Origin of the sequence: Pseudonocardia kujensis, from assembly GCF_021283305.1 — a bacterium.
Taxonomy (GTDB): Bacteria; Actinomycetota; Actinomycetes; order Mycobacteriales; family Pseudonocardiaceae; genus Pseudonocardia; species Pseudonocardia kujensis.
In genome coordinates this window covers 1-55,493 of sequence record NZ_JAJSOK010000020.1, presented here as the reverse complement: position 1 = coordinate 55,493, position 55,493 = coordinate 1, and the positions used below count along the sequence as shown (strand labels likewise).

60 protein-coding genes, 1 tRNA gene, 1 pseudogene and 1 riboswitch are annotated in these 55,493 nt (G+C 73.5%); of the genes and pseudogenes, 25 read left to right on the top strand and 37 right to left on the bottom strand.

What is annotated here, in order from left to right; genetic code table 11:
• Positions 1–31: 31 nt before the first annotated feature.
• The gene (locus LWC35_RS16240) at positions 32–1,831 is read right to left on the bottom strand and encodes a sensor histidine kinase (RefSeq protein WP_232870966.1); all 1,800 of its coding nucleotides are present in this window, start codon (positions 1,829–1,831) and stop codon (positions 32–34) included.
• Between the two features lie 243 nt (positions 1,832–2,074).
• On the opposite strand from LWC35_RS16240, the gene LWC35_RS16235 reads away from it, so the two are divergent.
• Positions 2,075–2,218, top strand: coding sequence for a hypothetical protein (locus tag LWC35_RS16235; protein WP_232870965.1), 144 nt, complete (start codon positions 2,075–2,077; stop codon positions 2,216–2,218).
• Positions 2,215–3,060, top strand: a complete 846-nt coding sequence (locus tag LWC35_RS16230) for a universal stress protein (protein WP_232870964.1) — start codon at positions 2,215–2,217, stop codon at positions 3,058–3,060. The genes LWC35_RS16235 and LWC35_RS16230 overlap by 4 nt, the downstream gene beginning before the upstream one ends.
• A gap of 48 nt (positions 3,061–3,108) precedes the next feature.
• Here LWC35_RS16230 and LWC35_RS16225 read toward each other — a convergent pair whose 3' ends face one another.
• A complete protein-coding gene (locus tag LWC35_RS16225; protein ID WP_232870963.1) occupies positions 3,109–3,411 on the bottom strand; it encodes a hypothetical protein in 303 nt (100 codons plus the stop codon).
• 286 nt (positions 3,412–3,697) lie between these two features.
• Between LWC35_RS16225 and LWC35_RS16220 the strand changes: the two genes are divergently transcribed.
• The 6 genes from LWC35_RS16220 to LWC35_RS16195 all read left to right on the top strand — a co-directional run bounded on the left by LWC35_RS16220 (position 3,698) and on the right by LWC35_RS16195 (position 8,059).
• Entirely contained in the window at positions 3,698–3,886 is a 189-nt protein-coding gene (locus tag LWC35_RS16220) for a DUF1918 domain-containing protein (RefSeq protein WP_232870962.1), read from the top strand.
• 128 nt (positions 3,887–4,014) lie between these two features.
• Positions 4,015–4,389, top strand: coding sequence for a CBS domain-containing protein (locus tag LWC35_RS16215; protein ID WP_232870961.1), 375 nt, complete (start codon positions 4,015–4,017; stop codon positions 4,387–4,389).
• Positions 4,386–5,132 carry a GAF and ANTAR domain-containing protein gene (locus LWC35_RS16210; RefSeq protein ID WP_232870960.1) on the top strand — a complete coding sequence of 249 codons (747 nt, stop codon included), beginning with the start codon at positions 4,386–4,388 and terminating at the stop codon, positions 5,130–5,132. Before LWC35_RS16215 ends, LWC35_RS16210 begins: the two co-directional genes overlap by 4 nt.
• A gap of 459 nt (positions 5,133–5,591) precedes the next feature.
• On the top strand, positions 5,592–5,936 hold the full coding sequence (locus LWC35_RS16205) for a dsRBD fold-containing protein (protein ID WP_232870959.1): 345 nt from the start codon (positions 5,592–5,594) through the stop codon (positions 5,934–5,936).
• 213 nt (positions 5,937–6,149) lie between these two features.
• Positions 6,150–6,947 carry a universal stress protein gene (locus LWC35_RS16200; RefSeq protein WP_232870958.1) on the top strand — a complete coding sequence of 266 codons (798 nt, stop codon included), beginning with the start codon at positions 6,150–6,152 and terminating at the stop codon, positions 6,945–6,947.
• A 125-nt stretch (positions 6,948–7,072) separates the two neighbouring features.
• Positions 7,073–8,059 (top strand): rod shape-determining protein, encoded by a 987-nt coding sequence (locus tag LWC35_RS16195; protein ID WP_232870957.1) that lies wholly within the window; start codon positions 7,073–7,075, stop codon positions 8,057–8,059.
• Positions 8,060–8,132: 73 nt separating this feature from the next.
• Here the strand turns inward: LWC35_RS16195 and LWC35_RS16190 are convergent, their stop codons facing one another.
• From LWC35_RS16190 to LWC35_RS16170, 5 genes are all read right to left on the bottom strand, one after another.
• Entirely contained in the window at positions 8,133–11,060 is a 2,928-nt protein-coding gene (locus LWC35_RS16190) for an FtsW/RodA/SpoVE family cell cycle protein (protein ID WP_232870956.1), read from the bottom strand.
• 34 nt (positions 11,061–11,094) lie between these two features.
• Complete coding sequence (locus LWC35_RS16185) at positions 11,095–12,177, bottom strand: LLM class oxidoreductase (RefSeq protein WP_232870955.1); 1,083 nt, start codon at positions 12,175–12,177, stop codon at positions 11,095–11,097.
• Between the two features lie 53 nt (positions 12,178–12,230).
• Positions 12,231–12,455 (bottom strand): hypothetical protein, encoded by a 225-nt coding sequence (locus LWC35_RS16180; RefSeq protein WP_232870954.1) that lies wholly within the window; start codon positions 12,453–12,455, stop codon positions 12,231–12,233.
• Positions 12,452–12,646: a hypothetical protein gene (locus LWC35_RS16175; RefSeq protein WP_232870953.1), complete on the bottom strand. Its 195-nt coding sequence runs from the start codon at positions 12,644–12,646 to the stop codon at positions 12,452–12,454. The genes LWC35_RS16180 and LWC35_RS16175 overlap by 4 nt, the downstream gene beginning before the upstream one ends.
• Before the next feature lie 271 nt (positions 12,647–12,917).
• Positions 12,918–13,394, bottom strand: a complete 477-nt coding sequence (locus LWC35_RS16170; RefSeq protein WP_232871027.1) for an RrF2 family transcriptional regulator — start codon at positions 13,392–13,394, stop codon at positions 12,918–12,920.
• Between the two features lie 94 nt (positions 13,395–13,488).
• Here LWC35_RS16170 and LWC35_RS16165 point away from each other — a divergent pair, with 94 nt between their 5' ends.
• Together LWC35_RS16165 and LWC35_RS16160 are read left to right on the top strand one after the other, a co-directional pair.
• Entirely contained in the window at positions 13,489–14,226 is a 738-nt protein-coding gene (locus LWC35_RS16165) for an SDR family oxidoreductase (protein ID WP_232870952.1), read from the top strand.
• A gap of 18 nt (positions 14,227–14,244) precedes the next feature.
• Complete coding sequence (locus LWC35_RS16160) at positions 14,245–14,661, top strand: ATP-binding protein (protein WP_232870951.1); 417 nt, start codon at positions 14,245–14,247, stop codon at positions 14,659–14,661.
• Between the two features lie 350 nt (positions 14,662–15,011).
• On the opposite strand, the gene LWC35_RS16155 is transcribed toward LWC35_RS16160, so the two are convergent.
• The 3 genes from LWC35_RS16155 to LWC35_RS16145 form a co-directional block, all read right to left on the bottom strand.
• Entirely contained in the window at positions 15,012–16,745 is a 1,734-nt protein-coding gene (locus LWC35_RS16155; protein ID WP_372463058.1) for a 13E12 repeat family protein, read from the bottom strand.
• A gap of 329 nt (positions 16,746–17,074) precedes the next feature.
• Positions 17,075–17,701 (bottom strand): FMN reductase, encoded by a 627-nt coding sequence (locus LWC35_RS16150; RefSeq protein ID WP_232870950.1) that lies wholly within the window; start codon positions 17,699–17,701, stop codon positions 17,075–17,077.
• Positions 17,702–17,703: 2 nt separating this feature from the next.
• The gene (locus tag LWC35_RS16145; protein ID WP_232870949.1) at positions 17,704–18,843 is read right to left on the bottom strand and encodes an LLM class flavin-dependent oxidoreductase; all 1,140 of its coding nucleotides are present in this window, start codon (positions 18,841–18,843) and stop codon (positions 17,704–17,706) included.
• 82 nt (positions 18,844–18,925) lie between these two features.
• Between LWC35_RS16145 and LWC35_RS16140 the strand changes: the two genes are divergently transcribed.
• Positions 18,926–19,381: a MarR family winged helix-turn-helix transcriptional regulator gene (locus LWC35_RS16140; protein ID WP_232870948.1), complete on the top strand. Its 456-nt coding sequence runs from the start codon at positions 18,926–18,928 to the stop codon at positions 19,379–19,381.
• Positions 19,382–19,384: 3 nt separating this feature from the next.
• On the opposite strand, the gene LWC35_RS16135 is transcribed toward LWC35_RS16140, so the two are convergent.
• Positions 19,385–21,295 carry a maleylacetate reductase and hydroxyquinol 1,2-dioxygenase domain-containing protein gene (locus LWC35_RS16135; protein ID WP_232870947.1) on the bottom strand — a complete coding sequence of 637 codons (1,911 nt, stop codon included), beginning with the start codon at positions 21,293–21,295 and terminating at the stop codon, positions 19,385–19,387.
• Between the two features lie 11 nt (positions 21,296–21,306).
• Positions 21,307–23,064 carry an FAD-dependent oxidoreductase gene (locus tag LWC35_RS16130; RefSeq protein ID WP_232870946.1) on the bottom strand — a complete coding sequence of 586 codons (1,758 nt, stop codon included), beginning with the start codon at positions 23,062–23,064 and terminating at the stop codon, positions 21,307–21,309.
• A 118-nt stretch (positions 23,065–23,182) separates the two neighbouring features.
• Between LWC35_RS16130 and LWC35_RS16125 the strand changes: the two genes are divergently transcribed.
• A complete protein-coding gene (locus LWC35_RS16125) occupies positions 23,183–24,202 on the top strand; it encodes a LysR family transcriptional regulator (RefSeq protein ID WP_232870945.1) in 1,020 nt (339 codons plus the stop codon).
• A gap of 22 nt (positions 24,203–24,224) precedes the next feature.
• Positions 24,225–24,791 carry a TetR/AcrR family transcriptional regulator gene (locus LWC35_RS16120; RefSeq protein WP_232870944.1) on the top strand — a complete coding sequence of 189 codons (567 nt, stop codon included), beginning with the start codon at positions 24,225–24,227 and terminating at the stop codon, positions 24,789–24,791.
• Here LWC35_RS16120 and LWC35_RS16115 read toward each other — a convergent pair.
• Positions 24,784–25,785, bottom strand: coding sequence for a hypothetical protein (locus tag LWC35_RS16115; protein ID WP_232870943.1), 1,002 nt, complete (start codon positions 25,783–25,785; stop codon positions 24,784–24,786). The two genes, LWC35_RS16120 and LWC35_RS16115, sit on opposite strands and share 8 nt — an antisense overlap.
• 184 nt (positions 25,786–25,969) lie before the next feature.
• Here LWC35_RS16115 and LWC35_RS16110 point away from each other — a divergent pair.
• A pseudogene (locus LWC35_RS16110) lies at positions 25,970–26,155 on the top strand (VOC family protein); the annotation flags it as partial.
• 132 nt (positions 26,156–26,287) lie between these two features.
• Entirely contained in the window at positions 26,288–27,358 is a 1,071-nt protein-coding gene (locus LWC35_RS16105) for a DUF2332 domain-containing protein (protein WP_232870942.1), read from the top strand.
• A 39-nt stretch (positions 27,359–27,397) separates the two neighbouring features.
• Here LWC35_RS16105 and LWC35_RS16100 read toward each other — a convergent pair whose 3' ends face one another.
• From LWC35_RS16100 to LWC35_RS40290, 11 genes are all read right to left on the bottom strand, one after another.
• Positions 27,398–28,003 (bottom strand): nitrile hydratase subunit alpha, encoded by a 606-nt coding sequence (locus tag LWC35_RS16100; protein WP_232870941.1) that lies wholly within the window; start codon positions 28,001–28,003, stop codon positions 27,398–27,400.
• Complete coding sequence (locus LWC35_RS40960; RefSeq protein WP_372463057.1) at positions 28,000–28,275, bottom strand: SH3-like domain-containing protein; 276 nt, start codon at positions 28,273–28,275, stop codon at positions 28,000–28,002. The genes LWC35_RS16100 and LWC35_RS40960 overlap by 4 nt, the downstream gene beginning before the upstream one ends.
• Positions 28,268–28,552, bottom strand: a complete 285-nt coding sequence (locus tag LWC35_RS40955; RefSeq protein ID WP_372463056.1) for a hypothetical protein — start codon at positions 28,550–28,552, stop codon at positions 28,268–28,270. Before LWC35_RS40955 ends, LWC35_RS40960 begins: the two co-directional genes overlap by 8 nt.
• A gap of 61 nt (positions 28,553–28,613) precedes the next feature.
• Complete coding sequence (locus tag LWC35_RS16090; RefSeq protein ID WP_232870940.1) at positions 28,614–29,537, bottom strand: bile acid:sodium symporter family protein; 924 nt, start codon at positions 29,535–29,537, stop codon at positions 28,614–28,616.
• 89 nt (positions 29,538–29,626) lie between these two features.
• The gene (locus LWC35_RS16085; RefSeq protein WP_232870939.1) at positions 29,627–30,952 is read right to left on the bottom strand and encodes a chloride channel protein; all 1,326 of its coding nucleotides are present in this window, start codon (positions 30,950–30,952) and stop codon (positions 29,627–29,629) included.
• Positions 30,953–31,210: 258 nt separating this feature from the next.
• The gene (locus LWC35_RS16080; RefSeq protein WP_232870938.1) at positions 31,211–32,713 is read right to left on the bottom strand and encodes a DUF2252 domain-containing protein; all 1,503 of its coding nucleotides are present in this window, start codon (positions 32,711–32,713) and stop codon (positions 31,211–31,213) included.
• Between the two features lie 339 nt (positions 32,714–33,052).
• On the bottom strand, positions 33,053–34,771 hold the full coding sequence (locus tag LWC35_RS16075) for a cation:proton antiporter (RefSeq protein WP_232870937.1): 1,719 nt from the start codon (positions 34,769–34,771) through the stop codon (positions 33,053–33,055).
• Positions 34,772–34,836: 65 nt separating this feature from the next.
• A complete protein-coding gene (locus LWC35_RS16070; RefSeq protein WP_232870936.1) occupies positions 34,837–35,802 on the bottom strand; it encodes a cyclase family protein in 966 nt (321 codons plus the stop codon).
• 143 nt (positions 35,803–35,945) lie between these two features.
• Positions 35,946–36,125: a hypothetical protein gene (locus tag LWC35_RS16065; RefSeq protein ID WP_232870935.1), complete on the bottom strand. Its 180-nt coding sequence runs from the start codon at positions 36,123–36,125 to the stop codon at positions 35,946–35,948.
• A gap of 608 nt (positions 36,126–36,733) precedes the next feature.
• On the bottom strand, positions 36,734–37,273 hold the full coding sequence (locus LWC35_RS16060; protein WP_232870934.1) for a potassium channel family protein: 540 nt from the start codon (positions 37,271–37,273) through the stop codon (positions 36,734–36,736).
• Positions 37,274–37,665: 392 nt separating this feature from the next.
• A complete protein-coding gene (locus LWC35_RS40290) occupies positions 37,666–38,586 on the bottom strand; it encodes a DUF389 domain-containing protein (RefSeq protein ID WP_232870933.1) in 921 nt (306 codons plus the stop codon).
• A 401-nt stretch (positions 38,587–38,987) separates the two neighbouring features.
• On the opposite strand from LWC35_RS40290, the gene LWC35_RS16050 reads away from it, so the two are divergent.
• A complete protein-coding gene (locus LWC35_RS16050) occupies positions 38,988–39,611 on the top strand; it encodes an ATP-binding protein (protein ID WP_232870932.1) in 624 nt (207 codons plus the stop codon).
• A gap of 198 nt (positions 39,612–39,809) precedes the next feature.
• Positions 39,810–40,358 carry a potassium channel family protein gene (locus tag LWC35_RS40285; RefSeq protein ID WP_232870931.1) on the top strand — a complete coding sequence of 183 codons (549 nt, stop codon included), beginning with the start codon at positions 39,810–39,812 and terminating at the stop codon, positions 40,356–40,358.
• A gap of 238 nt (positions 40,359–40,596) precedes the next feature.
• On the opposite strand, the gene LWC35_RS16040 is transcribed toward LWC35_RS40285, so the two are convergent.
• Positions 40,597–40,998 carry a DUF5997 family protein gene (locus LWC35_RS16040; RefSeq protein ID WP_232870930.1) on the bottom strand — a complete coding sequence of 134 codons (402 nt, stop codon included), beginning with the start codon at positions 40,996–40,998 and terminating at the stop codon, positions 40,597–40,599.
• A gap of 43 nt (positions 40,999–41,041) precedes the next feature.
• On the opposite strand from LWC35_RS16040, the gene LWC35_RS16035 reads away from it, so the two are divergent.
• Positions 41,042–41,743 carry a LysR family substrate-binding domain-containing protein gene (locus LWC35_RS16035; RefSeq protein ID WP_232870929.1) on the top strand — a complete coding sequence of 234 codons (702 nt, stop codon included), beginning with the start codon at positions 41,042–41,044 and terminating at the stop codon, positions 41,741–41,743.
• A gap of 236 nt (positions 41,744–41,979) precedes the next feature.
• Here the strand turns inward: LWC35_RS16035 and LWC35_RS16030 are convergent, their stop codons facing one another.
• From LWC35_RS16030 to LWC35_RS15995, 8 genes are all read right to left on the bottom strand, one after another.
• A complete protein-coding gene (locus LWC35_RS16030) occupies positions 41,980–42,465 on the bottom strand; it encodes a DUF6194 family protein (RefSeq protein ID WP_232870928.1) in 486 nt (161 codons plus the stop codon).
• 75 nt (positions 42,466–42,540) lie between these two features.
• Positions 42,541–42,954: an arsenate reductase ArsC gene (locus LWC35_RS16025; RefSeq protein WP_232870927.1), complete on the bottom strand. Its 414-nt coding sequence runs from the start codon at positions 42,952–42,954 to the stop codon at positions 42,541–42,543.
• Positions 42,951–44,066, bottom strand: coding sequence for an ACR3 family arsenite efflux transporter (gene arsB / locus LWC35_RS16020; protein WP_269804240.1), 1,116 nt, complete (start codon positions 44,064–44,066; stop codon positions 42,951–42,953). The genes LWC35_RS16025 and arsB overlap by 4 nt, the downstream gene beginning before the upstream one ends.
• Positions 44,063–44,446, bottom strand: coding sequence for an ArsR/SmtB family transcription factor (locus tag LWC35_RS16015; RefSeq protein ID WP_232870926.1), 384 nt, complete (start codon positions 44,444–44,446; stop codon positions 44,063–44,065). Before LWC35_RS16015 ends, arsB begins: the two co-directional genes overlap by 4 nt.
• 103 nt (positions 44,447–44,549) lie before the next feature.
• Positions 44,550–44,768, bottom strand: coding sequence for a hypothetical protein (locus LWC35_RS16010; protein WP_232870925.1), 219 nt, complete (start codon positions 44,766–44,768; stop codon positions 44,550–44,552).
• A gap of 68 nt (positions 44,769–44,836) precedes the next feature.
• Complete coding sequence (gene arsM / locus LWC35_RS16005; RefSeq protein ID WP_232870924.1) at positions 44,837–45,664, bottom strand: arsenite methyltransferase; 828 nt, start codon at positions 45,662–45,664, stop codon at positions 44,837–44,839.
• 21 nt (positions 45,665–45,685) lie between these two features.
• The gene (locus LWC35_RS16000) at positions 45,686–46,993 is read right to left on the bottom strand and encodes an MFS transporter (protein ID WP_232870923.1); all 1,308 of its coding nucleotides are present in this window, start codon (positions 46,991–46,993) and stop codon (positions 45,686–45,688) included.
• A gap of 87 nt (positions 46,994–47,080) precedes the next feature.
• Entirely contained in the window at positions 47,081–48,403 is a 1,323-nt protein-coding gene (locus tag LWC35_RS15995; protein ID WP_232871024.1) for an FAD-dependent oxidoreductase, read from the bottom strand.
• Between the two features lie 157 nt (positions 48,404–48,560).
• Here LWC35_RS15995 and LWC35_RS15990 point away from each other — a divergent pair, with 157 nt between their 5' ends.
• On the top strand, positions 48,561–49,484 hold the full coding sequence (locus LWC35_RS15990) for a helix-turn-helix domain-containing GNAT family N-acetyltransferase (protein WP_232870922.1): 924 nt from the start codon (positions 48,561–48,563) through the stop codon (positions 49,482–49,484).
• Between the two features lie 82 nt (positions 49,485–49,566).
• Positions 49,567–50,295 (top strand): sulfite exporter TauE/SafE family protein, encoded by a 729-nt coding sequence (locus LWC35_RS15985; protein ID WP_232870921.1) that lies wholly within the window; start codon positions 49,567–49,569, stop codon positions 50,293–50,295.
• A 63-nt stretch (positions 50,296–50,358) separates the two neighbouring features.
• Here LWC35_RS15985 and LWC35_RS15980 read toward each other — a convergent pair whose 3' ends face one another.
• Positions 50,359–50,670, bottom strand: coding sequence for a Na+/H+ antiporter NhaA (locus LWC35_RS15980; protein WP_232870920.1), 312 nt, complete (start codon positions 50,668–50,670; stop codon positions 50,359–50,361).
• A gap of 294 nt (positions 50,671–50,964) precedes the next feature.
• Positions 50,965–51,029, top strand: a riboswitch (Fluoride riboswitch).
• A 266-nt stretch (positions 51,030–51,295) separates the two neighbouring features.
• Here LWC35_RS15980 and LWC35_RS15975 point away from each other — a divergent pair.
• The 5 genes from LWC35_RS15975 (at position 51,296) to LWC35_RS40950 (ending at position 54,533) form a co-directional block, all read left to right on the top strand.
• Positions 51,296–51,589, top strand: coding sequence for a DUF3040 domain-containing protein (locus tag LWC35_RS15975; RefSeq protein ID WP_232870919.1), 294 nt, complete (start codon positions 51,296–51,298; stop codon positions 51,587–51,589).
• A gap of 54 nt (positions 51,590–51,643) precedes the next feature.
• Entirely contained in the window at positions 51,644–52,207 is a 564-nt protein-coding gene (gene crcB / locus LWC35_RS15970; RefSeq protein WP_232870918.1) for a fluoride efflux transporter CrcB, read from the top strand.
• Entirely contained in the window at positions 52,204–52,557 is a 354-nt protein-coding gene (locus tag LWC35_RS15965) for a fluoride efflux transporter FluC (RefSeq protein WP_232870917.1), read from the top strand. Before crcB ends, LWC35_RS15965 begins: the two co-directional genes overlap by 4 nt.
• Positions 52,558–52,579: 22 nt before the next feature.
• On the top strand, positions 52,580–53,080 hold the full coding sequence (locus LWC35_RS15960) for a universal stress protein (RefSeq protein WP_232870916.1): 501 nt from the start codon (positions 52,580–52,582) through the stop codon (positions 53,078–53,080).
• A gap of 142 nt (positions 53,081–53,222) precedes the next feature.
• Complete coding sequence (locus tag LWC35_RS40950) at positions 53,223–54,533, top strand: replication initiator (protein WP_372463059.1); 1,311 nt, start codon at positions 53,223–53,225, stop codon at positions 54,531–54,533.
• On the opposite strand, the gene LWC35_RS15950 is transcribed toward LWC35_RS40950, so the two are convergent.
• The 3 genes from LWC35_RS15950 to LWC35_RS15940 all read right to left on the bottom strand — a co-directional run.
• A tRNA-Val gene (locus LWC35_RS15950) sits at positions 54,493–54,564 on the bottom strand. The two genes, LWC35_RS40950 and LWC35_RS15950, sit on opposite strands and share 41 nt — an antisense overlap.
• A gap of 23 nt (positions 54,565–54,587) precedes the next feature.
• Positions 54,588–54,956 carry a TIGR02611 family protein gene (locus LWC35_RS15945; protein ID WP_308194564.1) on the bottom strand — a complete coding sequence of 123 codons (369 nt, stop codon included), beginning with the start codon at positions 54,954–54,956 and terminating at the stop codon, positions 54,588–54,590.
• 92 nt (positions 54,957–55,048) lie between these two features.
• The coding region (locus tag LWC35_RS15940) for an anti-sigma factor (protein ID WP_232870913.1) at positions 55,049–55,493 on the bottom strand (445 nt) is incomplete at its 5' end.

Sequence of the window (55,493 nt, the reverse complement as noted above, 5' to 3'; positions counted from 1 at the left end):
GTCGCGTGGGGACGTCGGCTGGCGTTGCTGCTCAGCCCAGCGGGACCGTCCAGCGCAGCCGGGAGCCGCGTGGGATGTGCGGGTTCAGCTCGAACGTGCCGCCCCGGCGCCCCGCCCGCCGCTCGAGGTTCGCCAGACCACTGCGCCGGGGGCCCTTCACGGGCCCCTTCCCGTCGTCGGTCACCACGAGCGAGAGCCGGTCCTCGCCGCCGGAGGTGTCCGCCACGACGTCGACCTCCACCCGCGACGCCCCGGCGTGCTTCGCCACGTTGACCAACGCCTCCCGCAGGACCGCGGTGACGTCCTCGGCGAGCGAGGCGTCGTGCGCGGCGGCGACCAGGGTCTCGGCCGGACCGCTGAAGCGCAACAGTGGCGTGAAGCCGAGCAGCCGGGCCGACTCGGTGACGACGACGAGGATCCGGCTGCGGACGCTCTCGTCGTCGCCGGTGTGCTGCAGCGAGAAGATGCTGGTGCGGATCTGCGCGATGGTGTCGTCGAGGTCGCCGATGACGCGGGTCAGCCGCTCGGCCTCGGGCGCGGGCAGCCGGGCGGCCACGCCCTGCAGTGAGAGCCCGGCCGCGAAGAGCCGCTGGATCACGTGGTCGTGCAGGTCGGCCGCGATCCGCTCGCGTTCGTCGAGCACGTGCAGCCGCTCCCGCTCGACGCGGGCCTCCGCGAGCTCCAGCGCGACGGCCGCCTGGTTGGCGAAGCCGGCGGTCGTCCGCTCGTCCTCCTCGGTGAAGGCCTGCCTGTCGGCCCGGCGGGCCAGCAGCAGCACGCCCTCCGGCTGCTCGGCCCCGAGCAGCGGGACGACGAGGACCGGACCGATCCGCAGCTCGGCGACCGCGACCGCGGGCTCGAGGTCGGGCAGCTCCCGCGGGTCCGACAACCGCAGCGGCCGGCGCGTGTCGAAGACGTGCCCGGACAGCGAGTTCGACCGCGGGAGCACCGCGCCGCGCAGGTGATCCGCGACGGCCTCCTGGCCCGGGGCGCTCTCCGCGATCACGATCCGCAGCGACGCCTCGTCCTCGGGCAGCAGCACGACGGCGAGGTCCGCGCCGGTGAGCTCGCGGCTGCGCTCGGCGATGGTGCCCAGCGGCCGCCCTCCGGAGGGGTCCAGCGTCTCGCGGGTCACGGCGGCGGTCGCGGCGAGCCACTCGCCGCGGCGCCGGGTCGACTCGTAGAGCCGGGCGTTGTCGATCGCCACCCCGGCGGTGACGGCCAGCGCGCGGGTGAGCTCCTCGTCCTCCGGACTGAACTCGCCGCGTCCGCACTCGGCGAGGTAGAGGCCGCCGAACTTCTCGTCCCGGATCCGGATCGGCACGCCCAGGAAGCTCCGCACGGGCGGATGTCCCGACGGCAGGCCCGACGAGCGGGGGTCCTCGGCGGCGGCGCGCAACCGGATCGGCCGCCCCTCGTCGAGCACCGCGCTCAGCAGCCCCTTGCCCTCGGGAAGGGTCCCGATGGCGCGCACCGTCTCCTCGTCCATGCCGACCTGGACGAGCTCGGCGATGTGCCCGTCCGGGCCGAGCACCCCGAGGGCGGCGTAGCGGGCGTCGACCAGCTCGCGCGCGGCCCCGCAGACCCGCCGCAGGACCTCGGGCAGGGTGAGGTCGGTGATGACGGCCTGGTTGGCGCGCAACAACCCGCGCAGCCGGCCCTGGGTCGCCATGACCTCGCCGGCGCGCTCGACGAGCTGGCGCATCAGCTGCTCGAACTCCAGTCGCGGCAGATCGGGGGAGGTCAGGGCCGGGTCGGCGGGACCGGCCCGGCCACGCCCGGGTGCCCGCGCGCCGGCGTACCCCTCCGCGGACGGCTCGTCGACGGACATCGTTCCCCCTCCGCGGTCCCCGTCCGGCCCGCGTGGCGCGTCGACGTCCCCGGCCGCGCCACGGACCTGCACGCTACGCAGGGCAGGACCTGCGCGCCAGGGGGAGCGGCAGGGCCGACGGGCGCACCGCCACCCGGGCCAGGCGTCGGCTCCGTGCGCCCGTCACCGGATGGCGGGGCGGGTCCGGCGACGCGGGACTTCCGGCCCTGCCGGGGCGGGGTCGCCGGCACGGAGGCTGGGCCGGTGATCGTGCACTCCCCCGCGCCCCACCGTCCCGCACCGCTCCGCCCGGCGGCCGGCGCCGCCGTCGTGGTCCCCGTCGTGGTCCCCGCCGCCGTCGTCGTCCCCGGGGCCGCCGTGGCCGCCGTGGCGACGGTCCGCTCGTGACGCTCACCGCCCCGGTGCGGCCCGTTCTCGTCCTCGACGACGGCGGGACCGTCGCCGGGATCGCCGCGCAGCGCTGGGCCGCGGCCGAGGCGAGCCGCCGGGAGCTGCCGCTGCAGCTCGTGGGCACGCAGGCGGACGGCGTGCGGGCCGTGCACCGGCTGCGCGGCGAGTACCCGCGGCTCCCGGTGGAGCTGTACCGGCTGCCCGGTCCGGTGGGGCGGGCGCTGCGCCCGCTGACCGCCGACGCGGCGCTGCTCGCGCTGCCGGCGCCGGCGGCCGAGCCGGTCCTGTCGAGCTCCTTCTGCCCGACGGCCGTGGTGCCGGCGGACGACACGGCCCGCGGGCGGGTCGTGGTCGGGGTCGCGCCGTGGACCCCGGAGGAGGTGCTGCGCACCGCCGTCGACGAGGCCCTCGAGCGCGACGCCGAGCTGGTCGCCGTGCGCGCGTGGCGGGCCGGCGGGCAGGGGCTGCGCGATCTCGCCCGGCTGCTGCCGAACCCGTTCGGGGCGGAGCGGATCGGGGGCGTGGGCGACACGGCCGAGGAGGCGCAGCGCGAGCTCGACCAGCTGCTCTCGCCCTGGCGGATCGGCTACCCGGACCTGCGGCTGCACCCGCTCGTGGTGCACGGCGACGCGGCCGCGGTCCTCACGATGCTCTCCGTCGACGCCGAGCTGCTCGTGGTGGGCCGTTCCGGCCGCGGTGCCCTGCTGCGGGCCGTCGCCGGCGCACCGGGCGACGACGCCGTGGCCGCCGCGCGCTGCCCGGTGCTCGTCGTGCCCGAGCCCGCGCCGCCGCGACGCGAGATGCTCGCCCTGCCCGGCTCGCGCGGTCCGACCGGCTGACCGCGGGCGACCCGAGACGATCCGGTGCCCCCCGGAACCGGTTACCGGTCAGGACCCGTTGGGCGGCAACGACTTCGCGGCCACCCGGCGGTCGGCACGGTCGAGCAGGCGCTGGCGCGCCAACCGCTCCAGCAGCTCCGGCACGGCACCCGCGGGCACCCCGGACAGGTCGGCGCGGCACTCCCGAACGACGCGGGCCACCACCCGGTGCGGCACCCGACCGGCGAACTCGCGCGCGAGCCGCGCGACGGCGGGCGACACGTCGTCGGCCCGGGCGGGGGCGGACGGTGCGGAGGCGTACCCCACGGCCGGGAGGGGGCCGGTGGTGAGGGGCAGCGCGGTGAGGGTCATCGGGCTCCTCGTGCGGCGCCGCGCGGACGCGGCGGGCGGGGTCATGGCGGACCGAACGGACCGGTGGGCCGGTCGGCGAGGTTCGGGGCGGCCCGGTCGCTCCGGCGGAGCGCGGGACACGCACGCATCACCGCGATTCGCGCGGTGTCGGCCGACAGCGTGGACGACCGCGCCGGCGGCGCACCAGGGTCGGAAGTCCCTACCGCCTCCGGGACCCGCCGGACCCTGGCCTCCGCGGCGGCGACGCGCGATCCTGGGGTGACCCACCCGCGTGCAGGGAGGCATCGTGCAGGCTCACGTCGGCGATCGCATCGTCATCGAGACCAACCACCTCGACTCGGCCCGGAGGCGCGGGACGATCGTGGCCGTCCTCGGGGGCGAGGGCGACACCGAGCACTACCAGGTGCGCTGGCAGGACGGCCACGAGTCGGTCTTCTTCCCCGGTCCGGACGCCCACGTCGACACCGCCCGCTGAGAGGGCGCCGGCCGGGGACACGAAGCGCGGGGACACGGGCCGCCGGGACACGGGCCGCCGGGCGCGGGAGGTGCGGTCCGGGGCTTCGGACCCTGGCCGGAGCCCCCTCCGGGCGGGACGCTCCGCGGATGCGCGTCCGCGAGGTCATGAGCCGCCCGGCGCTCGTCGTGGCGGTGGCCTGCACCGTCCGCGACGCCGCCGCGGCGCTCGCGGCCCACGGGCTCTCGGACGTGCCGGTGGTCGACGAGCGGGACCGCTTCGTCGGGATGCTCGCCGAGGCCGACCTGGTCACCGACCGGCTCGACGGCAGGCGCGGCGCCACGGCCGTCGGGCCGCTGGTGCGCACCGGCGTCCCGACCGCGACGCCGGACGGCGACCTGCTCGGGCTGGTGCACCGCATGCGCGAGGCCGACGTCCGGGTCGTGCCGGTCCTCGACGGGGACCGGGTCGCCGGCATCGTCACCCTGACCGACCTGCTGCGCGTGCTGGGGGAGGCACGGTGAACGGCGGGGCGGGCGGCAGGGCCGGGGACGACGTCGAGCTCGCCGGGCGCTTCGCCCGGCTCGCCCGGGCACTGCGGACCGCGCCCACCCCGGAGGACGCCCAGGAGCGCGTCACGCTCTACGCGGTGGCGACCGTGCCCGGCTGCGACCACGCGGGGATCTCCCTGGTGGACCGGCACGGCGGCGTGGTGTCGGTGGCGCCGACCGGCGGGACCGCGCGGCGGGTCGACGAGATCCAGCACGAGGTCGGCGAGGGGCCGTGCCTCGGCGTGATCCACGACCGGTTCGTCTGCGCGGTCGAGGACCTGGCGACGGACGACCGGTGGCCCGCCTTCGGGCGCCGCGCCGCCGCCGAGACGGGGATCCACGCGCTGCTGTGCTTCCGGTTGTTCGTCGAGGACGACGTCCTGGGCGCGCTGACCCTCTCCTCCGCCACCCGCGGGGCGTTCGACGACCACGCCGTCGCCGTCGGCACGGTCCTCGCCGCGCACGCCGCCCTCGCGGTCACGGACGCGCGCAACCGCCGCCGCGCCCTCGAGCTCGACGAGGCGCTGCGCTCCAGCCGCGACATCGGCACCGCCCTCGGCATCCTCATGGCGCACCGGCTGGTGACCCGGGGCCAGGCTTTCGACCTGCTGCGCACCGCGTCCCGGCGGCTGCACCGCAAGCTGCGCGAGGTGGCCCTGGAGGTCGTCGAGACGGGCACACTTCCGGTGGGTGCGCGGGCGCACCTGGAGCAGTAGTCTGCCCGCATCCGGTCCGCCTGAGCCCACAGCGCAGCCGGCTGTCCGAGCGGGTCCCATGAGCCCACCGCCGTTCCCGGCGCGCGCGACCGCGACGCGGTACGCACGGGTCCCGCTCCCCCACGGTCCTCTCCCGCCCGGTCCCGGCCCGTCCGCTGCCGAGGCGTCCGGTCCCGGTGCCTGCCGTGGTGTGCCACACCGGACCTCGCCCGTCGCCCGCGGGCCCGGGTCACCCACCCGCGCTACACCCCCCAGCCCCCGGGTGGGCGGCCCGTCCGCCGGTGCGGGCCCGACCTCGCGGCCGCCGCCGCCCGGCCGGGCCCGCACCGGTCCCCGCACGTCGCGCGCCTGACCGGCGGGCCCACCCGTTCCGGCGATTCCGGCGGCCGATGCCGTCGGGCCCTTCCGTCGCGCGACGTGCAGGGGCACGCTCGAGGCACCACGGCCGAAGGGACAGCGATGACCGAGCCGACCGGCGCCCACACCCTGTCCGACGCACTGGCCGACGCGCTGGCGGCGGCGAGCCGCGCCCGGGCCGGGTTGCCGCGGGGGAAGCGCTGGACCGTGATCGTGGACCTCGAGGCGGGGTCCGGGGTGACGCGCGCCGTCGCCCGCCTGCACGACCGGGAGTCCGACCGGCTCGTCGGCACCGGGCAGGCGCGGCTGGCCCCGCCCGACGCCGACGTCCCGGGGGTCGCCGACGAGCTCGCCGCGGCCCAGGCGCTGACCGACCTCGCCCGCCGGATGACGCAGGTCGCGCGCACCGAGGTCGCCGGCGCCGTCGAGGGCGCGGTCCCGGGCTGAGCGGCTCCCGGACCCGCCGGAAGACGGGACTTTCGACCCTGCTGACGGCGGGGTCGGCGCAGGCACCATCGACGTCGCCGGCAGCGTGAAGGCTCCGCGTCGGCCGCCACTCGTCGTTGGGGAGCGGACGGGTGGACCCGCCGGGGCGGGCGTTCACGGGGAACGCCCGCCCCGGCCCACGCTCGGCGCACGCTCGGCTGGGAGGAACGCTCGGTGACCCTGTCCGGATCGCCCGTCGCGGTCGGTGTCGACGGGAGCAACGCGTCGCTGCTCGCCGTCGCGTTCGCCGCGGGAGAGGCCCGCGCCCTGGGGGTCCCCCTCGTGCTCGTGCACGCCGTGCGGGCGGACGAGTCGGCGCACCGGTCCGAGGCGCTGCTGGAGCGGGCCACGGCCCGCGCCCTGGCCGTCGCCCCCGAGGTCGAGGTGTTGCGCCGGGTCTCGCACCGGGCGCCCGGGCCCGCGCTGCTCGAGGCGGCGCGCGCGGCGTCGTTGCTGGTCGTGGGCATGGGCGGGCGCGACGACCCGCCGGAGGCCGCCGACGACTCCGTCGCCCTCGACCTGGTCGGCCGGGCCCGCTGCCCCGTCGCGGTCGTGCGGGCGCCGCACCGCCGGCACCGGTCGGTGGTGGTCGCCGCCGTCACCGATCCCGCGCGGGACGGGCCGCTGCTCGCCGCCGCCTTCCCGCTGGCCGCGGGCCGCGGCGTCCCGCTCGTCGTCGAGGTCGCCGAGACCGGCGACGCGGACGCCGACCTCCGCGCGGCCGCGGCGCTCGACACCGCGCTCGCGCCGTGGAGCACCCGGTTCCCCGAGGTCCGGGTGGAGACGGTCGGGGTGCGGGCCCCGTTCGTCGAGCACGTGCTGGAGCGGGCGGCGGGCGCGGCGGCGCTGGTCCTGGGCAGGCCCGACGGGACCGGGCGCTGGGACGAGCCGGCCCGGCTCGCGGTGCACCGCGGGCCGTGCCCGGTGGTCGTGGTGCGGACCGCGGCGGCGGCCGAGCCCGCGGGCACCTGACGACGGGGCGAACGAGGGAGAGGCGGGCGGACTACCGTCCTTCGGCCCTGCCGGGGGCGGTGACGGAAGGCCAGGCTGACAGGGGCGGCACGGGGGGGCACCGTGCCGGGATCCGGGGGTGGAGCATGGCGCGTTTCGGCATGGACGTCGGCACCGGCACCACGGTGCTCTACGACGCCGAGGGCGGGTTCCAGTACGACGAGCCGTCGGTCATGCTCGGCAGGCCGGGCGGCCGCGGGGTGAGCGTCGGCCGCGAGGCCGCGGACCTGGTCGACCGGATCCCGTCCGGCACGCACGCCGTCCGGCCGGTGCGCGACGGCGTCATCACCGATCTCGACACCGCCCGCCGGTACCTGCGCGCCGTCGTCCGCCGGGTGCTCCCCCGACCCTGGCAGCGGACCCGGCTCGCCGCGGCCCTCACCGTGCCCGCCGGCGCCAGCCCGCTGGAACGCCGCGCCCTGGTCGAGGCGGCGGAGGAGGCCGGCATCGTCCGTGTGCTGGCCCTCGCCGGCCCGGTCGCGGGCGCGATCGGCTGCGGCGTCGACCCGCTCGACCGCCGGGTGCACATGGTCGCCGACGTGGGCGCCGGGACCGCGGAGATCGTCGCCATGTGCTTCGGGGAGGTGCTGGCCGTGCGGTCGCGGCGCATCGCCGGGGACGCGATCGCGGCCGCGGTGCGCCGCCACGTGCGCGAGCAGCACCACCTCTCGCTGAGCAGCGACTCGGCCGAAGAGCTGACGATCCGGGTCGGCGCGCTTCCGGACGGCGCCGAGGTCACGGTCGCCGGGCGCGAGGCCGACAACGGCCGGCCCCGCTCGCTGCGCCTGCCCGCGGCCGAGCTGCACGGCATCGTCGCCCCGCGGGTGGCGGAGCTCGCGACCTCGCTGATCGGCTGCCTCGACGACCTGCCCGCCCGCGCGCTCGACGACCTCGCCGCCGACGGTGTCCTGCTCGTCGGGGGCGCCTCCCCCACCCGCGGGCTGCGCGCGGCCCTCGAGGCCGGGCTCGGGCTGCCGGTCAAGCAGGCCGAGAACCCGTCGACGTGCGTGGCGGAAGGGGCCGCCCGGGCCTTCACCCTGCCCGGCGTGCTCGAGACCTACGCCCGCGGCTGAGCCGCTCCGGAGCCGATTCCGAGCCCGAGCAGGAGCACCGCCGGCGTCCCCTCGGGGCGCCGGCGGCGCCGCGTCAGGGCGCGGGTGGCGCGGCCTGGTACTGCTGCAACCCGTCGATCACGATCCGGCTCGCGCTGTTCCCGCCCAAGCCGGGGCCCTGGACCAGGCCGGTCATCACCACGGTCGGCGCGCCGAGCGGCGCGGCCGCGGAGGTCCAGTTGTCGTACTCGTCGCCCGAGAGGCTGCCGTCCTGCGCCGTGCCGGTCTTCGCGCCCGGGTCCAGCGGCACCGTGGACAGCGACGAGGCGGTGCCCCCGTGCACCGCGGCGCGCATCCCGTCCCGGATCGGCCCGAGCGAGCCGGCGAACGGCACCGGGACGGGCGGCGGCACGGGCAGCGCGGTGAATCCGCCCTCGGGGGTGCCGACGGCGAGCCCCAGCCGGGGCGTGACGAGCTGCCCGGTCGCGACCGCGGCCGTCCACCGGGCGTTCTGCAGCGGCGTGACCTGCAGCGGGCCCTGCCCGATGCCGAGGATCACCGTGGTGCCGCCGTACCAGTGCCCGCCGTCGCCGGCGATCGTCTCCGGGGTGCCGAGGTAGCCCGCGGACTCGCCCGGCAGGTCGATGCCCGTCGCGGACCCGACGCCGAGCGCGTGTGCGGCCTCGATGATCGGGTCGGGCCCCAGCAGGGCGGCCAGCCGGTAGAAGTACACGTCGTTCGACCAGGCGATGGCCTGCGGCATGTCCATGGGCCCCATGGGTTTCCAGTTGTCGAACGTGTGCCCGGCGAGGGTGAAGCTCGCACCGGTCGGGACCACCTGGTTCGGCGGGATCGCGGTGTGCACGACGTTCGCGGAGGCCACGACCAGCTTGAACGTCGAGCCGGGCGGCACGGCGACCTGGGTGGCGTGCTCCAGCGTCGGGTGACCCGGCTGCGCCTCCGCGGCCTGCAGCGCCGCCCCGTCGACCGGTGGGCCGTACAGGTTGTTGTCGTAGGAGGGCAGGCTCGCCATCGCCAGGACCTGGCCGTTGCGCGGGTCCATGGCGACCGCGGCGCCCACCGCGTTCGGGTTGTGCTGCGCGGCGAGCGAGGCGCGGACCGAGTCGGTGAGCCTGCGCTGCAACGGGAGGTCGAGCGCGGTGCGCAGGTTCGCGCCCGGCACCGGGTCGCGGTGGGTCCCGACGGCGAGCGGGACACCGGCCGGGCTCACCCAGTAGCACTGCTCGCCGTCGATGCCGCGGAGCACGGCGTCGTAGCTCGCCTCCAGCCCCGCTCGTCCGACGACCGCGCCCGGCGCGAGGGTCGGGTTCTGCTGGGTCTGCGCCTCGGTCGCGATCCCGGTGTAGCCCAGCAGCGGGCCGAGCAGGTCGCCGGTGGGGTAGCTGCGGCGCGGGTCGGCCTCGACCCGCACCCCGGCGAACCCGGTGAACGCGCGCGCCTGCGCGAGGGGCAGGTCGCCCAGCTCGAGCGAGAGCGTCGTGTCGGGGGCGGCATCGAGCGCCGCGCGCACGTCCGCGGCCGGCCTGCCGAGCAGGCCCGCGAGCCGGTCGACCTCGTTCGGCTGCACCAGGGCGGGGACCGCCTCGATCTTCGCCGTGCCCGCGTCGGTCCCGGCCGCGTCGGTCGCGAGCACGGTGCCGTTGCGGTCGGTGATCTCGCCGCGCGGTGCGGGCACCCGGACGCACCGCGTCATCTGCTCCTGCCCGGCCGCCATCAGGGCAGGTCCCTGGACGGCCTCGAGCCGCCAGCCGAAGGCGCCGAACGTGACCAGCAGCCCGGTCACGCCCAGGGCCGCCACACGCACCAGCCGCGGGCGCAGCCGCTCGGGCGCGGCCCAGAGCACCCGGCGGGCCCCGTCGCGGCGGACGCCGAGCACCACGCCGATCGCCGCGAGGTGCACCACCACGGCCGTGCCGCCGTAGCTGACCAGCGGGAACGGCACCCCGGCCAGCGGCAGCAGGCCGAGGTTGCCGCCGACCGACACCACGACCTCGGCGCCGAACAGCACGGCCAGCCCGCCCGCGAGCAGGGCCCCGTGTGCGGTGCGCGAGGTGCGCGAGGCGACCGCGAGCCGCCACACCAGGACGACGGCGGCCAGCAGCACCACGACCCCGGCGATCATGCCGAACTGCAGCACGAGGCTGGCCGGCGCCAGGTCGGTGTCCCGCTCCGGGAGGTACCGCTCCAGGATGTCCGTCAGCGGTTTCCCGGCCTGGCCGAACGGGCCACCGGAGGCCAGCGCGATCCGCGCCTGCGCGACCGCCCAGCCCGACCCGGCCGGCGACTCGGCCGACCCCGCGAGGAAGCTGCCGAGCCGCTCGACCTGGTAGGGCCGCAGGAGCCCGACGGCCAGCGGCGCCGCCACCGCCGCCCCGGCGAACACGGGCAGCACGAACCGCGCCGGCACGCGCCCGATCACCAGCAGCGCCACGGCGACGACGACCAGCAACGTCGTGGTGCTCAGGTCCGGCTGCAGCACGGTCAGGACGATGGGCACCGCGGCCAGGACGAGCGCACCCACGAACCGCTGCCAGGCCGGCCGGCCCGACCCGAGGACCCCCGCGACCACCAGGAGCATCCCCACCTTCGCCAGCTCCGAGGGTTGGAAGGTGAAGCCCCCGACGGCGATCCACCGGGTGGCGCCGTTCGCGCTGAGGCCGACCACCGGCACCGCGGCGAGCAGCACGACGGCCAGGCAGTAGGAGACGACGCCGAGCACGCCGAGCAGACCGACCCGCACCCGCCAGAACAGCGCGAGCAGCACGAGCCCGCCACCCGCGATGATCGCCTGCCGCACGGCGGTGTCCACGCCGTCGACCACGGCGAGGTTGGCCAGCCCGGCGAGGACCAGCAGGAGCGTGGCCAGCACCGCGACGACGTCGAAGGCCAGCCCGCGATTGCGGGGCGACCGGGGCGGGCGCGGCGGCCGTTCGTCACGCGCCCACTTGGAGAACCGGCGTCTGCCGGGCAGTAGCCGGCGCAGCCGCCGCGCCGGCCTCATCGGAGCCCCCGGGCCGTGGTGCCGGACGGCCCGGTCACGGCGTGCACCCGCCCGTCGGCGGGACGCGGACCGCCGGGCTGGCGGCCGTCCCGGGGCCGGCCGTGACGGCGGTCAGGGCGGTGGCGGCGGCGTCGGGCACGCGCACGGCCGCGACGACGTCGGCGCGGTCCGCGCCCGCCGGCACGTCCACAGTGCCGCTGGCGACCGTGCCGCCGGTGCCCCCGCACAGGTCGTCGAGCCGGACGGTCCAGTCCACGGTCGTCGGCCCGGAGGCGGGACGCAGTCCGACGTGGATGCGGACGAGGCAGTCCTGCCCGGTCCCGCAGGTCCGCACGGTGCGCAGGTCGACGGTCCCGACCGCGCCCGCGGTGGCGGGCGCCGGCGCGGCCGGCAACGGCGGCAGCACCGGGCCCGGCGCCGGCGCGGCCGCCGTGTCCCGCCCGCTGGAGAGCAGGAGCGCGACGTCCGCCTCGATCCGCTCGTGCAGCAGCGACCACTCGATCGCGAGCACGGCGCTCACGACCAGCGGCCACGCCACCCACAGCCACCAGCGGCGGCGCCTTCCGTACCCCGCGCGCGCGCCCGCGCGCCCCCCGGCCCGAACCACCCCGCAGCCCCCCTCGTCCCCGCCACGGTCCCGTGTTCCGTCCCCACCGGACACGGTGCCGTACGGTGGGCCGGCGCGGGCAGGGGCGGACGACCCCGCGGGGGCCGCGGGGTCCCGGGGCCGGAGGGGTCCTTCCCGGGTCGATGGACCCTGGCGGATCAGCCGGCCGCGGGCCGCGCGGGCCGGGCGACGCCGAGGTGGTCGCGCAGCGTGGTCCCGGGTGTACCCGCGGCGGAACAGCCCCCGCTCCTGGAGGACCGGCACCACCATCCGGACGAACTCCTCGAACGCACCCGGCAGGTGGGTCGCGGCGAGCACGAAGCCGTCGCAGCCGCGCGTGGTGAACCACTCCTCCATCAGGTCCGCGACGCGCTCGGGCGTGCCGACGAACCGGGGCCCCTGGAGCAGCGTCGCCCGATGCGCGGCCAGGTCCCGCACGGTGACCTCGCGCCCGAGGTGCTGGCGCACGCCGTCCGCGAGCCCGCGGATGCCGGAGCTCGTGGCCGTCATCTCCGCGGTGACACCAGCCGGATCGGGGTCGGCGCGACGTACTCCACGACGTATTAGCGGACGGCGTCGGCGACCGAGTCCCCGTAGACGCCGGGCATGGCGAGCCGGTCGTCGAAGAACACGCAGTCGAAGGCACCCTGCTCCGGGGTGCGTGCGATGTGCGTGTAGTAGTCCATGGTCAGGAACCCGAGATCGGCGCTCGGGTAGCGCCACGAGCCGGAGTAGACGGTCACGTTGCCCGCCTGCATGAAGCCGACGAGGGTCATCTGGCGTGTCACGGGGTCTCCTCGCTGTGCTCGCCGATGCCGAGCAGGTCGGCGGTGGCGGCGACGGTCGCGGCGTGGCGCAGGTGGGCGGCGTCGACGAGCATCCCGTCGAGCGCGGCGGCGCCCCGCCCGCCGGCCTCGGCCTCCCGGCCGGCGAGATCGCCCGCGCGATCTCCCCGGGCTCGGGGCGGGGACTTCTCCACCTGCGCCCTGGGACGACAGCGACCCGGCGCCGACGAGCAGCGCGGTCGCGTCGCCCCTCAGCAGGTCGGCCGCGGCGTCGCGGCCGTTCTCCCGGGTGGGCTCGACCAGCCGCATCGGCATCGCCGGGTCCAGCCCGGCCAGCTCGAGACCACGGCGCACCCCGCGCAGGCGCACCGCGCCGTCGGACAATGCCCCGGGCGTGCCGAGATAGGCAGTGGGACACACCCCGGCGCCGAAGGTCAACGGCCGTGGGGCGCGCCGGGAGCGCTCTCAGCCGGCGAGACCGTGCAGCCATGCGCGGACCCGCGGGAGCGTCTCGACGCCCGTGGTCCGGGCGACGTCGCCGGCGAGGTCCGCGATCGACACCTCGCGCAGAGCCCCTCGCCAGGCCCGGTCCGCCGCGATCATCACCCGCGCGATCGGGCACGGCGCGGTGCACGCCTCGGGCGTGGCGGCCATCGGCCCGCGCTGCCGGATCTCGGTGCAGACGAAGGCCGGTTCGGCGCCGTCGACCGCCTCGACCACGTCCAGCACCGTGATCTCCTGCGCGTCCCGGGTCAGCACGTATCCACCGGCCTGCCCCTGCACGGAGCGCACCAGTCCGGCGCGGGACAGCGCCTGCAGCTGCTTGGCCAGGTAGGTGGGCGACACGTCGTGGAACTCGGCCAGCTTCGCCGCGGGAACCGGGTCGTTCGTGCCGGTGAGCACCACGCAGCAGTGCAGCGCCCACTCCACGCCCCCGGACATCTTCACGTCCGCAGCCTACTTGACTCGGATGGAACTTGTCCGAGTAGGATCATCGCGGATAAGAAATATCCGGGTTGACGGAAGGGGAACGGCCATGCGGATCGTCGTCGTCGGGGGTACGGGCCTGATCGGGAAGGCGCTGGTCCAGGCGCTGCGCGAGCGTGGCCACGAGGCGGTGCCGGCCTCGCCGTCGACCGGGGTCGACACGCTGACCGGGGCCGGCGTGGCCGACGCCCTGGCGGGAGCGCAGGTGGTCGTCGACGTCACCAACTCGCCGTCGTTCGAGGACGGTCCGGTCCTCGACTTCTTCACCCGGTCCACCACCACGCTGCTCGGCGCCGAGCGGGAGGCGGGCGTCGGCCACCACGTCGCCCTCTCGATCGTCGGCACCGACCGGCTGCCCGAGGCCGGCTACCTGCGCGCCAAGGTCGCCCAGGAGAAGCTGATCATCGACGCGGGGATCCCGTTCACGATCCTGCGCGCCACCCAGTTCTTCGAGTTCCTGGGCGCGATCGCCGACTCGGCCACCGACGGCGGCACCGTGACCCTGCCCGAGGGGGCGTTCCAGCCCGTCGCCGCCGCCGACGTCGTCGCCACCCTCGCCGAGGTCGCCACCGGCGCCCCGCTCGGCGGCACGCTCGACCTCGCCGGACCCGACCGCCGCACCATGGAGGCGTTCGTCCGCGAGGCCCTGGCCGCCCGCGAGGACCCGCGCACGGTCACGACGGGACCCGAGGCCCGGTACTTCGGCACCGCGATCGGCGACGCCCTGGTTCCGGCCGGCGAGGCTCGGCTCGGCGAGGTCCGGTTCGAGGACTGGCTCAAGGGCTGAGCGGGGTACGCGGACGGCGTGGAACTGGTGGTGATGGTCGGCCTGCAGGGTGCGGGCAAGTCGACCTGGGTGCGTGCGCACCTCGCCGCCACCCACGCCGTGGTCAGCAAGGACCACTGGCCCAACGCGAAGCGCCGGGAGCAGCGGCAGCGCCGGGTGGTGGCGGAGTTGCTCGCCGCCGGCCGCGACGTCGTCGTCGACAACACCAACCCCACCCCCGAGGACCGGTCCGCGCTCATCGCCGCCGCCCGGGATCACGGTGCCGGCGTGCGCGCCGTCCACCTCGCCACCCCGCTCGAGCTCTGTCTGCAGCGCAACGACCGGCGGTGCGGGCGGGAGCGGGTGCCGCTGGTCGGCGTGCTGGGCACCCGCGCCCGGCTCGTCCCGCCGTCCGTCGAAGAGGGCTTCGACCGGGTCGACGTCGTGGTGGGGTGAGGCGGTCGGGCGGACCGGGTGGTCGTCTTCCCACCGCTGCGTCGCCGCAGCGGCCCGTCAGTTCGATCGAGGACCCTCACCCGCGGAGTCGGGCGGGAGGTTCCATCGCTGTAGTGCTGGTCAGGTACGTCCACGGGCAGAGAGTTCGCGAAACGGGCACGAGCCGCCGGGCGCACCCCGCCGCCTCGCCGTGCGTGCGAGGTCCCGGCCCGAGGGGCCGGGGTGTGCCACGCGCGGGGCGGCCGGGACACGCGAAGGCTGGTCGAGGCGGAGCGACGCGGGTAGCGCACCGCTCCGTCCCGACTTCGCTCAGAAAGGCGGTGGCTCAGCAAGGCGGTGGCTCATCCAGGTCAGTGGTCGGCGGGGGCGGTGGTCGGGGCTCTTCGGGTGGGGTCGGGGGTCGCCAGACGAGCAGGGGTGGGTCGGGGCGGTCCTCCGCGTTGATCGCGTCGGTCTCGTCTACGGGGTCGTCGTCGGCGCAGCACTGGTCGTCCTCGGGTGGGACGGGCAGGGGTGGGGGCGGGAGCAGCGGTTCGGCGCGGGTGCGGTAGATCCGCCCGAGGGGGCTGCGCCAGACGAACACGCCGGGCTCGGGTTGGGTGAGGGTCCAGCCGCGGTGTTTGAGCCCGTGGTCGTGGCGGCAGATCGGGCCGAGATCCTCGGCGGTGGTCGGGCCGCCGTGGGCGTGGTCGCGGGTGTGGTCCCAGATCGGCGGTGCGGGCCGGGGCGAGGCAGCCGGTGAAGGTGCAGTGCCGGTCGCGGAGCTCGACGTGGCGGCGCAGCCCGGTGTGCGGGAACCGGGCGCCGGGGTCGTCGTCGAGGGCGCGGCCGCGGGCGGCGTGGATCTCGGCCAGCACCGGGCGCCAGGAGTCGGGCAGGTCGCTGTCGGGAGCGGTGAGGCGGGTGAGCAGGGCGGCATCGACGAGCAGGTCGACCAGCCCGGGTGCGGCCGGGTCGGTGGCCGCGGTGGGCGGGCCCAGGTCGACCGGGTGCGGACGGGTGCGCAGCGCCCCGGCACGGATCAGGCGTCCGTCGGGGCCGGTGAGCGCGTAGCGCCACGGCGCCCGGTGTTGGGCGGCGACCAGGCGGCGGGCGCGGGAGGCGGGGATTGGCCCGAGTGCGGGCAGGGTGGCGGGGCGCTCGTCGAGGCCGAGCAGGGTGGACAGCGCGATCTGCACAGCCACCCCGCGCCGCGGATTCGCCGGCGTGCCGGCCGCAGCACCGCGGCCCCGCGACTCGACCGGCTCGGAGCCTCCCGAGCCGCGTTCGGCGGCAAGCTTCGTCTCGCTGTCCTTCGGCTCGGCCCTGTCCGTACCGGCCGGCTCGATCTCGGTCCGGCCTGCGAGGCAGGGGACTGCTGCGGGTCCGTCCGGCGGGGCGGAGCGGGGCCGGGGTGGCCGTGCCGGGGCCCGGCCGGTAGGTGCGTCGGGGGTGTCGGAGGCGGCGTCGTGGAGCAGCGCGGCGATGACCTCGGCGTCGGTCAGCATGTGGAGCCGGCCGTCGAGGAACCCGACGAACAGGTCCACCCGGATCTGGTCCAGCCGCCCCGGATGCCCGCCCCGGCGCACCAGGTGGGCGAGCCGGTCGATCCGGGCGACCGCGGCATCGGCGTCCTCCGGCGCCACGCCGTGCGCGCTGAGGGTGGCGGTACCGTCCTCGGTCACGCACGCCGACACGCTTCGGCGGGCGTGGGCGCGGCGGAACAACCGCTCGTCGTGCGCCGGGTCGATCTCCAGGATCAACCGGCGCAGCCGCCGGGAGATCTCGCTGGTGGTCCAGCGCCGGGCCCGGGGCAGCACCAGCGCGCGCAGGTGCCCGACCTGCCCGGCCGGCAGCCCGACCAGGTGGCGCAGGAACACCGCCGCCTTCGGCCAGTCGATGTGTCCGCACTCGAGCGCCGCCCACACCGCAGGGAGCTCGACCACCAGCGCGACCGCCTCGTCGGCACACCCGTCGGCGGCCCGGCGGGTCCAGGCCAGCGCGGCCCGGATCTCATCGGCCCAGTCCAGATGCGGATCCGGCAACTCCCCGGCTGCGAAGGGCCGGTCGGGGTTGGCGTAGCCGACCGCGACCATCGCCCGCACGAACCACGCCCGAGCATGGCTCTCCTCTCCAGGGCCGGGCGTGCCTTCTCCATGGAGGTCCGGTACCGCTCCGGCTCCCGCATCTCGACGTCGACGACGACGTCGTAGCGGCCCGAGGCCGGCTGCGCCTCGTCGTCAAGTCCCTCGTGCACGCAAGCCGACGATGCCGCCACCGCCGAACCGACCCGGCACATCCCCCGAGGACACCGAGTCCCCTCCCCGGCCAAGGCCGAGCCCGTCCCGAGAACGCCGAAGCCCACCCGAGAACGCCGGAGGCCCCGTCCGGCAAGGGACGGGGCCTCCGCGGCGGGTCGACCTCGAGGCAGGGCTCAGACGCCGCCGAGCAGCGCCTCGAACGACGGGGCGTCGGCGAACGGGTCGGCCGTCCGGGCCGCGGGACGGGCGGCGACCAGCTCGGCCAGCTCCTCGGCCGCGCGCTCGATCCGCGAGGCCAGGCCGTGGCTCGCCTCCCCCGCACCGCCCCAGTCCTCCGAGGCCGCGAACACGGCGGTCGGCGTGACGACGGTGCGCAGGTAGGCGAACAGCGGGCGCATCGCGTGCTCGAGTGCCAGCGAGTGCCGGGCCGTGCCGGCCGTCGCGCCCATCAGCACGGGCTTGCCGGTCAGCGCATCCTTGTCCACGACGTCGAAGAACGTCTTGAACAGCCCGCTGTACGACGCCGAGAAGATCGGCGTGACGGCGATGATCCCGTCCGCCCCGGTCACCGCGTCGAGCGCCGGCCGCAGCTCGGCGTTCGCGAAGCCGGTGACCAGGTTGTCGGCCAGGTCGCGGGCGTGCTCGCGCAGCTCGACGACCTCCACCGTGACGTCTCCGGCCTCGACGCCGCGGCGGCGCAGCGCCGCCACGGTCGCCGCGGTGAGCCGGTCGGCCAGCAGCCGGGTGGACGACGGGACGGACAGCCCCGCGCTCACCACGGCGATCCTGCGCTTCTCCATGATCAGGCCGCCTCCTCCGGGGCCTGCCCCGTGACGTCGTCCGCAGGGGCGTAGACCCTCGGGTCCGTGGCGCCCTTCGCGGCGACGAGGGACTCGTGGGTCGGGGCGTCGGGCACGTGCGCGGGCTTCAGCGCGGCGAACTCCTTGCGCAGCACCGGCACGACCTCCTCACCCAGGATGTCCAACTGCTCCAGCACGGTCTTCAGCGGCAGGCCCGCGTGGTCGACGAGGAACAGCTGGCGCTGGTAGTCGCCGACGTAGTCGCGGAAGCCGAGGGTCCGCTCGATCACCTGCTGCGGGCTGCCCACGGTCAGCGGGGTCTCCCGGCTGAAGTCCTCCAGCGACGGCCCGTGCCCGTAGACCGGGGCGTTGTCGAAGTACGGCCGGAACTCGTCGACCGCGTCCTGGCTGTTCTTCCGCATGAACACCTGCCCACCGAGCCCGACGATCGCCTGGTCGGCGGCGCCGTGGCCGTAGTGCTCGAAGCGACGGCGGTAGAACTCGACCATCCGCTTCGTGTGTTCGGCCGGCCAGAAGATGTGGTTGTGGAAGAAGCCGTCGCCGTAGTAGGCGGCCTGCTCCGCGATCTCCGGGCTGCGGATCGAGCCGTGCCACACGAACGGCGCGACGCCGTCGAGCGGGCGCGGGGTCGAGGTGAACCCGCGCAGCGGGGTGCGGAACCGGCCCTCCCAGTCGACCACGTCGGAGTCCCAGAGCCGGCGCAGCAGCGCGTAGTTCTCGATGGCCAGCGGGATGCCCTCCCGGATGTCCTTGCCGAACCACGGGTACACCGGGCCGGTGTTGCCGCGGCCCATCATCAGGTCGACCCGGCCGCCCGCGAGGTGCTGCAGCATCGCGAAGTCCTCGGCGATCTTCACCGGGTCGTTCGTGGTGATCAGCGTGGTGGCCGTCGACAGCTGCAGGCGCTCCGTCTGCCCCGCGATGTAGCCGAGGGTGGTGGTCGGCGACGAGGAGAAGAACGGCGGGTTGTGGTGCTCGCCCAGGGCGAACACGTCCAGGCCCACCTCCTCCGCCTTCTTCGCGATCGTCACGACGTCCTTGATCCGCTCCGCCTCGGACGGTGTGCGGCCGGTCGTCGGGTCGGTCGTGACGTCGCTGACGGAGAACACTCCGAACTGCATGACCCTCACCTCGTTGGTTGATGTGTCATCTACTGTGCCTGAACTTCGATGACGCGTCAACTATTCCGGTACGCTGGAGCCCGTGACCCGATGGCTCGACGAGCGGGAGCAGCGCGCGTGGCGCGGCTACCTGGCGATGCAGGCCCAGCTCCAGGCGCGGCTCCACCGCCGCCTGCAGGCGGACTCCGGCCTGTCCTACGCCGACTTCGACGTGCTGGTCGCGCTGACCGACCGCGCGGGCGAGCAGGTCCGGGTGCTGGAGCTCGCCGAGGCGCTGCAGTGGGAGAAGAGCAGGCTCTCCCACCATCTCTCCCGGATGCAGAAGCGCGGGCTCGTCGAGCGCGAGGAGTGCGCCGACGACGCCCGCGGCGCCTTCGTCGTGCTCACCGCCGAGGGACGCCGCGCGATCGAGGGGGCCGCGCCCGCGCACGTCGAGGCGGTGCGGGAGCTGATGTTCGACGGGCTCGACGCCGACCAGGTCGACGCGCTGGCCGGCATCGCCGAGACCGTGCTCGGCCGGATCCGTGCCGCGGGTTGACGATCAGCCCGTCGTCGCGATCCGGAACGTGTAGCGCAGCTCCCGCCACTCCCCCGCCACCGGCGCACCGTCGGGCGTCGGCCCGGTACGGGACGCGAAGTCGACGACCAGGTCCTCCTTCACGCCGAACACCGCGTCGGAGTCGAGGTAGCGCCCGCCGCGCACGAAGAGCTGGGTGATCAGCCTCCGGTGCCCGGGCGCGTCGATCATGAAGTGCAGGTGCGGCGCCCGGTAGGGATGCCGGCCGGCCGCGCGCAGCATCGCGCCGACCGGGCCGTCGTCGGGGATCGGGTACTCCGAGGGCAGGATCGACCGGAACCGCAGGCGGCCCCCGGCGTCGGTGCGCAGCCGGCCGCGCAGCACCGGCCCGTCCAGGTCCGGCAGCTGGACGTCGTAGAACCCGTCCTCGTTCGACTGCCAGACGTCGACGACGGCGTCGGCCACCGGCCGGTCCTCCGTGTCCGTGACGGTGACGTCGACGTAGAGGGGGGTGCCCGGCAGCCCGGCGGACACGTCGGCGCCCTGCGGCAGCTCGGGCGGCCCCTCCACGTAGAAGGGCCCCAGCACGGCCGACGGCGTGGTGTCCGGGGTGCGCGAGTTGTCCAGGACGTCGACGACGCTGGACAGCCCGAGCGTGTCCGAGAGCAGCACGAACTCCTGCCGGGTGTCACTGCAGGCCTGTCCGGTGCGGGTGAGGAAGTCGATGCCCTGCTGCCACTCGGCCTGGGTGAGGTCGTTGTCCACGGCGAAGGCGTGCAGCCTCGGTACGAGGTCGGTGAGCAGCCTGCGCAGCCGGGCGTCCTCGGTGCCGGCGAAGGTGGCCACGACCTGCGCGGTCAGGGCCTCGATCGGGCTCACGGCCCCGCCCGCCGGCCGCTCTCCCGCCCACGCCCGGTGCAGCAGCCCGGCGAGACCCTCCCGGGTGAGCGGTGCGGGGTTCGGATAGGGCCTCGCGACAGCGAGCCCGGCTGCACGGTCGAGGTCGGCCTCCGCGAGCCCCAGCTCGCGCAACGACGTCGGCCCGCCCGCCTCGACGACCAGGTCGAACACCGCGGTGGGCGCGTCGGCCGCCCCGAGCGCCTCGGCCACCCGCCGCATCGCCTCCGGCGCGGCGGCGGAGTTGTAGGCCATCGCGTGCGGGAGCACGACGGTGTGGGTCGGGGCGTGCGGCAGTCCGAAGCTGCCGCCGAGGGTGTGGCAGAGCTTGTGGTGCAGGCCCATCCCGACGGCGCCGAGGCAGGTGCCGGCCAGCCAGGCACCGCGCAGCAGGTCGGCGCGGGCGTCCGGATCGGCGTCGAGACCGCGCAGGCCCCGCGCCAGATGGCGGATCGCATCGAGCGCCATCCCGTCGACGACGGGGTTGGCGTCGGCCGAGTAGAGCGCCTCGACGGCGTGGGCGAGGGCGTTGACCGCGCTGGTCACGGCCAGCGCCCGGGGCAGCTCGGCCGAGAGCTCGACGTCGTAGATCACGGTCTCGGGCAGGATCGCCGGGTCCGAGCGGGTGGTCTTCACCCCGTTCCCGGTCTCCCCCAGCACCGGCGTGACCTCGGAACCGGCGTAGGTGGTGGGCAGGACGACCTGGTCCACCCCGGTCCGGAAGGCGAGCGCCTTGGCGAGCCCGGTCGTCGAGCCGCCGCCGACCGCGACCACGCAGTCCGCGCCGGTCTCGCGCAGCACGGCGAGCGCCTCGTCGGTGACCTCGACGGGGGTGTGCATGGCCGCGCCATCGAAGCGGCCCGCGGCGAGGGGGCCCAGGATCTTCTCGACCCGGTCGCCGACCGCCCGCAGGTGCTCCCCCGCCAGGACCAGGACGCGCGAGCGGCCCAGCCGGGTCACCTCGTCGGCGACGCGCTCGAGCGTGCCGGACCCGAACACGATCCGGGCCGGCTGCGCGGTGTAGGTGAACTCCTCCACGACGTCTCCCTTCAGGCCCGGGCCAGCAGCGTCGCCAGCGCCGTCGTGAGCTCCCGCTCCGGGTCGGCGGGCAGCTCGTGCGCCCGCCACCCGACGTGCGCGTCGGGCCGGACCAGCACGCAGCCGGACTCGGACACCTCGCGCAGGCGCGCCCAGTCGTCGTAGAGGTCGGTGTACTCGCGGCCGGGGCCGATCACATGGACGTCGACCTCGATGCCCGAGGACCGTGCGGCAGCCGCGGCGGCGCCCGCCCAGGCCTGCCCGGAGATGCCGGTGAGCACGGTGAAGCGCCCCTTGCCGGTCACGTCGTGCGTGCTGACCTTGTGCCCGTCGCGGCCCAGCCAGCAGTGCGGCAGCCGGGCGCCGGGCCACGTGGTCGGGTGGTAGTACAGCTCCGGGTCGCGGTCGAACTCCGGCTCCGGCGTGCCGTCGCCGACCACCGCGCCCGACCGGTAGCGCTGGCCGAGCTCCACACCGTGCGCGTTGAACTCGTAGTCCTTGAGCTCCAGCGCCTTGCGCAGCGCGATCCGCTGCTCCGCCGCCTCCGGGCCGTCCCCGGCCCGCGCCCGCATGCTCGCGATCTGCTCCGCCGGGTCGTCGGAGTCGGCGAACCCGAGCGCGTCGAAGATCGGGCCGAACTGCTCGATGGACTTGTTGGCCCGCAGCACGATCTGCTTGCCGACCGGGGCGCGCTCGGCGTCGTAGCTGTCCAGCAGCTCCTCCCCGGCCTTGCCGGAGAGCACCGCCGCCAGCTTCCACGCCAGGTTGTAGGAGTCCTGGATGGACGTGTTGGAGCCCAGACCGTTCGACGGCGGGTGCCGGTGCACCGCATCGCCCGCGCAGAACACGCGCCCGGCCCGGTACCGCGTGGCGTACATCTTGTTGTTGCCCCACAACGAGGTGGACCGGATCGTCACGGGGACGGTGTCGTCGCCGACCAGGTCGTGCACGATCCTGGTCGCCATCGTGTCGTCGACCTCGGGCGGCGGCTGCGTGATGTCGTAGCCCCACACGATCAGCCACTCGTCCCACGGACGGACCATCCGCACCAGGCCCATGCCGATCCCGCCGATGTTCGAGCCGGGCTGCAGCACCCAGTACAGGACGCTCGGCCGGTGCTCCACGTACCGCGACAGATCCGCGTGGAAGACGATGTTCATGCTGCCCGCGAGGTCCATCTGCCCCTCGAACGGCAGCCCCACGTCGCGCGCCACCTGGCTGCGCCCGCCGTCGGCGCCGATCACGTACTTCGCCCGGATCGGGTAGGTGTGACCCGAGAGCCGGTCCCGCACGGTCACGGTCACCCCGTCGTCGTCCTGCACCAGGCCGAGGTACTCGGTGTCGAAGCGGATCCGGCTGCCCCGCTCGGCCGCGTGCCCGATCAGGATCGGCTCCAGCAGCGTCTGCGGCAGGTCGCAGTTGTCCGACGGGCTGGCCAGCGTGTAGTCGCCGCGGCGCGCCGGGTGCGTGCCCCAGGTCCGCACCCGGCCGATCTCGTCGCCGGCCAGGCTGGTGCAGAACACCGTGTCGCCCATCAGCGCCGACGGAGTGCCCTGCGCCCGCACGTCCTCCTCGATCCCCATGTCGCGCAGGATCTCGACGGTCCGCTGGTTGGTGATGTGCGCCCGCGGCGTGTTCGCCGTCCACCGGTACTTCGTGATCACGATGTGGTCCACCCCGTAGGTGGCCAGGAACAGCGCGGCCGACGCCCCGGCCGGTCCGCTGCCGATGACCAGCACGTCGGTGGTCAGAACCGTCTGCTCGCTCACGCCGGCCTCGTCTCTGGGGTGCGCGGTCTCCGGGGTCCTCGGGACCTGGTCCGAGTATGGGAAGGCGGTCTGCCATTCGTCCAATACCGACCTCGGGGGGCGGCTATACGCTGCCCCTATGGATCTGCGGGCGTTGGAGTGCGTCGTGGCCGTGGCCGAGGAAGGCTCGATCAGCCGGGCCGCCGCCCGGCTGCACATGACCCAGCCGCCCCTGACCGTGCGGTTGCGATCGCTCGAGCGCGAGCTCGGCGTCGAGCTGCTGGTCCGGCACGGCCGCGGGGTGGACCTCACCGCGGCGGGCCGGGTGCTGGTGGAGCGCGCCCGCCGGGTCCTCGCCGACGTGTCCGCCGCCGCCGAGGAGGTGCGGACCGTCGGCCTCGGCACGCGTGGCCGGTTCGGCGTCGTCGTCGGGCACACGGTGTCGCCCCGGCTCCTCCCGCACCTCACCGGCGGGGCCGCCCTCGGTGCGGGCGTCGACCTGACCGTCGTCGAGGGCACGGACGCGGAGGTGGTCGAGCGGGTCCACCGCCACGACGCCCACGCCGGGCTGCTGCACCTCGCCCCCGGTGAGCCGGGCCGGACCCGGCACCCGCGCGCCCGCGCCCGCGGGCTCGAGGTGGCGGTCGTCGCCCGCGAGCCGCTGGTCGCGGTCCTGCCCGAGGCGCACCCCGAGGCGGCGGAGGACCGCGTCGACCTGGCCCGGGTGCGCGGGGCGCGGGTGGTGGTCGCCGACGCCGTGGGCGAGGGCTTCGCGGCGCACGTCCAGGCGGCGTGGGCGGTCGCCGAGCCGGACGGCGGGCACGGCGTGGTCGAGGCCGGGTCGATCGTGCAGGCGATGGCGCTGGTCGAGGCCGGCGCGGGCGTGACGCTGCTGCCGGCCCAGTACACCTCGATGGTCTGGGCCGGGCTTGTCGCGCGGCCCCCGCGGCAGCACGGCCCCGTCGTCGAGACGGCGGTGTGCTGGCGCCCCGACGAGGACTCGCCCGTCCTGCACCGCTTCCTCCGCGCCGCCCTCTCCACCCCGGAACCCGACGTGCTCGGTCCCGCCCACGCCCGCCACGGCCTCGGCGCGGCCCGCTGGGGGACGGTCCGTGACCTACCATCGTCCGAAGCGGAACAGCCTTCCGACCACGGCTGACCCCGCCAGGAGGGAGACGCCGGTGCGCGCGGACGCGCAACGCAACGTCGACGCGGTGCGCGCGGCGGCCGCGGCCGTGTTCGCGAGTGCGGGCGTGGATGCCCCGATGCGCGAGATCGCGGCGGCCGCCGGCGTCGGGGTCGGCACCGTGTACCGGCACTTCCCCAAGCGCTCCGACCTGGTCAAGGCCGTGTTCCGGCACGAGGTGGACGCCTGCGCCGACGCCGCCCCCGCCCTCGCCACGGAGCACGGGCCCGTCGAGGCGCTCAGGCGGTGGCTGCACCGCTACGCCGGCTTCATCGGGACCAATCGCGGGCTCGCCGCGGCCCTGTACTCCGGCGACCCCGCCTTCGACGCCCTCCCCGGCTACTTCGAGCAGCGGTTCCGGCCCGTGCTGACCACGCTGCTCGACGCGGCGGCGGACGCCGGCGAGATCCGGGCCGACGTCGACGCCATGGACCTCCTGTACGGGGTGGCCAACCTGTGCCTTCCCTCCGCCGTCCCCGGCCGCACCGGGCGCATGGTCGACCTGGTCGTCGACGGGCTGCGCTTCCGTGCCGGCGACACCACGCCGTCCGGCGTCAGCTGAACCCCGGCGCGGCCGACACGGTGCCGCGGGTGGCGTGGTCGACGGTCAGCCACGTCCCCTCCTCGATGCGGGCGGCGTAGTTGGTGTGGGCGGGTGAGCCGGGCGGCCAGCACCGCAGGAAGTCCGCCGACCACCGGTCGTGGTCGTAGCGGACGGGCAGGGCGTCGACCCGCAGCCCGTCGAGGGTGGTGCCGTAGAGGGCGTCGCCGGGCGGGTTCGGGTCGACCGAGAGCCGGGTGAGGACCCCGGAGCGCACGCCGGCGAAGTTCGGGAGCCCGGCGCAGCCGTTGCTCACCACCAGGTAGCGGACGCCGTCCGCGGTGTGGTCCTGGGCATACGGCAGGCCGGTGTGGGTACAGCAGAGCACGCGGAGGTCGGCGCGGCGGCACCAGTCGACGACGGTCGCCGACGTCGTGACCCGGCCGGTGAAGCCGGTCGCGGCCCGGGCCCGCTCGTCGGGCGGGTCGACGGCCTCGAGGGCGAGCCGCCAGCCGGCCAGGCTCTCGGGGTCACCGTGGACGATCCCGACACGGTGGCCGCCGACGCTCACGGTGAGCTGGTGCGGGAGCGCCGCCAGCCGGGCCCGGGCGGGTTCGTCCGGCACCGCGCGAAGCTGCGCCACCACGAGGTTCGAGCCGGTCACGACCGTGTCGGGGACGTAGTCCGGGTAGTCGCAGCCGCAGCCCACCGTCTCGTCGCCCGCGGTCAGGGCGTACTCGACGTTGCCCCGGGTCGCGCGGTGGGCGTGGACGCCGGTCTCGACGGCGGCGAAGAGACCGGGGTCGGTGTCGAGGTAGTGGAAGTCGCCGTTGAACACGATCTCCGGCGGGGACGGCTCGGCGACGGCGCGGGCGAGGACGGCCTCGAGCGCGTGCGCGTTGCCGTACAGCCCGCCCACGACGTAGAGCGTGGTGCAGGCGAAGGCCGGAGGTCCGGCCAGCTCCTCAGGCCGGTGGCGGTAGGCCACCGGGCAGCTGCGTCCCGGGCCGGGCACGGCTACACCGCCGGCTCGGACAGGAGCGGGGTTGATCTCGTCGGCAGGTGCGGAGCCGGCCGAGGTGAACGAGGGCCTTCGGTCGAGGTCACCGGCGGGTCTTGCTTCGACATCCGCCTATGTTGACGTCCTTCGAATCACGGTGCAACCTCTGTCTCGACACGTATCGAAACAAGGAGGCACCGTGTCCCGTGTCCAGCTCGCCCTGCGCGTCGCCGACCTGGAGGGCTCGATCGACTCCTACCGCTCGCTGTTCGGCGTCGAGCCGGCCAAACGCCGGCCCGGCTACGCCACCTTCGCCGTCGCCGAGCCTCCGCTGAAGCTCGTGCTCATCGAGGGTGAGCCGGGCCGGCGGACCGTCCTGGACCACCGCCCGGGCCGCCACCGCGACGACGAGCCGGCCTGGCTGCACGAGCCGTAGCCGTCGGCGCCGGTCCGGGAATCCTCGTCCCTCGTTACGATCATCGGGATGCCGGGAGCCGATCGTGGGGGGCGCCGTCCCGTGGGTAGGACCCGCACGCTCGCCGAGGTGTACCGCCGTTTCGGCGAGGTCGACGCCGCCGGGACGTCGCCGCTGTACGAGCGCGTCGCGGTCGCCATCGCCGAGTCCGACGAGGCGCTGCGCGCCGTCGAGGCTGCGCCGGCACGCAAGCGCCGGCCCGCGGTGATCCTGGCCGCGTTGCACGATCTCGCCCTGGCCGGACGCGCCCCGGCGCTCGCCGCGGCCTACTCCGCCGGGGACGGCGACGCCGCCGCCGACGCCGCGATCGCCACGCTGGTCCGCATGACCGACCCGGTCGTGGCCCTCGCGACCCGCCGGTCGCCGCGGACGGACGAGAGCGGACACTGTGCCGTGCTGTACCCGGCCGTCGCCGAGGCGGCGCGCCGGGTGGGCGCGACGGCGGTCGGGCTGGTCGACGTGGGCCGTTCGGCCGGGCTCAACCTCTCCGTCGATCGCGTCGGCATCACGTACGGCACCGGCCCCGCGCTGGGCGACCCGTCGTCTCCCGTGCAGATGTCCGCCTCGGTCGTGGGTGACCGGCCCGTCCCGACGCGGCCGATGCCCGAGGTCGTCACCCGGATCGGGGTCGACCTCGACCCCGTCGACGTGACCGACGAGGCGGAGGCCCGGTGGCTGCGCGCCTGCCTGTGGCCCGACCATCGGGAGCGGATCGCGCGGCTCGAGGCCGAGATCGCGTTGGCCGCCACCGCCCCTCCCCTGCTGCTGCGCGGTGACCCCGTCGCGGTGCTGCCCGACGCCCTCGCCCGCGTGCCCGCGGACACCCTGCCCGTCGTCACCACCACGTGGGCGCTGTCGCGCGTCCCGCTCGAGGACCGCCTCCGCTTCCTGCACCGCCTCGACGCCGCGGCGACGAACCGGCCGGCGGCCTGGGTGTCCGTGGAGGGCGTCGGGGTCGCGCCGGCGATCCCGACGTTCGGCGACCGCCGCGCCTCCGGCCACAGCATCATCGGCCTGGCGGTCTTCGCCCACTCGAGCCTTCGCGCCGACGCCCTCGGCCGCTGCTGGTCGCAGGGCCGCCTGCTGTGGACGGCGAGGGACGAGGAGCCCTGACGGCTGCCTCGAGCCGCTCCTCCCCGTGGCCCGGCGGAGTCAGACCGCGGCGGTCCCGATCAGGCCCTTCCGCGTGACGAGCCCGGCGAGCTGCTCCTCGGAGAGCCCGTCGGTGCCGTCCGGCCTGCGGGGCAGGACCATGTAGCGGGACTCCGCGCTCGCGTCCCACACCGAGATCGCGACCGACTCCGGCAGCACCAGACCGAACTCGCGCAGCACGGCGCGCGGGTCACGCACCACCCGGGAGCGGTAGGCCTCGCTCTTGTACCAGGTCGGCGACGGCCCGAGCAGCGCGATCGGGTAGCAGGAGCACAGAGTGCAGACCACGACGTGGTGCTCCTCCGTCCCGTCCGCGCCCACCCCGTTGGCGACCACCTTGAGCCGCTGCTCCTGGATCCCGCCCGCCATGGACAGACCCAGCTCGCGGATCGCGGCGTTGGCGTCGGCCAGCAGGCGCTCCGCGAACGCCGGATCGGTCCACGCGCGCGCCACGATCCGGGCCCCGTTGGCCGGGCTCCCCTTTGCGGCGAACTCGTCGATCCGGGTGTCGATCTCCCCGGGGTCCAACAGACCGCGCGCCTCCAGCAGCGACTCGACGTGCCGGACCTCGGCCGAGATCGTCGAGCTCGCGTGTGCCCCGCTCATGCCCGCTCCTCCACCAGGTAGTCCTCCCACAGCTCCACGACGACGCTGTGGTCGCCCGCGCCGAACAGCTCCGCCGCGGCGAAGCGCACGTGGTACACGGCGTGCGGCTCCGCGTCCCGGCCGCGGGCCCGCACGTCGGCCAGCGGGTGCCGGCCGGCCAGCTCCACCACGGTGCCGACCGCACCGCGGGCGTAGCCCGGCAGCCGGGTGTGGCCGGCGACGTCGACCGACCGGGTGCGCACCCGGTCCCCCGGCGCGAACCGGTCAGCCATGGGCGAGCTCCTCGGCGGTCGCGACGCCCTTCTCCGCTAGCAGCATCCGGATCGCGGCGAACCACCGCTCGTAGTAGGAGGCGGCCAGGTACTCGTGCACCGGCAGCCGCTCCTGGGCGTCCCGGAACTCGTCCAGGTTGTAGATCCCGCGGCGGATCAGCGCGCCGTTGAGCGCGAACACGTGCGCCTCCCAGTCGGCGTGGAAGCGCGGTTCGTCGGGCTCCTCGACGATCGGCGCGAACCCGCTCATCCCGCCGACGTCGTTGATGCGGCTCACCAGCCCTTCCTACCTCAGAACCTCCGCGGCAGTCAGCCCGGTGCGAGGGCCCGGTCTCGCGTCAGGAAGAGCGACCACTGCCTTCAGGAGCCGGCGGGGCGCCGGCAGCGTCCGGCTCGGGCTCGTGGCGAGATCGAGTTCTCCGCCACTCGAAGGCAAGAATCACCAGGATGACAATTCCGATCGTGTTGATGACCGTCACCGAGACGTTCGCGAGCGGCTGGGTGTAGTTGAAGACGGTCACGATGATGCCGCCGGTGATGCTGCGCTGCGCCGTCGTGATGATCGAGGCATGCCTGGTCGCCGCACCCCTGATGCTGATGACGCTCCCGAGCGCGATTCCCAGGACCGGGACGGCGATCGCCGCGACGTAGGCCCCCCACCACACGTCGCGGAAGAGGCTGGTGAACGCGAAGATGAAGAGGTTCACGTACAGGACCAGACAGACGATCTGGATGATGAGGAGAGGAGACACCCAGCTCGACACCGCCTCCTCGTACCGGAGGCGCATCACGCAGCCGATGAGCAGAGGCGCGACCAAGAACGCCAACAAGGGCCAGGCGACGTCCCAGATCCTGACGTGCCCGACACCGGGCACCACGGCGGAGACGGCCAGCGGCAGCACGAGCGACACGACGATCACCGTGGCCAGCACCATGACCAGCAACAGAGCCGTGGACATGGCGACGTCGCCCCTGGCGAGCCGGGTGATTGCGGGAGCGAAAGGTGCACCTGCCGCCAGTGCGACGATACAAAATCCGATCTTGATATCCGGGTTGATCGGGGCGATCGTGGCGAATCCGATGACCAGCGCCGGGAGGACCACGAAGTTGATGAGCAGCACCCGGGTAGCCAGTCGCCAATTCTGGAAGAAATGCTCCAGTATGCGGAATATCGGCAGTCTGAGACCGAGCGTGAACGAGTTCAGGATCGCGAACAGCAGGCCGAACGAGTTGATGACGGTCAGGAGTTCATTGCTCGGCATCGCAACCTCCGCCTCTGCCCTTTCCTGCACCACCTGGCTCGAGTCGCCCGGGCGCACACACCCCGGCACCCGGTCCCGTTCGACGCCTGTCATTCCCCGTGGGCCGCGCCCGTTGCCGGCTTCGGCGGCTCCGTCGGTCGGGCTGGGGAACCGCGGGCCTGAGCGCGGCTGACGAGGAGGAACTTGACGCCTTCCATGGCGAGGAAGGCGGTGACGACTGCGATGAGCACGGGTGCTGTCTGGAGGGCTCCGACCTGGGTCAGGAAGGCCGCCATCAGCACCATGGCGAAGGGTGCGGCCACCAACGCCCCCGGAACGGCGGCGAGCAGGCAGCTGAACGCCAGTCCCAGGGGCACCCCGGGAATCACCTGGTGGACGACGATCCCCGCCGCTCCACCGATGAACAGGGACGGGAAGATCGGGCCGCCCACGAAGCCACTGCCCTGGCTGACCGCAAAGGTGAACATCTTCGCGACGAGTGTCACGATCAGCAGGCCCAGCCCGAGGGTTCCTGCGCCGGCGAGCATCGTCTTGAGCTGGTCGCCGCCGCTGAACATGGTCATCGGCAGGAGCACACCGACGACCCCGAAGATCGCTCCGCCCAGCACCGACTTGGCGACGGCCGGGACCTTCAGCCCGTCGAACAGCCGCGCCGCCCCCTGGATGAAGCCGACCAGCACGGTCACCACGACGGCCGCGAACAGGCCGATGGGGACCGCGACGAGGAGGTGCCAGTCCTCGAACCGGTACGGCGGCACCGTGTAGTCGCCCAGGAACACCGCGCCGGCGATGGCGAAGTAGATGCCGAACGAGACGCTGGAGGACACGATCTGTGCGGCGAGGGCCTTGGTGAACCGCTGCCCTCCCGGGCGGGCGACCTCCATGATCAGCATCACCACGATCAGGGTGCTCGAGAACAGCCCGCCGTAGGCGCCTGCGAACCCGGCCAGGGTGTTCACCTGGGCGTCCGAGCTCGTGAACCCTCGGCGGCGAGCGAGCCAGCTGCCCGCCCCACCACCCATCGTCCCCAGGGCCTTCTCCGGTCCGAGGCTGGCTCCGCCGATCAGCGACACCGCCGACACGGCCGCGACCCCGGGAACCAACCCGGGATCGACGTGCTCGGTCCGCAGATCGTCGAACAGGCCTGGGGTCCTCCAGGGCAGGCGGGTCAGGCGACGCACCAGGCCGACGGCGACACCCGCCGCAGCGGCGACCGCCACCCACCACCAGTGTCCACCGAACCATCCGGGCTGCGAGTCGCTGTACCACCTGCCTCCGAAAGTGATCACTCCGACGAAGATCAGCGCGGCGATCGCGCCGAACACCCCGAGGACCACCGCCTGCCCCATCAGGACCCAGAACTCACGTCTCTGGATGACCGGTTGTGCGGCGGCGGGCTCCGGCGTCTCGGTCACGACGTGGACCTCGGTGGAGCCGAACCCGGGTCCGGGCGCCGTGGGCCCTCAGGCAGCCACCTCTCCGGACGACGCCCCTTCATGCGAGACCAGCTTCCCCTACAACCGGCTCCTACCGGTCCAGCCCGCAGCCCGCCCACCACGCACACGCTGCGGGCCTCCCGGGGCCGATGCATCGCCCGTTCCGGGTGACGGCCCGTGTGGGTGCGGCCGAGGTGCCGCGTCCTCCGTCCAGGCTCTCAGGTACACCTGGAGGTCTCACACCCCTTCGTGCGCGTCGAGGCGTCCCGAGTGGATCGCCTCGAGCAACCGCTGGAAGTCGTGTTCGTTCTGGTCGGCGTAGCGCTCCGAGAAGTCGGTGACGGCCCGGTCGAAGGCGTCGTCGTCGCCCAGGTACGCGGAGATCGCGACGGGGTCTCCGGCTCGCGCGTGTGCCCGGGCCAGGGTCCATCCGCAGGTGCGGGCGTAGAACGTGAGGCCGACCGGGGTCATCGCCTCGACGTCGGCCGAGCCCTTCATATCGCGGAGCTGGCGCCAGTAGAAGTGCCGTTTCGAGTCGGGCCCGGTGGTCCAGCCGAGGAAGATGTCGCTGGCGGCCTGCATCATCCGCTGTCCCTGCACGACCCGCTCGCCATGCAGCCTGAACCGGCTCCTCGGCAGATGGTCCTCCAGCACCGATGCGGTCGCCTCCTTGACCTGGAGGAACAACGGATCCTGCGCATCGCGCCCCTGGAGCAGGACGATGAACGCCCAGGTGCCGACGCTTCCGACCCCCACCACCTTGCGGGCGGCGTCCACGATCTCGAACCGTGTGAGCAGGTGGCGCCGATTCTCCTGCAGGGTGGACCGGTAACTGCTCAGTTCCTCGCGGAGTGTCTGTCCGACCTCGTCCGGGGAGATCCCGTAGGTGGCGGCGAGGTCGCGCGCCGGCACGACGATCGGCGGCCGGCTGACGATCCGATACTGCCCGCCGGCCCACTCGCCCAGTTTCGACAACGCCTGCAGGCTGTCCCGCGTGTAGGCCTTCTCGCGCGTCTTCTCGGCGGTCCTCTCGGCCTTCTTGGCCTCCTTCGCCTCTTCTTTCGCCCTCTTCTTCGACTTTTCTCCCCGCTTCTTGGCCTTGTCCTTCTTCTCCCGCTTCTCGATGGTGCCGGTGGCGCTCTGGACCGCGCGCATCAGTTCGTCGTCGGACAGGTGGGCGTACCAGACCTCCATGGTCCGCATCCCGGCGAACTCGGCCATGGCTTCCCGGTACGCCCGCACCGACGCGAGCGTCGATTCCCGCGTGACCGACTTCGAGAACCCGTTGTTGCGGGCGGCGATCGTGAAGCTGGCCGCCATCCGCTTCACGTCGTACTCGAACGGCCCCGGCAGGGTCTCGTCGAAGTCGTTCACATCGAACATCAGCTTGCGCTCCGGGGAGGCGAAGACCCCGAAATTCGACAGGTGCGCGTCGCCGCACAGCTGCGTACCCAGTCCGGCCGTCGGGGTGCCGGCGAGGTCGGCGGCCATGATCTTCGCCGCGCCACGGTAGAACGTGAACGGCGAGACCATCATCCGGCCGTGACGGACCGGCACCAGGTCGGGCTGACGAGTGCGGTCCTGCTCTTCGATCAGGTCGACCGGATCGGCGCGGTCGACCGCGGGTTCCCACCCGGCATGACAGGCCAGAGGCGTTCGCTCCCGCGCCCGCCTGCCGATCGCCGTTCGCTCGTCGACGCTCGGATGCGCGACCTTCTTCACCGCCACCTTCACCGCCACCCGGACCCACCTCCCGTTTCCGACATCGCCGCGACACCCCTTGCGGGCGCCGAACCCGCGCACCGGCGCCACCTACGAACCGGATGGCATCGCGGAGCGCTACAGCCGTTCGCGGAGACGGAGCTCGACTCCGCCACGGCGGCCTGGTGACCCTTCGGAAGCTGCGGGTTGCCGCCCATGGGGATGGCCAGGGGGCCAGCAGCGTCGCGTCGTGTCGCCTTGAACGGCGACGAGCAGTCTGACCTCCGCGGGACCTGTGCGGCGAGGGACTTCCCGAGGACGCGGAGAGCGCCGGCGTCTTGGCTCGGTCGGCGTCATTCTCATCGGCACTCCTCACTGTTACCGCGTTGCTTCTTCGCTCGGGCCGAGGACCACGAGGGTGTCGCCCGGCTGCGGGTCCGGGAGACGATCGGTTGTTGCCGGGATCAAGGTGCCTTCGGGTTTGATCAGGAACAGGAGGTCTGTGGCTGGGGGGACCTCGCCGTCTGACGGCTGGGTGGTGATGCGGGCGCCGGTCTTGTAGCGGGCGGCCAATGCTGGGTGGGTGAGCGGGGAGGCGAACAGGGTTTCGGCGGGCAAGTAGGGCGCCACCGTGCCGGAGCTCGGTTCCAAAAGGTAGACGGGGACGTCGGAGCGCCCCGCCACGGTGGTGGCGGCCAGGGAGTTGAAGTGGTCCTCGTCAGTGAGCAGGAGGACCGCGGTGACGCCTTCCATCTCGGTCCCCTGGCTGATCGCGGAGGCGAGCATCTCGCCGGGGGCCAGCTCGAGGGCTGCTTGTTCGAGCTGGGTGCGCTGGTACTCCGAGGGAGCCCACATCAGGGGTTCCAGGCCGGCGGTGCGCAAGACGCAGGCCAGGTCGATGACCCACGGATCGCCGCCGACCATGAGCGGACGGCTGCGGGCGGGCCGGGTGACGCCCAGCCACTTGGCGACCGGGACGGCGGTCAGGCCATAGATCGCGACGGTGGCGACGATGCCCAGGAACGCGACGGGCAGGATCTCGGACGCACCGCCGATCCCGCCGGCGGCGAGCTCCGCCCCGAAGGTCGAGGCAGTAGCCGCGGCGACGATGCCGCGCGGCGCCATCCAGCCGATGAACGCCCGTTCTCCGCGGGTCAGCCCGGTTCGGATGGTGGCGAGGAACGCCACCAGTGGCCGGACCACCACCACCAGCGCGGCCACGAGCCCGAGGGCGGGCAGCAAGAGGTTGTGCAGCGACTGAGGGGTGACCGTGGCCGAGATGGACACGAACAGGACGCCGATGGTCAGCTGCACCAGGGTCTCGAAGAAGGGCCGCCGGGCCGGAATGTCGAAGGTCCGCAGGTTCCCGACCGCGAGACCGGTCAGGATCGCGGCGATGAGCCCGGCATCGTCGCGGACGATGTCGCACACGGCCGCAATGCCCACCACACACGCGAGCTGGACCGCGGTGCCGAGCACATCGTCCAGATCGAGCTTGCACAAGCAGAACCAGAGCACCGCGACGCCGACGACCGCCCCGGCCGCGCCGATGCCGACCGACAGGAGGAACTGCCCCAGCAGAGCACCGGGCCCGCCCTGGCTGCTCGCGAGCACTGCATGGAACACCACCGCGCCCAGGACGCCGCCGACCGGATCGATCAACGAGCCCTCCCAGGACAATGTTTGCTGGAGGCGGTCAGTCGGCCGGACGAATCGCAGCAGCGGACCCACCACCGTCGGCCCGGACACCACCAAGATCGCACCCGTCATCACCGCCGCCCCGGCCGACATGCCCAGCAGCGGGCCGGCCAACACCGCGGCGAACGCCATGGTGATCGGCACCCCCCAGATCACCAGGCGGGGTACCACACGGCGGGCGCGCCCTTGGACCTTTCCCCACTCCAGCGCCAGGCCGGAGTCATAGAGGATCACCGCGACCGCCAGCGAGACCAGCGGCTGGAACGCCGCCCCCAGCAGGAGCTGCGGATTGACGACCTCGGTGAGCGCACCGGCACCGAAGCCCGCCGGCAGCAGGATGATCAGCGCCGGAACGTGTAGCCGGCTCGCCAGCACCTGCGAGCCGACCGCGAGCACCATGATCAGGCCGATCCCCCACAGGATCTGGTCAGTGCTCATAGCCCGCCCCTTCTCGAGCTGGTCGTTTACAAGATCGCGACCGGGTTGACCGGCGAGCCCGTCGCGGTCGGCAGCCGCAACGGCGCGATGACGCAGAGGAACGACCAGCGGCCGCCCTCCGCGCAGGCCTGCGCCAGCTCGGTGAACTGCAGGTAGTCGAGCAGGTGCAGGCCCAGCGCGTTGACGGCCAGGACGTGCACGGGGAAGTCGACGCCGGCGACGGCGCTGGGGGCGGTGTCGTTGTTGCCGTCGCCGGCCAGCGCCGCGATCCGACGCTCGGCCAGCAGGGGCAGCACGCTCGGATGCAGCCCGGCGCGGGCCTCGGCGGCGTCCCACGGGCCCCGTTCCGTCCGCCGGCGCCGGTGCCCCACCCGCACGCACAGGATGTCGCCCCGGCCGACCCGCACCCGCTGGTCCCGTTCGGCCGCGAGCAGATCCTGCACCGTCACGTGGTCGCCCGGTTCGAGCCAGGGCACACCCCGGGAACGCGGCACATCCAGGAGCACACCGCGGCCGACGATGCCCTCGGCCGCGGTCTCGATGGACAGCTCGGCCGCCCCGTCCGCCGTGACGGTGTCCGCGGCCACCCCGTTGTACAGAGTGCCGTCGAAGATGACGTGACACAGCGCGTCGACGTGGCTGTCGGCGTTGCCGTGGATGTTCATCGCGATCCGGTCCATGCTGAACGACAGGCCCGGTCCGGCCTCGGCTCCCAGCGGTCCCTTCATGCGGTGCCGGGCGGGATCGGGGTTGTCGGCAGCGGGCCGGTCCTCCACCGGCGCGGCGAGTGACACCGTGCGGCCCAGCCTGACCTCGCCGACGGCGGCGAGCACGACCGCGGGCGTGAGGTGGTTCAGCGCCCCGCGCCGGTCATCCGGCCCCCAGGGCAGCGTGCCGCGCAGCTGCTCGTACAGCCTGCGGAACTCGTTCTGGCTCATCTGCCCGGGCGGAAGCGCGGGCGAGCCGGTGGCGGCGGACCGGGTTCCGGTCATGCCCTCGGCCTCCGATCAGTTCAGGTCCGGGTGGTGTGGCGGCCCCGGCGCGGCCTGTCACCCCCGCCGCTTCCCTCGGTCCGCCGGCATACGACCCGTTGGGCGGGAAGTCTGGCGATGGCGACGAGGACCTGGCCTCCGCATCAGTTGAGCTGCCCGCGCGCCTCGCGCAGATTGCCGGCTCGCCTCCGCTGGTCCTCGATGCCGAGGGCGCTGCGGCTGATCTCCGAGCGGGCCTGGGCGAGCTCGCGGTCGAGTTGTCGTCGGGTCTTCCCGTACTGCGAGTTCTCGACGAACTCGTGGCTCCCAGGCAGCGCAGGCACGGTATGATCCTTCTCGACGCGGGGCAGGCATGCCCGATGGTGACAAGTAGCTGGTGAATGTCGGGGCTGGCCCTCTGGCGGCATGAAGTTGCCCTCAGAGTGTGTGCCGGACACGAACCACGACAGGGTCTGACAGACCCTACGCTGCAGTGCGCCTGCCTCTATTGCCAACGTGAAAGTGCGAGAACGACCCAGCCGGTTCCGTGGCGGTCCCGACCTCCTCGTCCCGCCGATGACCGTCTTCCCCGGGCGTTCCCTCATCGCCGAGTCGTCCCGCACAGTCGATGCCCGGAACCAGAGGCGGACGACACTCGTCGGGGGGACGAACGGGGTCGCGGCCGACCAGGTCGAACGGCCGGTCTTCTCGGATGACGTTGCGTGCCTGTCGAAGCGGGGTCGAACCTGTGGAGATGGCGGTGGACGTGCGTTTCATTGACGGGCCGGCGGCCGGCACGGTCAAGCGATACACGTACTTGGGTACTGCCTTGCCGAGCTTGGCCTGGACCGGCGAGTCCGACCGAGTTGAGGCCGTCTATCACCGCGTCGATGATTGTCCTGGTACTGATGGAGCCTGGCTGTACCACCGGGCGGATGTCGAGCGCAGGCAGCTAAGCCGATCGCCGGCGCTCCAACCCGCGGCTCACGGCGTCGAGGATGGCCTTGAGAACGAGGCCGAGAACGAGAAGATCGGCGACCATCTGGACGGTGACGACGATCCGTAGGGCCGGGGCGACCGGAGCGATGTCGCCGAACCCGACGGTGCTGAAGACCGTGACGGTGAAGTAGAGCGCGTCGGTGCGGGTCAGCGGCTCGGTGAACGCGGCCGGGTCGGCCTGCGAGGCCAGGAAGTACCCCGCGGAGAACAGGAGCAGGAACACCGGTACCACGAGCACGAGCGTCCCGAACGCCCTGAGGCCCGGATACGGGGCGCGCTCGATCACACGAACCTGCCAGATGATCAGGCCGGCGATGCCTGCCAGCCCGAGCAGGAGGATCATCAGTGTGATTCCGCCGGGCTTCACGGACAGAGGCAGGACGTAGTACAGCGCGACCAAGAATGCCACCGTCGCCAGGCCCGACAGCCCTGCGAGGATCACCTCCCGCGGTGTCAGACGGGCCGCGGCCAGGCCCGGCATCGGCGTGCTCACGGGTCCTCACCGCTCGGGGCCGACCCGTGTCGACCGTCGCTGTCGCCCACGTCAACCCACTCCTCGGGTCGCTGGATCCACGTCCTGCCGGCACTGATCGCCGGATCGTGCCCACGTGGCACCCGTACGGGAGGTAGCGACCAACGGCTGTCGTTCGTCCTGGCCTCGGCTCCGAAGCGCCGGCTGCCAGGACGGCACAGGAGAGCTTCGAGTCGGCAGGGCCCAACGCCCCGACGCCCCTGACCCAACGTCCCGACAGGGGCTCGCCGACGGGTCCGCCACGGCCAGACACTGAGACGCCGGTGGACCAGCACCAGCCGGGCCCGACCTCGGCCGCGGCGGCGAGTGTTCGGGCCCAGGCGGTGGTGCGGCCGCGGCCTGCGCGCGACCGGTCATCCCCTGCCCCGTCGGAGGACCCGCTTCCAGATGACCCTCTGCGCCGGGAGTCCGACGATCGCGACGGCGGCGAGGACCGTGACGTTGAGAAGCAGCTGCAGGAACGAGCCCCAGGCCTCGCTCCCGCTGCCGAAGGCCAGCGACAGGCCGATGTCGGATGCCGCCGGGATGGTCGTCACGGAGATGAACACCCCGATCAGGGTGCTCGACCGCGCCTCGGTCAGTGAGACGACGCCGACCACCCCGGCCAGTACGGCGACGATGAACGAGAACCAGTTCGGGGTGTCGATCAGGTTCGACACCGGGCGCACGCCGAGGGCGTAGAGCTCGGGCTGCAGCCCTGCCCACCGGACGACGAGGGACAGCAGCAACGCGCCGGCCACGGCGAGGGTGAACCCGACGACCAGCGCACCGCCGCTGCGCCGTACCCGGGTGAGGTCGCGGCGGGTGACGCCGAACGCGAGACTGAGGATGGCGCCGTACTCCGGTCCGACCACCATCGCGCCGACGATGAGGATCTGGGAGTTGGTGAGGATGCCGACGGCGCCGATGAGCCCGGCGATGACCAGCAGGGTGTACCAGCTGGGCGGGAAGGTCCCCTCCAACGAGATCCTGGCTTCGACCTCGGCCCAGACGGGGGCGAACTCGTGGAACCGTCCACGCCTGGCCGCGACACGGTCCGCGACTGCGGAGAGCGAGGCGTCGACGTTGTCGAGCACGATCGAGCCCCGCTGGTCCAGCCCGAGGTCGCGCAGCTGTCCGATGACCTCGTTGGCCGCCCCGTGCAGCACGTCGAAGACCACCGCGTCCCCGTCCGGGTGGCTGACCGCCCCGGGAATCAGCGTGAGGTCCGTGACCGCGGGCTCGGCGCGGAGCATGGTCATCAGCGCGGCGGTGACATCGGGTGGGCTGACCACGCGTAGATGAATCACCCCGCCACCCCGGACGAGTCACACCGACGGCCGAGCAGGCGCTCGCCGGGCCGGGTCGTCGGTGTCGTCGCCGATCACGCTCATGTCCGTTCCTCGCGCCCCGGACGAGCCGCCGGGCGGAAGCGAGGGTGCGGCCCGCGAGCGCAGGACGACGTCACCCCGCGAGGGTGAGCCACGCGGGTTGCGGGGCCCGACACGGCCGTACCGACGGGTGCACGGGGCATGCCGACCGGGTGGGACGTCGGATGTGATCCCCGATTGCGCCCCGTCACGTCCGGGAACCGCTCGCTCGCCCGATGTTTGCCTCGGCAAGAGCCGGGTACCGGAGCGGCGCGTCTGTCCGCACAGAGCGTTGTTGAGCCCCCAGCAACCACGGAGCCGCCCGCATGTTCGAAGCGAACGAGGAGCCCGCGGCTCCGGACGGATCGTGGCTCTTCGAGCCGCCGACCGAGCTGACCATCTCGTCGACGCGATGGCAGATGACAGGGCCGGCGCTCCAGAAGGTCCTCTACCCGATGCGCGCCTCCCTCACCCAGTGGCTGCGTTCGGTCGGCTACGCGGCGGGGCCGGCCTCCGAGATCGTGGCGGCGGCGGACGAGGCCGTGTCGAACGTCGTCCTGCACGCGTACGCGCAGGTGGTGGGGCTGGTGTGGGCCGACGCGGAGCTGGTCGGCGAGCCACGGGGCAGGCGTGTCTCGCTGACGGTGGCGGACCGCGGCTCGTGGCGCCCGGTCGAGGGGCGCACCCCTCTCGGTATCGGGCTGGAGCTGATCGAGGAGCTGATGGACGAGGTCTCGGTCCGCCCGTCGACGACCTCCTTCGATGCGCAGTCGGGGCGGCGCATGGCACACCTCGGTGCGCAGGACCGGCACGGGACGAGCCCTCCCGCCTCGGGCCTGCCCGGTGCCGGCTGGTTCACCCCCGGGACCTCGGGAACCGTCGTGCGCATGCTCAGCCCCGTCTCGCCCGTCGAGCACGGCGTCGGCATCCCGTTACCCGGCCTCGACTAGCCCCGCGTGCACCGCGGGCGGAACGAAGGCCACCCGGCTCCGGAGGCTTTCGGCCCTGACCGGGCTCGCGTCGCCCGGTGACGATCGGCGAAGGGGTCGCGCGCCACGAGGTCGTGTCCCGGATGCGGGCTGAGCGCGAGGTCGGGTGACCTCCGCGGGGAGACGCAGGATGCGGGCGACGACACTGTGGTGGGCATCGTGACCGGCCCCGACGGCACGCCGGCCCGAGGGCCGGCGGAGGCCCGACCCTCCTCGGGCCGGATCGCCTGGACGATCCTGCGGGTGACCGCGTCGGTCGTCGCACTGGTGACGCTGTACTACGTGTTGCCCCTGAATCACTGCTCGGTCCCGGCGGCGCTGACCATGCTGCTGATCGGGCTGGCGGGATTCGTCGCCCTGGTCGCCGTTCAGGTCCGCTGGATCATCCGGTCGCCGTTCCCGATGCTGCGCGCCGTGGAGGCGCTGGCCACGAGTGTGCCGTTCTTCCTGCTGCTGTTCGCCGCCACCTACGTCGTCCTGGCCGGGCTGTCCGCCGACAGCTTCGGCGGGCCGCTGACCCACACCGACGGCCTGTACTTCACGGTCACCGTGTTCAGCACCGTCGGGTTCGGTGACATCACCGCCCGCACCCAACCGGCCCGTAACCTGGTCACCGGTCAGATGATCACCGACCTCGTCGTCCTCGGCCTCGCCGTCAAGGTCATCGTCGGCGCGGTCGACCGCGGTCGGAGCAGGACGAGCCGCTGAAGCGGCCGATGACCCGGAGGCGGGAGCTCGAGCACGCGCTGACCCCCGACACCTCCCTCGCCGGTCCGACCAGCGCCGGGACGCCGAGCCGTGCGCTTGGACCCGGCTCGGCGATGGTCGACAGCCTCCTACGGAAGAGTCGCGCGCCCGGCCCCCGGCATCCGGCCCCCACCCCACCGGCCCAGCGGCACACCAGGAGCGGGCTTCCGCACGAGGAAGGCGAGACCGCCAGGACCCCTCATCCCCCGGCCCGGTCGCCGCGTGGCCTCCCGGACCGCTCGGCCTGCAGTCGGGCCTCCGCGCGCTGGGCCTCGGCCCGGGTGCTGCGCTCACGGCGCAACCACTCCGGCTGCTCCTCCTTCAAGGCCGCGATCTGGGCGGTGGTCAGCGGCTCGGTGATCTCGGCCCGAGCCAGCCCGGAGATCGACACCCCCAGTCGGTCCGCGACGACCTGGCGGGGGTGCGGGCCGTCGCGCCGCAGCTCGCGCAACCACTCGGGCGGATCGGCCTGCAGGGCGTCGAGCTCGTCGCGCGAGACGACACCGTCCCGGAACTCGGCGGGCGTCGCGTCGAGGAGCACGCCGAGCTTCTTCGCCGCCGTCGCGGGCTTCATCGTCTGGGTCGACCTCTGCCGCGTCATACACCCAGATTATCGGGGCCGTACCGGCCGATAGCCTGGGCCGGTGACCGAGCCCGACGACACCGCGTCCTTCCGGCTCGGCTACGTCCCGGGCGTCACGCCGGGCAAGTGGGCGCGGATGTGGGCCGAGCGCCGTCCCCAGGTCCCCCTGCAGCTGGTCATGGCGACCACGGACGAGGCGGTGGAGCTGGTCCGGACCGGCGCCGTCGACGCCGGACTCGTCCGGCTGCCGATCGACCGGACCGGGCTGCACGCGATCCCGCTCTACACCGAGACCATCGTGACCGTGGTCCCGAAGGAGCACCTGCTCACCGCGGCCGAGGAGCTCACGGTCGCGGACCTGGCCGACGAGATCGTCCTCCGGCCGCAGGACGACACCCTCGCCTGGCCCGAGGACCGGCCGGGACGCGCCGCGGCGTTCGAGCCCGCCACGACGGCCGAGGCCGTCGAGCTCGTCGCCGCGGGCGTCGGCCTGCTGGTCCTCCCCCAGTCGCTGGCCCGCCTCCACCACCGCCGGGACCTCACCTACCGACCGCTGGCCGACGCCCCGGGGTCGAGCGTCGTCCTCACCTGGCCGGACGCGGAGAACACCGACCTCATGGAGGAGCTCATCGGGATCGTCCGCGGGCGCACGGTCAACAGCTCGCGCACCCCTCCGCCGAGAGGGAACCCCGGGGAGACCCGCCCCTCGAAGAAGAATGCCTCCCGGCGCCCTCGGGCCCGGCGCGGCCCGCACCGCCGCTGAGTCCACCCCGGGTGGTCGGCGCTCCGGTCGGGTCAGAGGCCGGCGAACAAGCTGAAGGCCCTGATCCTGGCTCTGTTCGGAGCCCCGACAAGGGCATTCGGGTGAGCGATACCGGGACCGAACCAGGGACCTCTTCGGTGTGAACGCGGATCTTGAGCGGCGCCCGGTGACGTCCGATGCCGCACCGCGCCATCCCGGAGACCTGCCCGCGGCGAGGGCAGGTCTGGCGGGTTGCCTTATCGATGCTGGCTTCGGCGTCGTGCAGCGTTGTTGTGCTTGCGGACTGCGAACGCGTGCGCCTCGACGAGCAGCTGCTGCGCCAAAGGCCATGTCCGGTCGGGGTTCAGAACGCAAACCCAGTTCTGCCCGCCGTAGATCGGGTGCGGCAGGAGGATGTCAATGGCTTTCATGTCGTGCTCGGCCCTCGGGTCGAGCAGTTCGTGGAAGCGGTCCCGCGGAAGCCCGATATTCAGTCGGTACACCCCCGGGCGGTCCAGGTCGGACGCCGAGTCATTGGCGTTGGACGTGACGACGGTGGCCCATCCGTGACGTGGCCGCTGCGCATAGTCGTCGTCGGGGTCGTAGATGGCGTAGATGTCGCCGGTGGCTTCGACGAGCAGGGTGTCGGGGAAGGCAGCAAGAGCTTCACGAACGCCATCGAGATCCACTTCCGCAACAGAGCACAATAATGTGATCCAATGCGCAAAGGAAGTGGTGCACATCACACCTCTACCGGTGGGGATCGTGGGTTTGATGGGCGCAGCCGGTGAGCTACCAGCGGGTTCAGTGCGGGTCCGTTACCGGGTGGCGGGCTCGGCCGTCAGTTCTGCGAGCAGGTCGCGCACGCGCCGGTCGATCTCGTCGCGGATGGGACGGATCTCCTCGGCCGACTTGCCGGCTGGGTCGGTGAGCTCCCAGTCGAGGTAGCGCTTGCCGGGGAAGACGGGGCAGGTGTCCCCGCAGCCCATGGTGATCACGACATCGGACGCCTGAACGGCGTCAGTGGTGAGCTTCTTCGGCACCTCGTGGGCGATGTCGATGCCGATCTCGGCCATCACCTCGCGGACGGCTGGGTTGATCGTGTCGGCCGGGGCGGAGCCAGCCGAGCGGACGGCGACGGCTCCCTGCGCGTGGTGCTGGAGCAGGGCGGCAGCCATCTGCGAGCGGCCGGCGTTGTGGACGCAGACGAACAGGACTTCGGGAACTGTCATGACGTGGTCTCCTGGCGGTTGCGGGTCCAGCGTCGGCGGGCGGCGAGGGAGACGTAGACGAGGGCGACGAGGACGGGGACCTCGATCAGCGGGCCGACGACTCCGGCGAGGGCCTGGCCGGAGGTGACGCCGAAGGTCGCGATGGCCACGGCGATGGCGAGCTCGAAGTTGTTGCCGGCCGCGGTGAACGCCATGGTCGCGGAGCGCTCGTAGTTCAGGCCGACGGCCTTGGCCAAGGCGAGGGAGCCGAACCACATGATCGCGAAGTAGGCCAGCAGCGGCAACGCGATCCGGGCGACGTCCAGCGGCCGGGAGGTGATCGCGTCGCCCTGCAGGGCGAACAGGATGACGATGGTGAACAGCAGCCCGTAGAGCGCGAACGGGCCGATCCGCGGGATGAGCTTCTCCTCGTACCACTTGCGACCCTTGGCCTTCTCCCCGAAGCGGCGGGTGAGGTAGCCGGCGACCAGCGGGATGCCGAGGAAGATCAGGACGGACTTGGCGATCTGCCAGGCGGAGACGTCGAGGTCGGTCTGCGGCAGGCCGAGCCAGCCGGGCAGGACCGAGAGGTAGAACCAGCCGAGCCCGGCGAAGGCGATGACCTGGAAGATCGAGTTGATCGCGACGAGGACGGCGGCGGCTTCGCGGTCGCCGCAGGCGAGGTCGTTCCAGATGATGACCATGGCGATGCAGCGGGCGAGCCCGACGATGATCAGGCCGGTGCGGTACTCGGGCAGGTCGGGCAGCAGCAGCCAGGCCAGGGCGAACATCAGCGCCGGGCCGAGGACCCAGTTGAGCACCAGTGAGGTGATCAGCAGTCGACGGTCGCCGGTGACGGTGCCGAGGCGGTCGTAGCGGACCTTGGCCAACACCGGGTACATCATGATCAGCAAGCCGAGGGCGATGGGCAGGGAGATGCCGTCGATGGCGATGGCGTTCAAGGCCGGGCCGAGGCCGGGGATGGTGCGGCCGCCGAGAAGGCCCAGGGCCATCGCGGCGAGGATCCACACCGGCAGGAGCCGGTCCAGGGTCGAGAGCCGCTTGGCGACCGGGGCCTCGGCCGGGTCGGTGGTGGTGTCGGTGTCGCGGGCGCTGTCGGGGGTGGCGCTCATGCGGGCAGTTCACTGTCGTCGGGGGCGCAGGTACTGGCCAGGGGCGTGCCGAGAGGAACCAGGACGTCGGCGAGCCGGGCGATGACGTCGGGGCGGGCGCGGTAGTAGACCCAGGTGCCGCGGCGTTCGCTGGTCACCAGCCCGGCCGTGCGCAGGACCTTGAGGTGATGACTGATCGTCGGTCCGGTCAGCTCGAACGCGCCGCTGATGTCGCACACGCAGGCTTCCCCGCCCTCGTGGGCCGCGATCAGCGAGAGCAGCCGCAGCCGGACCGGGTCGCCGAGGGCCTTGAACGCGGCTGCCAGCTCGACGGCCTCCTCGGCGGTGACTGCTTGGTTGGCGGCCGTGGAGCACACCAGCAGCGGGAGCGGTTTCGACACCCGTCTATCTTGAAGAACGTCGAATCGATGGGGCAAGTGAACAGTGCGTGAACTTCGACGCTCGTCGAAGTCGCCGTGTGAGGCTGGCCCAGCCGCTTCGTCGTCAGTCGCAGAAGCAAGCGCGGCCGGTGCAGCGGTGAGGGGCGTCGCGGCGGGTGCGCCAGTTCAGGGCGAGCCACAGGGCCACCGCGGCGGCCAGCAGGATCGCGGTCACGACGCGCAGCCCGGTCATGGCGGTGGCGACGGCGGCCGCGGCGAGCAGGACCAGGGGCCCGAGGAAGCGCACGAGGCAGCAGGCGACGCAGGCCAGCAGCGTTGCCACCGGCACTCCGCCGTTCTCAGGCTCCCGGAGCCCAGCCGAGCTGAATGCGCGTGGCGTCGCCGGAGCCTTCATCGGGCACCGTCGGGAGTGCGGGCGCGCACGATCGCGGACGCGGCGTGCGGGTGGACCCGGTGGGTCTCGGTGATTTCGACGTCGACGAACCCCGCCGCGTGCAGGGCGTGGGTGAAGTCGTCGCGGGTCAGGGCGCCGGCGATGCATCCGGTCCACTGTTGCGGGTCGTCGCGGGTGGTCTGGTCGATGTCGGGGTCGGCGATGACGTCGGAGACGGCGAAGCGTCCTCCCGGGCGCAGCACGCGGGCGGCTTCGGCGAGCACGACGGTCTTGTCGGCGGCGAGGTTGATCACGCAGTTGGAGAGGACGACGTCGACGGAGCTGTCGGGCAGCGGGATCTGCTCGAGGTAGCCCTCGACGAACTCCACGTTCTCGGCGCCGGCCTGCGCGGCGTTGCGGCGGGCGAGGTCGAGCATCTCCGGGGTCATGTCCATCCCGATCACCCGGCCCTCGGGGCCCACCCGGCTCGCGGCGATCAGGACGTCGGTGCCGGCGCCGGAGCCGAGGTCGAGCACGGTCTCCCCCGGGTGGAGCTCGGCGACGGCGGTCGGCACCCCGCAGCCCAGCGACGCGGAGACCGCCGTGGCGGGAGCCCCGGCTGCCTCGTCGCCGTAGAGCCCACCCCCGAACACCGCATCCGTGGCGGTGGCGCCGCAGGTGCCAGTGCCGCAGCTCGTCGCCTCGCCCCGTCGGGCCTGGTGCGGCTCGCCTCCGGCGGAGCGACGCGCGGCGGCGGCGTAGTGCTCCCGGACGCGCTCACGCAAGGCCGGGTCGGATGCGAGGTCGGGCGTGCCGACGGATGTGGTGCTGGGGTTCTGGGACATGGCGGCACCTCCTGGTCGGGATCAGCGTTGATCCACCTCGTCCGGGCCGGCCGCGGAGTGCGGCCTGGTGGACGAGACGTCGGGGTGTCGGGGCACGGATGGGGCCGAGCTGTTGCGGCGGGGGACGGTGCCGCTGGCGAGGAGTGCGGCCAGGGCGGCGATCGCGGCGAGCAGGACGAACACGCCGGGGTAGCCGCCGAGGGCGACGGCGATCGCGGCACCCGCCCAAGGGGCGAGGGCGGTGGCGATCATCGAGGGGGCCGAGAGCAGCCCGTTGAGGCGTCCGTAGTGGGCCGCGCCCCAGCGGTCGCTGATCGCGGTGGCCTGCAGCAGGGTGAACACGCCGCGGGCGGCCCCGGCGAGCATCGCCACGGCGATGAGCAGGACCTCGGGCCCGGGCAGCAGCCCGAGCAGCAGGGTGGCCGCGGCGGACAGCGCGAGGATCACCACTGCGCGCATCCGCACCGACAGCGCGGTGGTGAGGCGGCCGTAGCCGAGCCGGCCCAGGACCTGGCCGAGCCCACCGAGCCCGAGCGCCCAAGCCGCATCCGAGGTCGACAGGCCGCGCTCGATGAGCAAAGGGACCTGGTTGACCACGACCGCGAACGCGGCGAACGTGCCCAGCGCGATCGCGGGCACCAGCAGCAGGAACGCCCGGCTGCGCACGACGTCGCGCGGGGCGTGCTCGGCGCCGTGGTGTTCGGTGTGATCGGGGTCGGGCCACGGGCCGCGCAGCCCGAACAGGTGCGCCGGGATGGTGATCACGGCCAGGATGACGGCGAGGGCGAGGTAGGTGTGCCGCCAGCCCAGCGCGCCGAGCAGCGCCGCGGTCAACGGCGCGAAGATCGTGCTGGCCAGCCCGGCCAGCAGGGTCAGCGCGGTCAGCGCGCGCACCCGCCGCGGCCCCCACCAGCGGGTCAGGGCGGCGAACGCGGGCGGATAGAGGGTGCCGGCCATCGCGACCCCGGCCAGCACCCAGGCGGTGAAGAACAGCGGCAGGGTTGGCGCGAGCGCGATCCCCACCACCGCGGGCACGCCCAGGATCGAGCCGGCGGTCATCACCGGACGGGGCCCGATCCGGTCCAGCCAGCGCCCGGCCGGGATCCCCATCAGGGCCGAGACCACCAGGCCGGTGGAGAACCCGGCGGTGATCGTCGACACCGACCAGCCGGTGTCCGCGGCGATGGACGGGGCCAGGACGGGGAACGCGTAGTAGAGCACGCCCCAGCTGACGATCTGGGTCACGCACAGCACGACCAGCACCCTGCGCAATCCCCCGGTGCTCAGGTTCTGGGCCAGCCCGTCCGGGTGCGTGTCCGAGTTCGGCACCGTTGCTCCTCCTCGCCCCTGCCGACCGCCCCGCCCTCATCAGGACGGTCGGGCGGCCACCCCCACGTCGACCATCATTTTCGACAGTCAGCGCGCTCCGAGGGCGACCTCGACCGACCCGCTCGGCGCGCCGCAGCAGCCGCCGTCGCTACCGCCCGTGGCGGCGTCGGGATCGTCGAACACACCGGCGCCGCCGCACACCCCGGTCTCGGGCAGCACCAGCTCCACCCGCTCGGCAGCCTCGTGGTCCCCGGCGAGCGCGGCGACGACGGAGCGGACCTGCTCGTAACCGGTCAGCGCGAGGAAGGTCGGAGCGCGTCCGTAGCTCTTCATCCCGACCAGGAACACCCCCGGCTCGGGCTGAGCGAGCTCGCGGGCCCCGTGCGGGTACACGGTGCCGCAGGAGTGCACATTCGGGTCGATCAGCGGCGCCAGTGCCCGCGGCGACTGCAGGGTCGGGTCCAGGTCGAGCCGGACCTCCGACAGCCAGGACAGGTCCGGGCGGAACCCGGTCAGCACGACGACCTCGGCGACCGGGTCGAGGCGGCGGCCGCCCTCGCCGACCAGCACCAGCCCGCCTGCCTTCTGCTCGATGGCGGTGGTGCGGAACCCGGTCACGGTGCTGATGTGCCCGGCCTGGGCCGCGGCGGCGGCCCGCTTACCCAGCGCCCCGCGGGCGGGCAGCTGGTCGGTGTCCCCACCGCCGAAGGTGTTGCCGAGCTGCCCGCGCCGCAGCAGCCACGTCACGTGGGTGCCGGGCTCGGCCTCGGCCAGCTCGGCGAACGCCACCAGCGCGGTCAGCGCCGAGTGCCCGCTACCGGCTACCGCGACCCGCTGGCCCGCATAGCGCGCCCGCACCCCCGGGTCGGTCAGGTCCGGCACCTGGTAGGCGATCCGCTCGCCGGCCGCCCGCTCCCCCACGGCTGGCAGCCCGTCACCGCCGAGCGGGTTCGGGCTCTGCCAGGTCCCGGACGCGTCGATCACCGCACCGGCGGTGATCCGCTGCTCGCCGTGCGGGGTCTCGACGTGCACGGTCAGCGGCTCGCCCTCCCGGCCGGCGTCGACAACCAGGTCCCGCCCGCGCCGCGCGACCCCGACCACCCGGGAGCGGTAGCGCACCGCCTCGCCGAGCACGTCCGCGAGGGGCTGCAGGTAGCGCTCCGCCCACTCCCGGCCGGTCGGGTAGGAGGCCGCGTCCGGGGCCTGCCACCCGGTCGGGGCGAGCAGCTTCTCCCCCGCCGGGTCGACCAGCTCCGCCCACCGGGAGAACAGCCGCACGTGGTGCCACTGCCGCACACTCGCCCCGGCCCGCTCCCCGGCTTCCAGGACCAGCGGAGTCAGCCCCCGCTCGACCAGGTGCGCGGCTGCGGCCAGACCCGCCGGCCCCGCACCGACCACGACCACCGGCAGCCCTGCCGCCGCTGCCTGTGCCGCCTGTGCTGACTGTCCTGACTGTCCTGACTCGCTCACGACATCCCTCCATCGACACGCTTCGATGCTTGGCGCCGGACTGTATCGATGGACGTCGATTGACGCAACCATCGATGTGGGTCGATACTCTGGTGTCATGAGCGCGAGCGTGTCCCCCACGGCCCCGGCGACCCCGGGCCTGGTGCTGCCGCTGTCGGACGTGTCGAACCCGGCCGCGACGCAGCTGTCCCCGCACGACGCGGCCACCTACGCCGACTGGTTCGCCTGCCTCGCCGAGCCCACCCGGGTGCGCCTGCTGCACGCGATCGCCGTCGCCGGGCACGAGATCACGGTCGGGGAGCTGACCGAGCAGCTCGGGATCTCCCAGTCCACCTGCAGCCATCACCTGCGCAAACTCGCTGACGTCGGGTTCGTGGCGATGCGCAAGGAGAAGACCGCCACCCTGGTGTCGGTCAACCCGGCCTGCTGCACCGGCCTGCCGCACGCCGCGGACGCGGTGATGGGCATGCTCGGGCCGCGCCCGTGCTGCCCCACCGACTTGCCCGTCGACGTCACCGTCCGCTCGATGCAGCCCAGGGACTGGTCCGTGGTGCGGCGGATCTACGCCGAGGGCATCGCCACCGGCGACGCCACCTTCGAGACCGAGGTCCCCGAGCGGCGCGAGCTCGACCGCAAATGGCTGCCCGAGCACCGCTGGGTCGCCGAACTCGACGGCCAGGTCGTCGGCTGGACCGCCCTCGCCCCGGTCTCCGCGCGCCCGGTCTACGCCGGGGTGGCCGAGTCCTCGATCTACGTCGCCGAGGGCCTGCGCGGCCGGGGCGTCGGCAAGGCACTGATCCACAAGCAGGTCACCGCCGCCGACGAGGCCGGGCTGTGGACCCTGCAGACCGCGATCTTCCCCGAGAACCGCGCCTCGATCGCCCTGCACCAGTCCGCCGGCTACCGCACCCTGGGCCTGCGCGAACGCATCGGCCAACACCACGGCGTCTGGCGCGACACCGTCTTCCTCGAACGCCGGCGCGCCACTGACCCCACCGTCTCAACTCCTGCGAATCCATGACTGATGCAGCTGGGCCCTCTTAGCTGATGGCTCGTCCCTGGTTAGCGCGGCTGTGCCGCGTGACGCTGACACGCTGTAGGGCGTGACCGCCGTGCTCCCCACGCTCCTGGCCGCGTCGCTGGCGTCCTTCGGGCTCGCGCTGCTCTCGGAGGTCGCCGGGTTCGGCGGTGGTGTCTTGCTGCTGCCGGTGTTCACCGCCTTGTTCGGGCTGCGGGTCGCTGTCCCGGTGCTGACCCTCACCCAGCTCTCGTCCAACGGCGCTCGGGTGTGGCTCAATCGCCGGGACCTGCGGTGGCGCCTGATCGGTTGGTTCGCCCTCGGCGCGGTGCCCTTCGCGGTCGCCGGTGGGCTGCTGCTCGCCCACGCCCCACTTGCGCCGCTGAAACGCATCCTCGGGGCCTTCCTGATCGGCGTGGTCGTCTGGCGACACCTACGCCGCGCGCCCCGCGCGCCCGCGCAACGTTCCTTTGCCGTGGTCGGCGCCGTGTCCGGGCTCGGCTCCGCGCTGCTGGGCTCGGTCGGGCCGCTCACCGCCCCGTTCTTCCTCGCCCTCGGTCTGACCCGTGCCGCCTACATCGGCACCGAGGCCGCCAGTTCCCTCACCATGCACATCACCAAGATCGCCACCTACGGCGTCGGCGACCTTCTCACCGGCCAAGTCCTGATCTTCGGGGTCGCGCTGACCCCGGCGACCCTGCTCGGCGCCTGGGTGGGCAAGAAGGTCGTCGGCAGGATCAGCGACCGCGTCTTCGTCCTGCTCGTCGAGATCGGCCTCGTCGCCGCCGGGATTCTCTTCCTTCTCGGATTGTGAGGCCAGGCGCCCGCCGGGCCACACCGCAGTCGCTGATCCGCCCGCCGGCACCTGTGGGTGAGGTCAGCCTTGTCTCGACGCGATCCGTCTCGCCCCCGCCGACGGCCGCGGCGATCGGACCAGGGCGCGACGCGGGTCGCGCAGGGCCCCGAGCACGAACTCGTGTTTGGGCTCCAGGCCGACGACGAAGAAGATCGCGAGCAGCCCGTCGGCGGTCCGCCGGCCCACGGACAGGCGCACGTGCAGCGCCGAGGGACCGACGGTGGTGCCGCGCAGCGCGGAGTAGAACGGAGCGGCGGGAGTGTTCGCCCAAACCAGTGCAGCGACGGTCGCCAGCAGCAGCAGGCCCCCGCCGACGGGTTCGCGGCGCACCATCGCGCCGACACGATGTGTCAGCTCATTTCGTGGAGGGATCACCGGAGCACAGATGATCGGGCCCGCCCTCGGCTCATAGCCTGTGGGCTGGGAACGGGCCGATCAGCGCTCGCGTGGCGGCGGGCAGCCCGCGATCTCGCCGTCCACTCCTCAAGCCGACGCCCGACCGAGACGCGGAGCGCGCGCACGCACCGCGTGGTGATCGCAACCGACGACCTCGACCCCCGGCTCCGGCCGAGCATCGCTGCTGCTCGCGCGTGCCGGATCTGGTCCTCCACGCCCGACCGGACTACGCTGTTGCACGGCGATGGAGCCCGCCCTAAACCGCCCACTGACGGGCTGATGGCCCCTACCTGATCTAGGTAGGAGTGCGTCATGAGCCGGCCCGGACATCGTCACTTCTCACATCGACGCGACGCGAGAGCCGCCCACTGCCGGCCTGGCGCCGCCAGTGCCGTTTTCGGCGGCCCCCTGGCCGCGTCGATCCTGGCCGCCCCTTCGTGGCACCCGCCCACCTCGCCTCGCCGGCTCGATGTACGCCAGCCTGCCGATCGGTGCTGCACGCAGGACGCCGTCGCGAAGGGGACGCCGAACAGATCGCTGCCGGCACGGGGGAGGGATCCAGATGAGGCTGACACGGCGGCAACGACGAGACCTGACCGCACTCGGACAGCAACTCGCCCGGGAGGACCCCGACCTGGCCGCCCAGCTGTCCCAACCGGCCGAGCCGGCACCTCGGCCCCGACGACGTCACTCCCACGCAGGCGTGCTGATCGGCCAGGTCCTGTTCGTCCTGGGGCTACTGATGATCGTGTGGGGTGCGCTCACATCCACCCCGGCTGCGATCACGATCGGCGTCATCGTGCTCCTGGCCTGCTGGGTCCCGTGGCAGTACGGGTCGCAAGCCAACCGTCGCTGAGCAACGCGCAGCCCGAGCTGGACCACCGCGCTTCGCGGATTCGGAGGTCGTGACATGGCACGAACGGATCCCGATGACGGCTCCGAGCGGGAGCAGCCCCCAGCCGACATCGATCCGGACCTCGCCGCGGACGAGCCGGACCGTCGCTGGCCCGAGCCGGGACTACCCGCCCTTGTCGCGGCGGTGGCAGTCGGAGGAGTCGTCGGTGCCGAGGCACGCTACGGCCTGGGTCTGGCCCTGCCCCACAGCCCGTCGCAGTGGCCGTGGGCCACCCTGCTGATCAACACCAGCGGCTGCTTCCTGATCGGCGTGCTCACGGTGGTGATCACCGAGCTGGTCGACGCCCACCCGCTGACCCGCCCACTGCTCGGCGTCGGCTTCCTCGGCGGCTACACCACCTTCTCCACCTACACCGTCGACGTCATCACCCTCGCGAACAACGGACGGTGGGCACCGGCCATCGGCTACCTCGTCGCCACCCCCGTGCTCGCCGTTCTGGCCGCAACCGGCGGGGTCGCAGCCACGCGCGCGACCGCGACCGGCACCACTCACCCTCACCCGGCCCGCTCCGGTCCCGACGCCGCTGAAGGAACAGTCGAGGAGGGGGGCCAGCCATGACCGTGCTGCTCGTGGCGCTCGGCGCGATGGTCGGCGCGCCGCTGCGGTTCCTGACCGACCGCACGATCAAACGTTGGGTCCCGGGGCTGTTCCCGTGGGGCACGTTCGCGGTCAACGTCGTGGGGTCGCTGACCCTCGGGGTGGTCGCGGCCGTGGCCGACCTGCCTACAACGGCCCTGGCCGGCACCGGGTTCTGTGGAGCGCTGACCACCTACAGCACCTTCAGCTACGAGACCTTCGCTCTGCTCGAGGGCCGTCACCGGCTGATCGGGGTGACCAACGTCGTGGGCAGCGTCGCTGTCGGGATCGCTGCCGCCACGGCCGGCTGGGCCCTGGGACACGCACTATGAACCCCTCGGAAGGACCACAGTCATGACCGAGCAGGCACGACCCACCCACGCCCGCCGGGTCCGACACACCGCAACCCCGAGCCAGGCCCCGCACGCCCACCTGGTCCTCGGCCACGACCACCATCCCCGCAGCGTCGTCGCGCTGACGGTCGCCGCGGACCTGGCCCGCCGCCTGCAAGCACAGCTGCACGTCGTCCACGGCATCGACCTGTCCGACTATCCGATCGACCCCGACGCCGCCGACTGGGAACAACAAGCCCGACGCGCCCTCGACGCGCAGCACCAGCAGGTCGCCGCCGCCCTCGCCGACTGCGACACCGGCTGGAGCTACCACGCCTGGCGCGGCGATCCCGTCGAGCTACTCACCGCGGTCGCCGAAGAGACCGACGCCCTGATGATCATCGTGGGCTCGCGCGGTGAAGGCCCCGGCAAAGTCGTCGACCGCATCCTGGAACGCTCGGTCTCGCACGGACTCATCGCCCACCAACACAGACCCGTCCTCGTCGTCCCGCACCACGGCTGAGACGCCGTGATGCCGACCATGGACTGGTGCCCGGTCTGGCCCTGTTGATCACGAAGCCTAGGTGTGCGCGCTCTTTTGATCTTTCGACCAGGCCGCGGTGCTCTGGCAGGCCCACGCCGGGAAACTCTGACAGCGCTTCACCATCGCCCTCCGCCGTGCCCTCGCCGCCCGCCTCGGCGTCTCCGGACGCCGCTTCGCACGGCTCGCCCGCCTGTCCTACGCCAAGGTCGCCGAGTACCAACGCCGCGGCCTCGTCCACTTCCACGCCGCCATCCGCCTCGACGGCCCCGACGGCCCGGACGGGCCCGCCGACCCGCCACCGGCCGGCCTCGACGGCGAGCGCCTCCGCGACGCCATCCAGGAAGCCACGACCGCGACCGCCCTCGACGTCGAACGGCCCGACGGGACAACGTTGCGCCTGCGGTGGGGCGCCCAGCTCGACCTTCGTGAGATCACCCCCACCGCGCACGAGGCCGTCACCGACGACGACGGCGAGATCACCGACACCCGGCTCGCCGGCTACATCGCCAAGTACGCCACCAAGGGCACCGGCAAGACCGACGACCACCCCGACCGGCCCATCCGCTCGCTGGCCCACCTCGAGCGCATGGCCCTCGCCACGCACCACCGGCGGCTGATCGAGACCGCCTGGCACCTAGGTCACGCAGTACGCGGAGCTCAACCTGCGCAAATGGGCGCACATGCTCGGCTTCCGCGCCATTTCCTCACCAAGAGCCGGGCGTACTCGACGACGTTCCGCACCATCCGCGGGAAGCGTCGGGCCTGGCGGCTCGCCGAACAGCTCGACCAGCTCGGCCACCCCGCCGACGAACCCTCTCGTCGTCAACGACTGGCACCTCGTCGGCATCGGCCACCACACCGAAGCCGACCGCGAACTCGCCCTTTCGCACGCCGAACGCATCCGGGACGAACGCAGGACCAGGAGGACACCGTGAGCCGCCGCAAGAGCACGATCATCGACTCCGCCCGTCTGACGTACACGGTCGAGGAGGTCGCGGTGCTGCTCAGCATCTCGCGGGGGATCGCGGATCGGCGCGTACGCGAGGGGGGTCATCCCTGCCCAGCGCGTCGGGCGGCGCTGGCTGATCTCCCGCCGCCGCTTCCACGCCTGGCTCGACGGGCAGGCCGCCTGATGGCCGGCGTGCGCAAGACCCCTGCCGCGAGCTGGCGGGCGTACTGGCGGCGGGCGGCCTCCTCTTCCCCAACGAGGTCGGCGGGGCACCGCGCCGGACGAACAACTCCGACTGCATCCTTCGGGCGCTCGACGACGGCCCGGACGATGATGCCTCGCGGAGCTCGTGATGCCTTTCTGATGCCTTTCCCGCCCGGGGAACGACGAAGGCCCTGGTCTCGGACTCCGTTTCGGAGCCCTGACCAGGGCCTTCGGCAGGTGGGCGATACTGGGATCGAACCAGTGACCTCTTCGGTGTGAACGAAGCGCTCTCCCCCTGAGCTAATCGCCCGCCGTCACGGGTGGAACCCTACATCACCCCAGGATCGGGCTCTGCAACCAGGTCCACTCCTGCAGCCCCACCCAGCCCGCGACCAGCCAGAACGCATTCAGCAGCCACAGGGTGGCGACGACGATCACGCCGGTCGCGGCGAGGACGAGGAGCTTCACGAACAGGTTCTGCCGACCGAGCCAGTCGGTCCACGCGTCGTACTTGCCCTTCGCGAAGGTGAGGACCCGCTTGGCCCAGGCGAACTCGGAGGCGAGGATGGCGAGCCCCACGAACACGATCGCCCAGCCCGGTCCTGGGTACGGGATCGCGACGATGCCGGCCGCCAGCACGAGCGTGCCGAGCACCCCGATGGCGACGCGGTAGGTGCGGCGGACCGTCGGACGCTCGTCGATGCGCGCGCGAAACGCCCGCAGCCGGTCCTTGACGTCGTCGAACCGGCCGCGCTCGTTCTCCTGCTCGCCCCGCGAGGTCTGCTCCGTGCTGCTCAGATCTCCGCCCGCCCGCTCGCCACGACCTGGGACGGCGAGGCCGGCGCGACCCGACCCGGTTCGATCGAGATCGCGAACTGCGCATATCCGGCGCCGTCGGCGGACGACCCTACCGACTGCGTGCCGGCCGCGCCTCCACGGACGTCGAACGTGCCGAGCGGGGCCGGGGTTCCCTGCGCCGGGAGTCCCCAAAGGACGTAGACCCGGTCCGTACCGTTGGCGGGCAGGTCGACGGGCAGGACCTGCTGCCCGGATGCGTCCGCCATGACGGCGGCGACCACCGGTCCGCCCTCCGCCGGCGCGAGGAAGGCGTGCGTGGTGCCCGGCCGCGCAATCTGCTCGATCATCGCCACGATGCTCTGGGCGCGGGCGGCCTCGGCGTCGCGCTCCGCCTTCATCCGCGCGCTGAACACACCGAGGCCCGTGATCGCCGTGGCCGCG

Coding starts and splice junctions, on each gene's coding strand:
- LWC35_RS16150 (WP_232870950.1), bottom strand. CDS start 17,701: ATGGAGAAGCGCAGGATCGCCGTGGTGAGCGCGGGGCTGTCCGTCCCG.
- LWC35_RS16205 (WP_232870959.1), top strand. CDS start 5,592: ATGACCGAGCCGACCGGCGCCCACACCCTGTCCGACGCACTGGCCGAC.
- LWC35_RS16070 (WP_232870936.1), bottom strand. CDS start 35,802: ATGACCGGAACCCGGTCCGCCGCCACCGGCTCGCCCGCGCTTCCGCCC.
- LWC35_RS16100 (WP_232870941.1), bottom strand. CDS start 28,003: ATGAGCGGGGCACACGCGAGCTCGACGATCTCGGCCGAGGTCCGGCAC.
- LWC35_RS16030 (WP_232870928.1), bottom strand. CDS start 42,465: ATGTGCACCACTTCCTTTGCGCATTGGATCACATTATTGTGCTCTGTT.
- arsM (WP_232870924.1), bottom strand. CDS start 45,664: ATGTCCCAGAACCCCAGCACCACATCCGTCGGCACGCCCGACCTCGCA.
- LWC35_RS16185 (WP_232870955.1), bottom strand. CDS start 12,177: ATGACGGCCACGAGCTCCGGCATCCGCGGGCTCGCGGACGGCGTGCGC.
- LWC35_RS40960 (WP_372463057.1), bottom strand. CDS start 28,275: ATGGCTGACCGGTTCGCGCCGGGGGACCGGGTGCGCACCCGGTCGGTC.
- crcB (WP_232870918.1), top strand. CDS start 51,644: ATGGCACGAACGGATCCCGATGACGGCTCCGAGCGGGAGCAGCCCCCA.
- LWC35_RS15960 (WP_232870916.1), top strand. CDS start 52,580: ATGACCGAGCAGGCACGACCCACCCACGCCCGCCGGGTCCGACACACC.
- LWC35_RS15980 (WP_232870920.1), bottom strand. CDS start 50,670: ATGGTGCGCCGCGAACCCGTCGGCGGGGGCCTGCTGCTGCTGGCGACC.
- LWC35_RS16240 (WP_232870966.1), bottom strand. CDS start 1,831: ATGTCCGTCGACGAGCCGTCCGCGGAGGGGTACGCCGGCGCGCGGGCA.
- LWC35_RS15975 (WP_232870919.1), top strand. CDS start 51,296: ATGAGGCTGACACGGCGGCAACGACGAGACCTGACCGCACTCGGACAG.
- LWC35_RS16190 (WP_232870956.1), bottom strand. CDS start 11,060: ATGAGGCCGGCGCGGCGGCTGCGCCGGCTACTGCCCGGCAGACGCCGG.
- LWC35_RS16025 (WP_232870927.1), bottom strand. CDS start 42,954: ATGACAGTTCCCGAAGTCCTGTTCGTCTGCGTCCACAACGCCGGCCGC.
- LWC35_RS16225 (WP_232870963.1), bottom strand. CDS start 3,411: ATGACCCTCACCGCGCTGCCCCTCACCACCGGCCCCCTCCCGGCCGTG.
- LWC35_RS16075 (WP_232870937.1), bottom strand. CDS start 34,771: ATGGTGCTCGCGGTCGGCTCGCAGGTGCTGGCGAGCCGGCTACACGTT.
- LWC35_RS16040 (WP_232870930.1), bottom strand. CDS start 40,998: ATGACGCGGCAGAGGTCGACCCAGACGATGAAGCCCGCGACGGCGGCG.
- LWC35_RS16165 (WP_232870952.1), top strand. CDS start 13,489: ATGCGGATCGTCGTCGTCGGGGGTACGGGCCTGATCGGGAAGGCGCTG.
- LWC35_RS16170 (WP_232871027.1), bottom strand. CDS start 13,394: ATGTCCGGGGGCGTGGAGTGGGCGCTGCACTGCTGCGTGGTGCTCACC.
- LWC35_RS16125 (WP_232870945.1), top strand. CDS start 23,183: ATGGATCTGCGGGCGTTGGAGTGCGTCGTGGCCGTGGCCGAGGAAGGC.
- arsB (WP_269804240.1), bottom strand. CDS start 44,066: ATGAGCGCCACCCCCGACAGCGCCCGCGACACCGACACCACCACCGAC.
- LWC35_RS16090 (WP_232870940.1), bottom strand. CDS start 29,537: ATGCCGAGCAATGAACTCCTGACCGTCATCAACTCGTTCGGCCTGCTG.
- LWC35_RS15965 (WP_232870917.1), top strand. CDS start 52,204: ATGACCGTGCTGCTCGTGGCGCTCGGCGCGATGGTCGGCGCGCCGCTG.
- LWC35_RS15990 (WP_232870922.1), top strand. CDS start 48,561: ATGAGCGCGAGCGTGTCCCCCACGGCCCCGGCGACCCCGGGCCTGGTG.
- LWC35_RS16145 (WP_232870949.1), bottom strand. CDS start 18,843: ATGCAGTTCGGAGTGTTCTCCGTCAGCGACGTCACGACCGACCCGACG.
- LWC35_RS16195 (WP_232870957.1), top strand. CDS start 7,073: ATGGCGCGTTTCGGCATGGACGTCGGCACCGGCACCACGGTGCTCTAC.
- LWC35_RS16050 (WP_232870932.1), top strand. CDS start 38,988: ATGTTCGAAGCGAACGAGGAGCCCGCGGCTCCGGACGGATCGTGGCTC.
- LWC35_RS16215 (WP_232870961.1), top strand. CDS start 4,015: ATGCGCGTCCGCGAGGTCATGAGCCGCCCGGCGCTCGTCGTGGCGGTG.